The sequence below is a fragment of the Microbulbifer sp. genome (genome assembly GCF_036563125.1).
Lineage (GTDB): Bacteria > Pseudomonadota > Gammaproteobacteria > Pseudomonadales > Cellvibrionaceae > Microbulbifer.
Genome location: NZ_DATCMV010000091.1, coordinates 57672 through 115342 on the forward strand (window position 1 = coordinate 57672; position 57671 = coordinate 115342).

47 protein-coding genes (1 of these 47 only partly in view) are annotated in these 57671 nt (G+C 57.8%); 32 read left to right on the plus strand and 15 right to left on the minus strand.

The window, feature by feature from the left end; translation table 11 throughout:
• Positions 1-262 precede the first annotated feature (262 nt).
• Positions 263-3109: a M16 family metallopeptidase gene (locus tag VIL80_RS07460; RefSeq protein WP_332035494.1), complete on the plus strand. Its 2847-nt coding sequence runs from the start codon at positions 263-265 to the stop codon at positions 3107-3109.
• A gap of 232 nt (positions 3110-3341) precedes the next feature.
• A complete protein-coding gene (locus VIL80_RS07465; RefSeq protein WP_332035495.1) occupies positions 3342-4610 on the plus strand; it encodes a metal-dependent hydrolase family protein in 1269 nt (422 codons plus the stop codon).
• Between the two features lie 94 nt (positions 4611-4704).
• On the opposite strand, the gene VIL80_RS07470 is transcribed toward VIL80_RS07465, so the two are convergent.
• Together VIL80_RS07470 and VIL80_RS07475 are read right to left on the minus strand one after the other, a co-directional pair.
• Positions 4705-5427, minus strand: a complete 723-nt coding sequence (locus tag VIL80_RS07470; RefSeq protein ID WP_332035496.1) for an SIMPL domain-containing protein — start codon at positions 5425-5427, stop codon at positions 4705-4707.
• Between the two features lie 67 nt (positions 5428-5494).
• Positions 5495-6592, minus strand: coding sequence for a hypothetical protein (locus VIL80_RS07475; protein WP_332035497.1), 1098 nt, complete (start codon positions 6590-6592; stop codon positions 5495-5497).
• Between the two features lie 167 nt (positions 6593-6759).
• On the opposite strand from VIL80_RS07475, the gene VIL80_RS07480 reads away from it, so the two are divergent.
• The 17 genes from VIL80_RS07480 to VIL80_RS07560 all read left to right on the plus strand — a co-directional run bounded on the left by VIL80_RS07480 (position 6760) and on the right by VIL80_RS07560 (position 26800).
• Positions 6760-7200 (plus strand): VOC family protein, encoded by a 441-nt coding sequence (locus VIL80_RS07480; RefSeq protein WP_332035498.1) that lies wholly within the window; start codon positions 6760-6762, stop codon positions 7198-7200.
• Between the two features lie 45 nt (positions 7201-7245).
• Positions 7246-8355, plus strand: a complete 1110-nt coding sequence (locus VIL80_RS07485) for a hypothetical protein (protein WP_332035499.1) — start codon at positions 7246-7248, stop codon at positions 8353-8355.
• Positions 8356-8416: 61 nt separating this feature from the next.
• A complete protein-coding gene (locus VIL80_RS07490; RefSeq protein WP_332035500.1) occupies positions 8417-9088 on the plus strand; it encodes a GntR family transcriptional regulator in 672 nt (223 codons plus the stop codon).
• Positions 9088-9396, plus strand: coding sequence for a DUF6122 family protein (locus VIL80_RS07495; protein WP_332035501.1), 309 nt, complete (start codon positions 9088-9090; stop codon positions 9394-9396). Before VIL80_RS07490 ends, VIL80_RS07495 begins: the two co-directional genes overlap by 1 nt.
• Before the next feature lie 139 nt (positions 9397-9535).
• Positions 9536-10915, plus strand: a complete 1380-nt coding sequence (locus VIL80_RS07500) for a cyanophycinase (RefSeq protein WP_332035502.1) — start codon at positions 9536-9538, stop codon at positions 10913-10915.
• Positions 10916-10983: 68 nt separating this feature from the next.
• Positions 10984-11145, plus strand: coding sequence for a hypothetical protein (locus tag VIL80_RS07505; protein ID WP_332035503.1), 162 nt, complete (start codon positions 10984-10986; stop codon positions 11143-11145).
• Positions 11146-11594: 449 nt separating this feature from the next.
• Positions 11595-14471 carry a TonB-dependent receptor plug domain-containing protein gene (locus VIL80_RS07510; protein ID WP_332035504.1) on the plus strand — a complete coding sequence of 959 codons (2877 nt, stop codon included), beginning with the start codon at positions 11595-11597 and terminating at the stop codon, positions 14469-14471.
• Positions 14472-14552: 81 nt separating this feature from the next.
• On the plus strand, positions 14553-16067 hold the full coding sequence (gene yfcC / locus VIL80_RS07515; RefSeq protein WP_332035505.1) for a putative basic amino acid antiporter YfcC: 1515 nt from the start codon (positions 14553-14555) through the stop codon (positions 16065-16067).
• A 17-nt stretch (positions 16068-16084) separates the two neighbouring features.
• Positions 16085-17257, plus strand: coding sequence for a beta-aspartyl-peptidase (gene iadA / locus VIL80_RS07520; protein WP_332035543.1), 1173 nt, complete (start codon positions 16085-16087; stop codon positions 17255-17257).
• A gap of 16 nt (positions 17258-17273) precedes the next feature.
• Complete coding sequence (locus VIL80_RS07525; protein WP_332035506.1) at positions 17274-17678, plus strand: helix-turn-helix domain-containing protein; 405 nt, start codon at positions 17274-17276, stop codon at positions 17676-17678.
• Positions 17675-18964, plus strand: a complete 1290-nt coding sequence (locus VIL80_RS07530; protein ID WP_332035507.1) for a cyanophycinase — start codon at positions 17675-17677, stop codon at positions 18962-18964. Before VIL80_RS07525 ends, VIL80_RS07530 begins: the two co-directional genes overlap by 4 nt.
• A 318-nt stretch (positions 18965-19282) precedes the next feature.
• Positions 19283-20632, plus strand: a complete 1350-nt coding sequence (locus tag VIL80_RS07535; protein ID WP_332035508.1) for an aspartate aminotransferase family protein — start codon at positions 19283-19285, stop codon at positions 20630-20632.
• A gap of 77 nt (positions 20633-20709) precedes the next feature.
• A complete protein-coding gene (locus VIL80_RS07540) occupies positions 20710-22098 on the plus strand; it encodes a glutamine synthetase family protein (RefSeq protein ID WP_332035509.1) in 1389 nt (462 codons plus the stop codon).
• Between the two features lie 368 nt (positions 22099-22466).
• Positions 22467-23276, plus strand: a complete 810-nt coding sequence (locus VIL80_RS07545) for an OmpW/AlkL family protein (RefSeq protein WP_332035510.1) — start codon at positions 22467-22469, stop codon at positions 23274-23276.
• 217 nt (positions 23277-23493) lie between these two features.
• Positions 23494-24900: a glycosyltransferase family 4 protein gene (locus VIL80_RS07550; protein ID WP_332035511.1), complete on the plus strand. Its 1407-nt coding sequence runs from the start codon at positions 23494-23496 to the stop codon at positions 24898-24900.
• On the plus strand, positions 24900-25688 hold the full coding sequence (locus tag VIL80_RS07555) for a class I SAM-dependent methyltransferase (protein WP_332035512.1): 789 nt from the start codon (positions 24900-24902) through the stop codon (positions 25686-25688). The genes VIL80_RS07550 and VIL80_RS07555 overlap by 1 nt, the downstream gene beginning before the upstream one ends.
• Positions 25685-26800, plus strand: a complete 1116-nt coding sequence (locus VIL80_RS07560) for a prenyltransferase/squalene oxidase repeat-containing protein (protein WP_332035513.1) — start codon at positions 25685-25687, stop codon at positions 26798-26800. Before VIL80_RS07555 ends, VIL80_RS07560 begins: the two co-directional genes overlap by 4 nt.
• Here the strand turns inward: VIL80_RS07560 and VIL80_RS07565 are convergent.
• Positions 26732-27376 (minus strand): class I SAM-dependent methyltransferase, encoded by a 645-nt coding sequence (locus VIL80_RS07565; RefSeq protein ID WP_332035514.1) that lies wholly within the window; start codon positions 27374-27376, stop codon positions 26732-26734. The two genes, VIL80_RS07560 and VIL80_RS07565, sit on opposite strands and share 69 nt — an antisense overlap.
• Before the next feature lie 157 nt (positions 27377-27533).
• On the opposite strand from VIL80_RS07565, the gene VIL80_RS07570 reads away from it, so the two are divergent.
• Complete coding sequence (locus VIL80_RS07570; RefSeq protein ID WP_332035515.1) at positions 27534-28256, plus strand: acyltransferase; 723 nt, start codon at positions 27534-27536, stop codon at positions 28254-28256.
• A 46-nt stretch (positions 28257-28302) separates the two neighbouring features.
• Entirely contained in the window at positions 28303-28812 is a 510-nt protein-coding gene (locus VIL80_RS07575; protein ID WP_332035516.1) for a shikimate kinase, read from the plus strand.
• Between the two features lie 123 nt (positions 28813-28935).
• Here the strand turns inward: VIL80_RS07575 and VIL80_RS07580 are convergent, their stop codons facing one another.
• Entirely contained in the window at positions 28936-29406 is a 471-nt protein-coding gene (locus tag VIL80_RS07580) for an Lrp/AsnC family transcriptional regulator (RefSeq protein ID WP_010131435.1), read from the minus strand.
• A gap of 253 nt (positions 29407-29659) precedes the next feature.
• Between VIL80_RS07580 and VIL80_RS07585 the strand changes: the two genes are divergently transcribed.
• Complete coding sequence (locus tag VIL80_RS07585; RefSeq protein WP_332035517.1) at positions 29660-33226, plus strand: indolepyruvate ferredoxin oxidoreductase family protein; 3567 nt, start codon at positions 29660-29662, stop codon at positions 33224-33226.
• 108 nt (positions 33227-33334) lie between these two features.
• Here VIL80_RS07585 and VIL80_RS07590 read toward each other — a convergent pair whose 3' ends face one another.
• Together VIL80_RS07590 and VIL80_RS07595 are read right to left on the minus strand one after the other, a co-directional pair.
• On the minus strand, positions 33335-34576 hold the full coding sequence (locus VIL80_RS07590) for an OprO/OprP family phosphate-selective porin (RefSeq protein ID WP_332035518.1): 1242 nt from the start codon (positions 34574-34576) through the stop codon (positions 33335-33337).
• A 475-nt stretch (positions 34577-35051) separates the two neighbouring features.
• Positions 35052-35981 (minus strand): TraB/GumN family protein, encoded by a 930-nt coding sequence (locus VIL80_RS07595; RefSeq protein WP_332035519.1) that lies wholly within the window; start codon positions 35979-35981, stop codon positions 35052-35054.
• Positions 35982-36246: 265 nt separating this feature from the next.
• On the opposite strand from VIL80_RS07595, the gene VIL80_RS07600 reads away from it, so the two are divergent.
• On the plus strand, positions 36247-37455 hold the full coding sequence (locus VIL80_RS07600; protein WP_332035520.1) for a glycosyltransferase: 1209 nt from the start codon (positions 36247-36249) through the stop codon (positions 37453-37455).
• A gap of 27 nt (positions 37456-37482) precedes the next feature.
• On the opposite strand, the gene VIL80_RS07605 is transcribed toward VIL80_RS07600, so the two are convergent.
• The 4 genes from VIL80_RS07605 to VIL80_RS07620 all read right to left on the minus strand — a co-directional run bounded on the left by VIL80_RS07605 (position 37483) and on the right by VIL80_RS07620 (position 41386).
• A complete protein-coding gene (locus VIL80_RS07605; protein WP_332035521.1) occupies positions 37483-38496 on the minus strand; it encodes a glycosyltransferase family 4 protein in 1014 nt (337 codons plus the stop codon).
• A gap of 202 nt (positions 38497-38698) precedes the next feature.
• Positions 38699-39304 carry an acyloxyacyl hydrolase gene (locus tag VIL80_RS07610; RefSeq protein WP_332035522.1) on the minus strand — a complete coding sequence of 202 codons (606 nt, stop codon included), beginning with the start codon at positions 39302-39304 and terminating at the stop codon, positions 38699-38701.
• A 160-nt stretch (positions 39305-39464) separates the two neighbouring features.
• Positions 39465-40616 (minus strand): sigma-70 family RNA polymerase sigma factor, encoded by a 1152-nt coding sequence (locus tag VIL80_RS07615; RefSeq protein ID WP_332035523.1) that lies wholly within the window; start codon positions 40614-40616, stop codon positions 39465-39467.
• 311 nt (positions 40617-40927) lie between these two features.
• Entirely contained in the window at positions 40928-41386 is a 459-nt protein-coding gene (locus VIL80_RS07620; protein WP_332035524.1) for a hypothetical protein, read from the minus strand.
• Positions 41387-41544: 158 nt separating this feature from the next.
• On the opposite strand from VIL80_RS07620, the gene VIL80_RS07625 reads away from it, so the two are divergent.
• The gene (locus tag VIL80_RS07625; protein WP_332035525.1) at positions 41545-41883 is read left to right on the plus strand and encodes a hypothetical protein; all 339 of its coding nucleotides are present in this window, start codon (positions 41545-41547) and stop codon (positions 41881-41883) included.
• A 92-nt stretch (positions 41884-41975) separates the two neighbouring features.
• Here VIL80_RS07625 and murQ read toward each other — a convergent pair whose 3' ends face one another.
• Entirely contained in the window at positions 41976-42911 is a 936-nt protein-coding gene (gene murQ, locus VIL80_RS07630) for an N-acetylmuramic acid 6-phosphate etherase (protein WP_332035526.1), read from the minus strand.
• Between the two features lie 244 nt (positions 42912-43155).
• Here murQ and VIL80_RS07635 point away from each other — a divergent pair, with 244 nt between their 5' ends.
• Complete coding sequence (locus VIL80_RS07635; RefSeq protein ID WP_332035527.1) at positions 43156-43536, plus strand: VOC family protein; 381 nt, start codon at positions 43156-43158, stop codon at positions 43534-43536.
• A 5-nt stretch (positions 43537-43541) separates the two neighbouring features.
• Here the strand turns inward: VIL80_RS07635 and VIL80_RS07640 are convergent, their stop codons facing one another.
• The 4 genes from VIL80_RS07640 to VIL80_RS07655 all read right to left on the minus strand — a co-directional run bounded on the left by VIL80_RS07640 (position 43542) and on the right by VIL80_RS07655 (position 47310).
• A complete protein-coding gene (locus VIL80_RS07640; RefSeq protein WP_527250111.1) occupies positions 43542-44297 on the minus strand; it encodes a YciK family oxidoreductase in 756 nt (251 codons plus the stop codon).
• 60 nt (positions 44298-44357) lie between these two features.
• The gene (locus tag VIL80_RS07645) at positions 44358-45023 is read right to left on the minus strand and encodes an HAD family hydrolase (RefSeq protein ID WP_332035528.1); all 666 of its coding nucleotides are present in this window, start codon (positions 45021-45023) and stop codon (positions 44358-44360) included.
• A gap of 18 nt (positions 45024-45041) precedes the next feature.
• On the minus strand, positions 45042-45746 hold the full coding sequence (ubiG, locus tag VIL80_RS07650; RefSeq protein WP_332035529.1) for a bifunctional 2-polyprenyl-6-hydroxyphenol methylase/3-demethylubiquinol 3-O-methyltransferase UbiG: 705 nt from the start codon (positions 45744-45746) through the stop codon (positions 45042-45044).
• Positions 45747-45942: 196 nt separating this feature from the next.
• Positions 45943-47310, minus strand: a complete 1368-nt coding sequence (locus tag VIL80_RS07655) for a TRZ/ATZ family hydrolase (RefSeq protein ID WP_332035530.1) — start codon at positions 47308-47310, stop codon at positions 45943-45945.
• Between the two features lie 246 nt (positions 47311-47556).
• On the opposite strand from VIL80_RS07655, the gene gyrA reads away from it, so the two are divergent.
• From gyrA to ihfB, 7 genes are all read left to right on the plus strand, one after another.
• A complete protein-coding gene (gene gyrA / locus VIL80_RS07660; protein WP_332035531.1) occupies positions 47557-50139 on the plus strand; it encodes a DNA gyrase subunit A in 2583 nt (860 codons plus the stop codon).
• Positions 50140-50329: 190 nt separating this feature from the next.
• A complete protein-coding gene (serC, locus tag VIL80_RS07665) occupies positions 50330-51409 on the plus strand; it encodes a 3-phosphoserine/phosphohydroxythreonine transaminase (protein WP_332035532.1) in 1080 nt (359 codons plus the stop codon).
• 39 nt (positions 51410-51448) lie between these two features.
• A complete protein-coding gene (gene pheA, locus VIL80_RS07670; protein ID WP_332035533.1) occupies positions 51449-52552 on the plus strand; it encodes a prephenate dehydratase in 1104 nt (367 codons plus the stop codon).
• Entirely contained in the window at positions 52553-54826 is a 2274-nt protein-coding gene (locus VIL80_RS07675; protein WP_332035534.1) for a bifunctional prephenate dehydrogenase/3-phosphoshikimate 1-carboxyvinyltransferase, read from the plus strand.
• Between the two features lie 55 nt (positions 54827-54881).
• Positions 54882-55568: a (d)CMP kinase gene (cmk, locus tag VIL80_RS07680; RefSeq protein WP_332035535.1), complete on the plus strand. Its 687-nt coding sequence runs from the start codon at positions 54882-54884 to the stop codon at positions 55566-55568.
• A 180-nt stretch (positions 55569-55748) separates the two neighbouring features.
• Complete coding sequence (rpsA, locus tag VIL80_RS07685; RefSeq protein WP_318954450.1) at positions 55749-57428, plus strand: 30S ribosomal protein S1; 1680 nt, start codon at positions 55749-55751, stop codon at positions 57426-57428.
• A 141-nt stretch (positions 57429-57569) separates the two neighbouring features.
• On the plus strand, positions 57570-57671 hold the 5' end (the start) of the coding sequence (gene ihfB, locus VIL80_RS07690) for an integration host factor subunit beta (RefSeq protein WP_318954449.1). It continues 207 nt past the right edge of the window; only the first 102 of its 309 coding nucleotides appear in the window; its start codon is at positions 57570-57572; the stop codon falls past the right edge of the window.

A 57671-nucleotide genomic window follows, 5' to 3' on the forward strand; every position in this document is an offset into this window, starting at 1 on the left:
ATTCGCACAGGGTAACCTGTGCGTTATCCGCAAGTTCTCCCTGACGACAATTCGTCTCTCTGTGAAGTAATTTTCGGGCGCTACGGCGCCCGTTTTTTCGCCTACACTTTTACCCGCTTGCCCCATTTGCCGGCGCTTCTGACCTGGGGAATTTCCCCCGACTATCCTTCAGTCTGAGAGCTGTCTTTGCATTGCCTTTGCAGTCTCTGCCCGGCCGCGTGCAATTTTGCCGAGAGCAACTGAAAAATCAGGATAGGTGACAATGGATATGCGAACTGCCCTGTGGCCCGCTGGCCTGTTAGCCGTGTTTCTTGTGGGCAGCGTGGCCGGTTGCGACCGGCAGCAGGAAACAACCGGTGCGGACCAGAAGGTGCACAAGGCACTCAGCGTCGACAAGGAAGCCGCGGCCAGCAGCAAGGCGGCGGCCAGTGGCAATGATGCATTTGTGGAACCGCCGAAAATTGAGTTGCCTTACCATAAGGAAGTGCTCGACAACGGGCTCACCGTCATTGTTCACGAAGACCCCAAGGCGCCAGTGGTGGCGATCAATATCTGGTACAAGGTGGGCTCCAAGGATGAGACCCGCGGCAAAACCGGATTCGCTCACCTGTTTGAGCACCTGATGTTCAACGGCTCGGAAAACTTCCCCGGCGAATACTTCGAGCCGTTCCAGCGCTCCGGCGCCACCGATATGAACGGCACCACCAACAACGACCGCACGAATTATTTTGAAACCGTCCCCAAAGGCGCGCTGGATATGGCGCTGTGGATGGAGTCGGACCGCATGGGGCATTTCAAGGGCGCCATCAGCCAGGAAAAACTCGACGAGCAGCGTGGCGTGGTAAAGAACGAAAAACGCCAGGGTGAAAATGCGCCTTACGGTCAGGCATTTGATTTGATTGCCACCAATACCTTCCCCTCGGACCATCCGTATTCCTGGACCACGATCGGCTCAATGGAAGACCTGGACAACGCCAGTCTCGACGACGTCAAACAGTGGTTTTCCGATTACTACCAGCCCGCCAATGCAATTCTGGCCATCGCCGGTGATATCACGGTCGAAGAGGCGATGAAAAAGGCCCGACAGTATTTCGGTGCCATTCCCAGCACCTCGGTGCCGCGGGAGCTGAAAAACTGGGAGCTGCCAAACCAGGTCAACAAGCGCCTGGAAGTCACCGATCAGGTACCCCAGGCGCGAATTTACAAAGTATGGAATGTGCCGGCGATAGGCAGTGACGAGGAAAATGCGCTGGATTTGCTCACGTCCCTGCTGGCGAATCGAAAAAATTCCCTGCTGTACCGCCGCCTGGTGCGGGATGAAAAGGTGGCCACCAGCGTCAGCGCCTTTTATTACGGCCGCCAGCTGGCGGGACAGTTGATTTTGATGGTGGATGTGAAGCCCGGGCAGTCGGTGGAAAAGGTCGAGAAGTTGCTCGACAAGGAGTTGCGGGAGTTCGCCCGTACCGGTGTCAGCGTGGAAGAGCTGAAGCGTATCAAGCAGAGTGAGTTCGCCAGTCTGGTTAAGGGGCTGGAAAAAATTGGAGGCTTCGGCGGCAAGACCGATATTCTCGCCAGTTCCGAGTTCTATTACGAAGACCCCAGCGCACTGGTGAAAGGGCTTGAGGATTACGCCAGGGTCTCCGCCAACGATGTGCAAAACGTGGCACAGAAGTGGCTGAAGCCCGAGCACTTCACGCTGGTGATACAACCGAAGGACAAATACGCGGTTGCCGACGAAGATGTGGACCGCAGCAAACTGCCGGCGATAGACAAAACCGTAGAACTCGAGCTCCCCCAACAGCAGACCTTCACCCTGGATAATGGTCTCAAGGTGGTGCTGGCGGAGCGTCACGATACTCCCGTTGTTCTCATGAGCCTGCAGTATCGCAGTGGTGCATCCGCCGATGGCGACAAGCCGGGCCTCGCATCCGTGGTGGCGCGAATGCTGAGTGAGGGCGCGGGCAAATATGACAGCCTGGCGTTCAGTGCCCGTCAGGAAGAATTGGGTGCGAGTATCGGTGCCGGCAGCGGCCTCGATTACAACACCTTGAGTTTCAGTGCGCTGAAATCCCAGCTTGAGCCCTCCCTGGAGCTGTTCCGCGACGTTATCTCCAGTCCATTGTTCCCGGAAGACGACCTGGCCAGGGTCAAATCCAACTGGCTGGATTCCATTCGTCAGGAAGAGGCCCAACCCCAGGGACTGGCGATGCGAAAGTTGCCTCCATTGCTGTTTGGCAAGGATCATCCCTACGGTGCGCCCCTGACAGGTTCCGGAACGCCCGAGGCAATCGAGTCGATTACCCGCGACGACCTGTTGAATTTCCATCAGACCTGGTTGCGCCCGGATAACGCTCAGCTCACCGTGGTGGGGGATGTCGCCAAGGATGAGCTCCAGAAGCTGTTAAACCATACGCTGGGTGATTGGCGTGCACCAAGAGATCCTGTGCCGCAACTGAATATCCCACAGGTTAGCCGACCGGAAAAACCGCGTATCTACCTGCTCGACCGCCCGGGCGCGCAACAGAGTTTCATCATGGCGGGACTGGTGATGCCGGAGTGGACGCCGGAAAAGGCCGAGGCCTTTGATGCAATGGCATCCGCCATCGCCGGTAAATTTACATCGCGTATCAACATGAACTTGCGTGAAGAAAAACACTGGTCGTACGGTGCGCGCGCGGTCTCCCTGGATACGGAGGCGCAGCGCCCCTACATCGTGTTTGCCCCCGTGCAGACCGACAAGACCGCGCAGGCCATGCAGGAATTGCTGAAAGAGTACAGGGCCTATCTGAGTACGCGCCCGATTGAGGAAGTGGAGCTCAAGGACTACCAGGACGACGAGGTGCTGAAGCAGAGTGCGCTGTTCCAGACCAAGGGGCAGTTGCTTTCCAGCATCGCCTGGCAGGTGGAAAAAGGGTTGCCGCCGGAATATATCGCAGACTATCCGCAGCGGGTCAGCGCACTGACCAAGGAACAGGTGGCGGCGGCGGCCAAGGAATACCTGGCGCCGGAGCAGTTTACCTGGATGGTGGTTGGTGACCTGAGCAAGATCCAGAAGGATATCGAGGCACTGGGTATCGGTCAGGTGGAAGTCATTCCCACCACAGAATAGCTTTGGCGAAACTTCACGAAAGCCCGGTTGCGAAAGCGCCGGGCTTTTTTTATATCGTGAAAATGCGCTACATTGATCGCGCTTTTTTGAGGTCGACAGCGATGTTGTGATCAATATGTAAAAAGCAGCATAAAAATGGGCGGCTGAAATCGCAGCCCACTAAGATCCGGGGGGCACAGTGATTACTCATTTAGCAAAATCGTATTTTGTAACGCGCGGTTTCGGCAGTCTGTTGGCGGGGGCCGTTCTCGCCTGGTCGTCAGCTACCAGTGCGGAGAATATCGCGCTACACGCCGGCTGGCTGTTCGATAGCGAGCGCGGCCGTCTGCACGAAAAGCGCACGGTGCATATCGTCGATGACCGGGTGGAATCCGTTGAGCGCGGCTTTACCAAGCGCGACGGTGAGCGTGTGATCGATTTGAGTGCATTTACCGTGCTGCCGGGCCTGATGGATATGCATACCCACCTCGCCTTTGAATACGGCCCGCGTACCTATGTTGAAACCTTTACCTGGAATCCGGCCGATTACACCTTGCGCGCGGTCAATACCGCCGAGCGCACCCTGATGGCCGGGTTTACCACCGTACGGGATCTGGGGGACCGGGAAAATGTTACCTTGAGCCTGCGCAATGCCATCAACCGCGGCGACATTGTCGGCCCGAGGGTGTATACCGCCGGCAAGTCCATTGCCACCACCGGTGGCCATGCGGACCCCACCAATGGCTTTCGCCAGGACCTGATGGGCAGCCCCGGTCCCGCCGATGGTGTGATTAACGGCGTTGCCAGTGCCCGCGAGGCGGTGCGCCAGCGCTACAAAGACGGTGCGGACCTGATCAAGATCACTGCCACCGGCGGTGTGCTGAGTGTGGCCAAGAGCGGCCAGAATCCACAATTCATGCAGGATGAGCTGGAAGCGATCATGGCGACTGCGAAGGACTACGGGTTTACCGTGGCAGTCCACGCCCACGGTAAGGAAGGTATGGAGCGGGCAATCCGCGCCGGAGTGGATTCCGTCGAGCACGGCACCTATATGGATGAGGAGACCATGGCGCTGATGCTGGAGCACGGCACCTGGTATGTGCCCACGTTGATGGCGGGGGACTGGGTCACCCAGAAGGCGGCAGTGGAAGGATTTTTCCCGGACATGGTGCGCACCAAGGCAGCGAAAATCGGCCCTCTTATCCAGGATACGTTTTATCGCGCCCACCGGAAGGGAGTGAAAATCGCCTTCGGTACCGATACCGGTGTCAGTCGTCACGGGGACAATGCGAAAGAGTTTGCCCTGATGGTGCAGGGCGGCATGAGCCCCGCCGACGCTATTCGTTCAGCCACCTTGAACGCCGCGCAACTGTTGAAAGTGGAAGATCAACTGGGAAGTATTGCCGCGGGTAAGTGGGCGGACATGATCGCGGTGGTTGGCAATCCGCTGGAGGACATTACCGCGTTGGAGCGGGTGCGGTTTGTGATGAAGGGCGGGGAAGTTTACAAGCAGCCGGAATAGCGCTGCACTTAAATTTGTGGCGGAGGCGCTACCCTGTATCCGGTAGCGCCGCCGTCACCGCCAAGTTAAATGGCCTGATTTAGTAACTCAGATTTTATTTCGCGAGCTCAAACACCAGTTCCAGATTCACCGAAACCGAAGTCTCTCCTACCGCAATCGGCGTGCTGGCACTGTCTTTGGCGGAAGCCATTTCCGCACGCATCATCGGCCGCGGCATACCACCGTGGCTGCCTTCAGAAATACTCACGATTCTCAGTACCTTGGTGCCGAGGGAATCCGCATAGGATTTCGCGCGCGCCTGTGCCTGTTTCAGGGCTTTTTCACGGGCTTCGGCCAGCAGCGGTTCCGGCTCGCCGATGGAGAAGCTGGGGCCGTGGATCTGATTGGCGCCTGCGGCGGTGAGGAGATCGATCACCTTGCTCAGTTCATCCAGCTTGCGCACGGTAATACTGACGGTGTTGTGGGCCTGGTAACCGAGAAGCTGGCGTTCGCGATTGGGTTGATAGTCATAGCGGGGCATCAGGTTAATGCCGCTGGTTTGTACGTCTTTGTCGTCGATGCCGGCTTTCTTGATGGCCTTCATCAGTTTGTCCATCTGCTCGGCATTGGCCTGCATGGCCGCGCTGCTTTCACTCGCTTCGGTGACAACGCCGGCGGAAATATTGGCGATGTCCGGGGCCTGGCTGGCCTCACCCTGTGAAGAGATGGAGATCAGCGTGCCGGACGGGCGCTTGCCGGCATCACTGCCACAGCCGGTTGCGAATACGACGAGACCTGCAAGCAGGCCGGCGGAAAACAGTTTCAGGGTCTTTTGCATGGCGAATCCTTTTATTGCCAGTAACACTTCATTGACGATGCATATTGTTGCGCCTGAAAGATGAATCTCAGGTGAACAGGCGCGCGAAGGTTTCTTCTTGCGGGTGGTAAAGCGCAAAACCCAGTCGCAACAACTGTTGGCGGCGATCACAAAGCACATTTTTTTGCCGCAGTTCTTCCTGCAACTTTTCTGCATTTTCCGCACTGCCGCAGCGAAAAGTGAAGAAATGTCCGTGGCCATTTTCCAGATCGTGGGCGATAAGGTTGTCGCGGTTCAGCAGCGGGTGCTGTGCGTCGGCCATGGCTGCGAGAAACCGTTGCTGACTGGCCAGCACATAGTTATGGATACTGGTTACCGAAATACCTTCACTCTCGTACAGGTCGAGGACGGCGAGGGCCTTGTATAGCGGGGAAAAGTCAATGGTGGCGCCGGCGAAGCGCAGCCAGTCATTGCCAAACCCCACACCTTCCGTGCGATTCTCCAGCTCCGCCATTTCCGCAAACCAGCCGGTGTTAAGGGGGCGCAGCTCGCAATTGCGCGGAATGGTCATAAAACACATGCCTTCGCCGGCGCCCAGGTATTTGTAGGAACCCGCGGTGTAGAAGACCTTGTCGGCGATAGCGGACAGATCTGTGGGGCGCGCAAAGAAGGCATGGTAGCCGTCGATCACCATCTGGGTGGTGTCGGGCTTGCGCGCGGCCAGCTCCAGCAGGCCCGGGAAGGCCACGCCGGAGTCAAAAAACACCTGGCTGGCGTAGGCCAGCTGGTAGCGACCGCTCTGTAATTCCTGCTCAAAGCGCTGGGGCAGGGTGGCGAAGGGTTGCGTGGCCACACGCACCACTTCCACATTGGGAAGCTCTTCCAGGCGCAGCAGCTGGCGGGCAAAACTGTAGAATTCGCCATCGGTGGTGAGAATTCGCAGGGGCCTGGTCAGGTCAAAGGCGCTGATCAGCCGGTACACCAGCTCGTGGGTGTTGGGGGCAAGTGCAATCTGCTGCGGGGCAGGGTGATTCAGGGCGTGGGCAATACCGCGCTGGAAGGCTGGTATCTTTTCACCGAAAATTTTCTCCCACTTGCTGTCGGCCATCTGCGCGGCGTCCTGCCAGTAGGCGTTGACGGCATCCAGGGTGACATCTGGCCAGTAGTGGTGGGAGTGGCATGCCATGTGCAGAACTGGCAGGTCGCAAGAGTCTGAGGCTGCTTTTTGGGCGGCCTGTAAAAAATGTCGATAGTATTTTTGGTACATTTCGCGCTGGTAACTTTTTGTCTGGTGACTAAAGTAGTCACCTTGTTGATGTATCGGGATTGTAATCCCACAAAGGAGGCGTTGCAGTGGAATATTTGCACACAATGGTGCGAGTCACCGATCTCGAAAAATCTCTGGAATTTTATTGCGACAAGCTGGGTCTGTACGAGGTTAGCCGCAATGATTACGAGAAAGGCCGCTTTTCTCTGATATTTCTCGCCGCCCCGGGCGATGCCGAATCCGCCAATGGCGAGAAGCGACCCTGCCTGGAGCTGACCTACAACTGGGATCCGGAAACCTATAGTGGGGGCCGCAACTTCGGTCACCTGGCCTATCGCGTCGACAATATCTATGAAACCTGTCAGCGCCTGAGGGACATGGGTGTGACCATCAACCGCCCGCCGCGGGATGGCTACATGGCCTTTGTGCGGTCGCCGGACAATATTTCCATCGAGTTGTTGCAGAAAGGCGAACCACTCGAGCCCCAGGAACCCTGGGCCTCTATGCAAAATACCGGCGAATGGTAATCGGACCCGGCAGATAAGCAGATAAACCTAGGTGAAGTGGCGACAGTGAAGAAGCAAAGAAGCTGTGTGATCCTGGCGGGTGCGAATGCCGCGCGCCGGGTAAAAGACGAGGGATTGCGCCCGGAGATGATCTCTACGCTGGTAGGGGCGTCTGGCGGGCCAAAGTGGCTGGTGATCAGCCAACTGGACCGGGTGCTGATCGGTGAATTTTTCCGCGATCGCAGTGCACCTATCGCGACGCTCGGCTCGTCCATCGGCAGTTTCCGCAACATGTGTTATGCCACCTCCAACCCCATCGCAGCACTGGAAACGCTGGAATACGGCTACGTAAACCAGACCTATGACAGTGCGCGTCCGACACCGGCAGAGATTACCGCTGCCGGCGAACGGATACTGCGTGAGGTTCTGGGCCACAGCGGGGCCGAAGAGGTGGCCAGCAACCCGGTGTGGCGCAGCCACTTCGTTACCGTGCGCGGCCGCGGGCCTCTGGCGAGTGAAAATAAAGCCCTGCTGGCACCGGCGCTGCTGGCATCGGCGCTGGCCAACGCGGTGAGTCGCCGCAGTCTGCGCGCCTTCTGGGACAGGGTGGTATTCCATACCGGCGACAGCCCCGCGGTCACTTTCCGCAATCTGTCCACGGTCAATACGCCGCTGAATCCGGAAAACGTCTGCCCGGCGGTGCTGGCCTCAGGTTCTATTCCGCTGGTTATGGCCGGCGTACCCACCCCGGCGGGAGCGCCAGCGGGCAATTACCGCGACGGCGGCATTACCGATTACCACTTCGACCTGGGCTTTGAGCACCCGGACGGTCTGGTGCTGTACCCGCATTTCTTCCCCTATATGGTGCCCGGCTGGTTCGACAAGAGTTTCCGCTGGCGCTGGGTACGCGGTGGGGCCATGCAGGATGTCATCCTGGTGGCGCCGTCACCCGCCTGGGTGGCAAAACTGCCTTACGGCAAGATCCCGGACCGGGATGACTTTGTGAAGCTCACCACCGAGGAGCGCCTGCGCTACTGGAATGCGGTGACCGAGGCGGGCAAACAGGTTGCGGAGGATTTCTACGAATTGTGGCAAACTGGCGCCATTACCGACGAACTCATAGAAGTCGGTGGTAAACAGGCGCCACACAAACTGGCGCTGGCGATGTCCGCCTGAACGGCTAAGCGGTTCCGGCGGATTTCCTTTAACTGAATCCTTTGACGCGGGACCGCAAGTGATGGACGCCGAATTTATCGAGCCGCAGGAAGATTTTCGTACTACCCAGGAGCGGGTGTACTTTCAGGTGCGCGACGCCTTGTTGCGGGGCCAGTTTCTGCCCGGGAAGGCCATCACCATCCGCGGGTTGGCGGAGCAGTTGAACTGCAGCCCGATGCCGGTGCGCGAGGCGCTGCGCCGCCTCACCTCCGAACGGGCATTGGAGCTTTCCGATACCCGTCGGGTTACCGTTCCCAGCATGACCCGGGAAAGGCTGGATGAAATCTGTGCAGCTCGGGTGGCGCTGGAATGCCAGGCGGCGGCCCAGGCGCTGCCTTTCGTCGGCGTGGACGAGGTAGCGACCTTGCGGGCGTTGGATGACCGGGTTACCGCGGCGCTGAAGAAAAATGACATCCAGGAATACGTGACCGGCAACCTGGACTTTCACTTCACCCTGTATCGCCTCGGTCGCCCGCATATCATCCTGTCGCTGATCGAGAGCCTGTGGCTGCAGACCGCGCCACTGCAGCATCTGGTGTTTCAGCGCTTCGGTGTACAGGAGTTGCCGGATCGTCACCAGGATTTGATTGAAGCCATCGCACAAAAAGATGAGCAGCGGGTGCGTACCGCCATTCGCCAGGATATCGAAGAAGGCCTGGGTTCCATTTCTGCAGAAGAGTTGTTGCCGACCTGATGTTCAGTTACCTCCATATTTTTTTACATATTCTCGTTCCGGTGGCGATTGCCTGGTTTTTCTTCCGCAGTGAGTGGAAGAAGGCTGCACTGTTTATGCTGGCCGCCAACCTGGTGGACCTGGATCATCTGCTTGCTAACCCGATTTACGATCCGGGTCGCTGCAGTATCAACTTCCACCCGTTGCACACAATGTTCCCCATCTCGTTTTATGGCGCCATGATGTTTTTGCCGTGGAAGCCGGTGCGCTGGCTGGGTATCGGCCTGATTACCCATATGCTGCTGGATGCTGTTGACTGCGCCATCTAACCCGGTAGTTCACTAGACTGTTCTGTTTTTTCCGGAACTTGTCTGTTTTTTCCCTTATCGCGCCAGATCGATTCTTGCCTGGCGCGTATTGGGTACCTTTGAGTGGCAACAATAATAACGACCACTCAAGGAGCTCATCATGGGGATCAAGCCCACACTCTTTTTTTTAATCGCCGTATTTAGCCACTCTGCTCTTGCCTGTATTTCAGGTGAGAGTGAATCCAACGACGCCGAATCCGATGCCGATGGTCCTGTTTGTTCGGCGACGCCAATAGCCGGCAGAATCGACAGTCGGCGTGACCAGGACTGGTATTACTTCATTGTCGACTCTCCCGCTGATCTCACCATTTCCCTGAGTCACAGCAGTAGCAACGATTTCGATTGGCACCTTTACGATGTATCCCGGAAACTGTACAGCGCAGAAACTGGCGGTACTCCGGAGGAGGCAACGGTCAGTGTAAATGGCGATGGTCTCTACACGTTGAAAGTCACCCGTTACAGCGGGCGTGGCGACTATACCCTGACCGTAGACGGGGTTCCTGGCGACGGCAGTGGCGGTGGCAGCGGTAGTGGCAACTGCGGATTGGGGGTGCGCCCGACGAAGCCCGGTGGTCTCACAAGTTCCCTGGTGGGAAATGCAGCGGACCTGTGTGTGAACCAGAGTGGTGGCGGTTTGCTGGTGATGGGTGGTGGCACTGATGTTGATGCTGCGTTTACCCGCAGGGTGGCACCGTTGATTGGTGGCGGCGATGTAGTGGTATTGCGCACAAGCGGAACTGACGCCTACAACGATTATCTCCTGGAGCTTTTGAATGCCGACTCCGTGGAGACCCTGATCGTCGACCGTATCCAGTATGCCAACGATGAATATGTAGCCTGGGCAGTGCGCTCTGCGGAATTCATCTGGATTGCGGGTGGTGATCAGTCGGATTACCTCAATCAGTGGCAGGGCACCGCGTTACAGCAGGCGCTGGATGAAGTAATCGGCAGAGGTGGTGTGCTGGGTGGTACATCCGCTGGTGCCGCTGTGCAGTCTGAATATATTTACGATCCGGACGGTGTGCTTGGTGCTTATTCTTCGGAAGCGGTCAGCGATCTGTGTCATGAGTACATCAACATTTCCACGAATTTCCTCACTACCGCAGCCATGCAGTCTGTGATCGTGGATACGCATTTTACCCAGCGCGACCGGATGGGACGCCTGATGGCGTTTATGGCCGGGCTGCCTGGCGGGATTGCCGGCATTGGCGTGGACGAGGCAACCTCCATTTTCTTTACCCCCGATGGCAACGGCGTCGTGGATGGAAGCGGTAATGCGTACGTCTTGCGAGAGGATGCGCAGACATCCAGAACCCTGGCGCAGTGTGGTCAGCCGGTGGTGTATGAGGATGTGCTGCGCTACAAGCTGGGAGAGTTTGACCAATACAACATACTCACCGGTTCCAGCAGTGTTTCGCCCAAACGCATAGGAATAGACGGCCGTTCAACGAATTTCTATATCAATCAGCCGTATCAGTAATTCCGCTTCACATGCAGTGCCGGCCAAAAATACTTTTGGCCGGCAAGTCCGTAAGGCCCCGGAGGAAAATGCTCTTTACGGGAGCTTTTACTTTCTGGCGTTTTCATCCTGCGGGCTTGAATAAAACGCTGTTTCCCGTTGGTGGATGGCAGATAATTCGGTTTAAATCCGCCGCCAGCGCCGACAAGCGTGCGGCTCAAGAAACGCTTTACATTATTTTTTCTCAGTGATAAAAATTGCGTGAAGTTTGCTAGATAACAAATTTAATCAGCCAACTGAGAAACCAACGCAAGCGCCATGACAAAAAGCAAAGTGAATTTCATTGCTGCCATCGAGCGCTGCTCTTCCGACTACCACCTCAGTGAGTGGTTTGACGAGTAGCTTTCCCGCCTCGGCTTAGCCGGGCGCTCGACGCTCCGAGCGTGCTGTCGAGCACAGGGAAGCTATACGTCGGATTCCTTCCGTATCGTTTGCTCTCCATAACTTACAGAACTGCCGTGTGACCTGAGTTTTCAGGCGCTGTCGCGATGCTATTGCTTTGCCCCCATCAGTGGGTTGCGCGTAGTTCTGACTCTCGCCCGGCTTTCCGTCATCGGGGTACCTAGTACCTATGAATTTTTGACAAACACAAGAACTGCCGGAATCACAACCAGGGCGCGACGCCCGGAGGGGAATTACCGTGAATAATAAGAAACAGCATCACAGAACAGGTCTATACAAGGCGATCCAACTGGCACTCGGCTGCTCGCTAGTCAGTATTGGCTCCATCGCCCAGGAAATACCGGCTGACAGCACGGTCGAGGAAGTTGTTGTCACCGGTACCCATATCAAAGGGTTGGACACCGAGGGCGCGGTGCAGGTGGTGCAGATCAATCGCGACGATATCGAGGCGTCCGGTGCAACTTCACCGATCGAAATCTTGCAGCAGTTGACTCAGACCGGCGGCGGCAGCGGTACCTTTTCTACCGCTACCGGCGGGCCGCTCTCCAGCAATACGCCGGTGGGTGCCGCCGGTGTCTCACTGCGCGGTCTGGGTGCCAGCTCCACGCTGGTGCTGGTTAATGGTCGCCGCGTGTCCGTCAGCTCTTTCGCCAAAGGGCAGGAGTCTTTTGTCGATGTAAATTCCATTCCGCTGTCCGCCATTGAGCGTGTGGAAGTATTGCCGAGCGGTGCTGCAGCGACCTACGGTGCAGATGCAGTAGCCGGTGTGGTGAACTTCGTACTGCGCGATGATTTTGAAGGCAGTGAAATTACCCTGACCCATGGAAATTCCACCGCGGGCACCGATGAAGGTAAATACAACCTTAACTGGGTTTGGGGAAAATCCGGTGAGCGCAGCCACTCCATGGTGGTGGTGGATCTGTTCTCTCGCAATGCCATGTATGACCGCGATCGCAAGTTGACCGCCAATTCCGTGCGTCCGAGCCAGCAGGGCGTTTATCCGAGTTTCAATGACGACTTTTTTCTATATGGAAGTGGTCAGAGTTTTGACCAAACCGAGTCCGGTGCGGACGGGTGCCCTGCAGATCAGTTTGGATTTGGAAGACTGGGTGAGTATTGCGAGTTCAATACCAACGCCGTGCAGGCGACGCAGGATGAATATGAGAGTGCCAGTGTCGTCGCTACCTTCGATTACGAAATTTCTGACAAGCTGGAGTGGTTCAACAATCTGATGTTGCAAACCAACAGTTCCCGCGGCACGGCCTCTCCGGCGAATTTCAGCTATGTGCCTGTGGATCCAGAAAGTCCCCTTTGGCCGGCAGAGCTGGTTCAGGATATTGTCGACACGGCTGTGGAGCATGAACTACAAGGATTTTCCCCTTCTGATTTCACCGATTTTTACGGCTATCCGATCTTTGCCTGGGGCAAGTTTCCCGATCCCCGCGCGGTAGAAGTGGAAAGCTCCTCCGTGCGATTCCTGAGCGGCTTGCGCGGAGAGTTGGGTGGCTGGAGTTGGGAAGCCGCACTGAATATCGGCCGCAGCGAGTCCGAGCAACGCGGCGTTTCCGGCCTGTATAAATCCGACGCATTCATGAATGCCCTGGTTGGTAACCTCTGCTCCGATGGGTCGGTGGTGGATCGCTGGGATGTGAATTTGCAGTCGCCGAGCAGAACAAGCTACGGTGCCGGCGAAACCTGCGAAGACCTGGGGAAAACCACGGCCTGGTACAACCCGTTCAACGGTCAGGCAGAGCAAGTGGATGCGATCAATCAGTTTGTGCGTACCGATGCCAAGCGCAGCGGCGAATCCAGTCTCTACGCCGTCGATGGCAATATCTCTGGCTCCTGGATCGAGCTGCCCGCCGGCGCAATCCAGGTGGCGTTTGGTGGTGAGTTCCGGCGCGAATCCGTGGTGGACACCCCCTCCGGCGATGCGATTTCCACCACTCTGAATCCTGAGCCGATTCTCGGTTTCAGTTCCACCTCCGCCGACGCCGCCCGCAACCAGTGGGCGGTATATATGGAACAGATGATTCCGCTCGCGGCCAATACCGAGTTGCAAGTGGCACTGCGTCACGACTACTACGACAGCTTCGGTGGGGACACCAACCCGAAGGTGGCGCTGCGCCATGCCTTTAACGACGCCATCATTTTCCGCAGCAACTGGTCTACCTCTTTCCGCGCGCCTTCGCTGGCGCAGGTGGGTGCTGGCACGCTGCTCTCCAGCTATACCGTCGACTGCAGTGTGACGCCGGCGGCGTGCGACGGCTTTGCCGATGAAGACGGTGAAGCACTGCTGTCGGAAGAGGTGAGTAACGATGATCTCAAGCCGGAAACCGCCACTACCTGGGGCGCGGGTTTCCTGCTGAAGCCGACTGAAGATACTGAAATCAGCATCGACTACTGGAATATCGAACACGAAAACCTGATCGGTGTGGAAGAAGATGATTTTATCCTGCGTGCACTTTCCGGCGATTTCCCGATCGTGGGAGAGGGCGAACTGGCCACCGGTCAGCCGGGTTTGGAGGTGGCTGGCGGCTTTGTAGTGGATGCTCACTTCCAGCTGTCCAACCTCGGTTGGCAGAAAACCAGTGGCGTCGATATGGCGTTCACCCAGTATTTCGAGACCGAAAACTGGGGCAGTTTCCGCTTTACCCTGGATGGCACCTACATGTCGAAGTTCGACAAGTTGCCATCTGCTGCGCGCGGTATTGTGAGTGAGGCCGGTGAATATACCTATCCGCGCTGGTTGGCTAACAGTTCCCTGCGCTGGCGCATGCAAGACTGGTCCACCACGCTTTCCGCCCGGTATACCCATAGTTATCACGATGATCCTAGCCCGCGTGTACTGGATGCAATTCAGGAACCGGGTGCTGAGTACTTCCTTTCCCGGGTCAAATTCGACAAAGACGGCGGTGTGGAAGTGGACAAGTGGCTGGTATTCGACCTGAGCGTCAATCGCGACTTCAGCAATGGCAGCTGGCTCAGCCTGCGGGTCAACAACCTGCTGGACGAAGAGCCGCCGTTGGTACTCGGTACCAGTGCCAACGTGGATCACTTCAACCACAACTCAATGGGTCGTTTTTACACCTTGAGCTACGGCCACGCGTTCTGATCGGCGTCTCACAGGACCTGATCCCGGCAGGTGCGCAGTTTGCACCTGTCGACCCTTTTCCATTAACTGCGGTGTTATTTCATGCAGACCAGTGAAGCAGATTCCCACGGCGCGGCGGAGCAATCCCTCAGCAAGAAAACCTGGGCAATGCCGGATACCTATCTGATATTGCTGATGGTGGCCATGATTGCTTTTGCGCTCAATTTCGTCATTCCCGCCGGAACTTATGAAACCGTCACCAGTGTGGTTAACGGTGCGGAGCGCAGTGTGATAGATCCGCACAGCTACCAGCAGGTATCCGACCAGCCTTCCGGAATGGCACTGTTCGCAGAAGGTGGCGATATCGGGTTGCTGAATTTTGCGTTTGAAGGGATGGTTTCTGGCACTAAGTGGGGGGCATCCATTGGGGTCTTCGCCTTCATCTTGCTAACGGGCGGTGCGTTTGGGCTGATTTTTGCCAGTGGCTCAGTGGAGCGCGGACTGTTTCAGGTGATCGCGCGCAACCGGCAAGCGGGGCACCTGTACCTGGCCACGTTGTGTTTTCTATTTTCCCTGGGTGGCGCGGTGTTTGGGATGGGCGAGGAGGTGATCCCGTTTACCCTGATTCTGGTGCCGCTGCTGGTATCCATGGGGTACGACAGCATCACCGCACTGCTGGTGACCTATGTGGCTACGCAGGTCGGTTTCGCCACCTCCTGGATGAATCCCTTTGGGGTAAGTATTGCCCAGGGCATCGCCGGAGTACCGGTAATGTCGGGCAGTGGTCCGCGCATGCTGCTGTGGCTGCTCGCCACCGTCGGGCTTGCGATCTACACCATGATCTACGCGCGCCGCATCCAGCGTCGTCCGACACTTTCCCTCGCCTACCAGTCCGACCGGGTTTTCCGCGATCAGGCACAGTCCGCCGCTGCGCTCAAAACCATGGCGCGTGGCGATGGCTGGGTGCTGCTACTTTTCTGCGCCGGTATTGCCTGGATGATCTGGGGTGTGGTGGAGCGGAATTACTTTCTGCCGGAAATCGCCGCCCAGTTCTTCAGCATGGGAATCGCAATAGCCGCGGTGGCGATGGCGTTTGGATTGAACGGCCTGACCCCCAACAAGGCCGCCGCGGCGTTCAGGGAGGGCGCCCAGCAGCTGTTGCCAGCGGCAATGGTGGTGGCGTTTGCCAAGGGCATCGTCATGCTGCTTGGCGGGGATGACCCGCAGGGCGCCAGTATCCTCAATACCATTTTGCATACCGCCGGCAATGGCCTGGCGGATGTTTCCGGTGCGGTCTCTGCCTGGTTCATGCTGTTGTTCCAGACCGTATTCAATTTTTTCATCACCTCCGGTTCCGGCCAGGCGGCATTGACCATGCCAATCATGGCGCCTTTGTCCGATGTGGTTGGGGTATCGCGGCAGACCGCGGTGCTTGCATTCCAGTTGGGTGATGGCTTTAGCAACATCATCGTGCCCACGTCTGCTTCGTTGATGGGATGTCTCGGTGCGGCGCGCTTGGACTGGGGGGTATGGCTCCGGTTTGTATTGCCCGTGCAGGGAATGCTGTTTCTGTTTGCGTCCGTAGCGGTGCTGATCGCTGCGATGTCTGGATTCTGATAATTCAAACTTTATATATGTCTCAAATTACATTGATTAAAAATGCGGAGGTTTTTGCCCCGCGAAGTCTTGGCCGCTGTGATGTTTTGGTGGCGGGTGATCGGGTAGCAAAAATCGACCAGAACATTGATCTTCCGGAAAGTCTTGGTCAAACCGTCGATGCGGACGGCGCCTGGCTGATACCCGGCCTGGTGGATTCCCTGGTGCATATCAGTGGCGGCGGTGGCGAGGGTGGCTTTGGTTCGCGCACGCCGGAGCTGGATGTCAGGGACGCGGTGAGTGCCGGCGTCACTACTGTTGTTGGTGCCCTGGGTACAGATGCGACGACGCGAACGCTCAATGAGCTTTTTGGCAAAGCCAAGGCGCTGGAAGCCCAGGGAATTACCAGCTTCATACAGACGGGTTCCTATCAAGTCCCCGTCAATACCCTGACCGGCAGTGTGCGGAGCGATGTCATGCTGGTGGATAACATCATCGGCGTTGGCGAGCTGGCAATCTCCGATCACCGGTCATCCCATCCCTCGCGGGAGGAGTTGATTCGCATCGCCGCGGATGCCCGTGTTGCCGGGTTGTTGAGTGGCAAGGGCGGCGTGGTCTCGGTTCATGTAGGTGATGGCCCAGGGCGCCTGTCGCCCCTGTTTGATGTGGTCGAACATTCGGAAATTCCCATCACGCAGTTCTATCCCACGCACATGAACCGCCATGAGTCCCTGCTGACGCATGGGGTGGCGTTCACGCGCGCCGGTGGTTTTATTGATTTTACGACCTCAACTACTGAGGAAATTCTTGCCAGTGGCGAATTACGTGCAAGCTGCGCGCTCAAGCTGGCACTGGAGCAGGGGGCTTCGATAAATCAGATTACATTCTCGTCCGACGCGCAGGGTTCGCTGACAAATTTCTGTGAGCAAGGGGAGCTTCAGGATCTGGAGGTGGGCGCCATCGCCAGTCTGTTTGATGAATTCCGGCGGGCCGTCCAGGACGAGGGGGTGGAGCTTTCTCAGGCACTACAAGTGGTCACCCGCAATCCCGCGCGCGCGCTCGGACTCAAAGGCAAGGGCCAGATAGTGACCGGTCGCGATGCGGACCTGATTCTGGTCGATCGAGAACGCTTCCAGATTACTCACGTTATGGCGCGCGGTCGCTGGCAGATGTTTGACCGCCATGTTCGCACAGCGCGACTTTTCGGCTAAACCAGTAGGTTGGATCATGACACAGCAAGATCGGCATCTGTTTGAGGAATCGCTGGCACTGATGCGGAACAACCTCTCTGAACCGCTTCAGGCCGGCGAGCTTGCCGCTTACCTCGGAATCACGCCCAAGAAGCTGGAGCGATTGTTCCGCCGATTTACTGGCGAATTACCCGCGCGGTTTTATCGCACCCTCAGGTTGGAACAGGCGCGCGCGTTGTTGCACGACAGCGGACTTGGTATTGACGAGATCGGACAGCGCTGCGGGTTCAGTTCCGCTTCCCATTTCAGTCGCTGTTTTCGCGACTTTTGTGGGCATAGCCCAAGGCAAGAACGCAAGCTGAGAGAGTTGCATATTCCGCTACGGAACAACCTCTCCGGCGCTTTCGAACAAGAACTTTTTGGAGTGGAGCGAGGTTTATGAAAACAAATATTGCCGTTGGTGTAATTCTGGGCCTGCTCACCGTTTTCATAACCGCTTGCGGCGGTGAAAAAACTGCCGCGAATGATTTGGAGAGGCCGGGCAGCCTGTTGATCGTTGGCGGTGCGTTGCGCAGCGATAATTCGGCGGTTTACCAGGCATTTATCGATGCAATTCCAAGGCAATTCCCCAATGTGGCCATTGTGCCGGTTGCATCCGGGCGACCAGCACATTACGCAGAACAGTTTTCCGAGGATCTTCGTCACTATGGCTTTGCTGGAGACATTCGCGTACTGCCGATTGCGGTCCTCGATGATTCTTCTACCGGGGCCGTCGATGAAAGTCGGTGGGAGGCTGGTGGCAGAGACCCGGCGGTGGCGGACAGCCTCGGTGACGTCGGTGGCATCTGGTTTGTGGGTGGAGATCAGACACGTATTACCGGTGCGCTGTTTGCAAACGGGGAAGTCGACACTCCGGTATTGGAGGCGATTCGCCGGCAATTGTCGCGCGGCGCGGTGGTCGGCGGCACCAGTGCCGGCGCTGCCATTATGAGTCGCACCATGATTGCCGCTGGCGACTCACTCAGCGCACTCACTATGCCCGTTGCGGACCAGTACGTCGGTATGGAAACCCTGGAATCCGGGCAATTGATGCTGGCTACAGGGCTGGGGTTTCTTCCTGAGGGTATCGTGGATCAGCACTTCGACCGAAAGGCCCGTCTGGGGCGCCTGGTGAGGGCCCTTGGGCTGATGGAGGATCCGGCTGACCGTATTGGTTTTGGTGTGGACGAGGATACCGCGCTGCTGGTGGATCTGGTCGATGCCGACATAACGGTATTGGGTGCAGGGAATCTGGTAGTCGCAGATGGCCGCTTGGCACAGTTTAGCGGGGGAGGGCAGGCATTCGCTGCGCAGGGGGTGCAGCTCTCAGTATTGAGTGCCGGCGACCGTTATAACTGGCGCACCGGTAATTTCGAACTTTCCGGAAGTGAAACACAGCAGAATGAAGCCTTTGGTTATGGGGTTGTCCAGGGCGCAGGTATTGCACTTGGCAATCAGCGTCTCGATGAATTGTTGGGGTTTTCGCTGTTGGATAATGAAAAAGCCCGCGAAGTACGCCGCTTCAGCTTCGATAGTGACTCGGGAAAAGGCGTTCTCTTTCATTTCCGCCAGACCGAAAGCAGTCGCGGTTTCTGGCGTTACCGGTCCGGTACCAAGGATCAGTACTCCATCGTGGGGGTAGAACTCGACATTGCCCCGGTTTCAGTGACTATCGCCCCCCGCCCATAAGAGCAGACTTGCTGGTCACCTGGTTTCCTTTTTCTCGGCCGATAAGTTCCCGAATTTTCCACTCCGAAGCGCGAACGGTGGTGGCGTCCCGCTGACTATATTGTTTCTTGATGTTTTGCCGGGGTAGGCTGGATGCCTGCCCGAGGCCAGAAACTGGCTTGCGTCGTTATAAAGGTTGCAAGTTCGTGATGGAGTAGTGGGAGCGCTCTGCGGGAGGTGGTTGCACTCTCATAGCGGGTCACTCTAGAATGTGATCACATTTTGGTGTGCCCGCCTCTGCGAGTGTGTGGGCGCATAGTAGGAAACTGGAGTGAGTTCATGAACAAGAGCCAATTACAACAGCATGACCGCGAGCACCTGCTGCATCCCTTCACCGATTTTCACGACCTGGGCCAGCAGGGCACCCGGCTGATTACCAGTGCTGAAGGTGCTTACATCACCGATATCGACGGTCACAAGATGCTCGACGGGATGTCCGGCCTGTGGTGCTGCAACCTCGGCTACAGCCGCCGGGAAATTAGCGACGCCATTTACGAGCAGCTGAACCGGCTGCCGTTCTACAACAGCTTTTTCCAGTGCACCACGGTGCCGTCCATCGAGCTTGCGGACCTGCTCGCGGAAGTGACGCCCGCGCACATGAACAACGTGTTTTTCACTGGCTCCGGTAGTGAGGCCAATGACACCAACCTGCGTATTATCCGCCGCTACTGGGATCTGAAAGACCAGCCGGAAAAACGCATCATCATCTCGCGCAATAACGCCTACCACGGTTCTACCATCGGTGGTGCCAGCCTTGGCGGCATGAGCGGAATGCATAAACAGTTCCAGAGCCTGGACTATATCGAGCATATCCAGCAGCCCTACTGGTTTGGTGAGGGCGGCGACATGTCCCCGGAAGAGTTCGGCATCTACGCCGCCCGCTGTCTGGACGAGAAAATCCAGGAGCTGGGACCGGACAAGGTGGCTGCCTTTATCGCCGAACCGATCCAGGGCGCCGGTGGCGTGATCATCCCGCCGGAAACCTACTGGCCGGAAGTTAAGAAGGTACTGGATCAGTACGACATCCTGCTGGTGATGGACGAGGTAATCTTTGGTTTTGGCCGTACCGGGCAGTGGTTTGGCTCTGATTACTACGGTGTGAAGCCGGACCTGATGACCTTTGCCAAGGCGGTGACCAACGGTTACTTCCCGCTGGGTGGCACCATGGTAAGTGACCGGGTGGCCGACGTGATCAAGTCCAAGGGCGGCGAGTTCACCCACGGCTATACCTATTCGGCGCACCCCGCGGCCTGTATGGCGGGGCTGGCTACGCTCAACATCCTGCGGGAAGAAAAAATCATCGAAAATGTGCGCGATAACACCGCGCCGTATCTGGCCAAGCGCTGGGCGGAGTTGGCGGATCATCCGATCGTAGGGGAGGCGCGTTCGCTGGGCCTCGTCGGCGCTCTGGAACTGGTCAAAGATAAGTCCAGCCGTGCACGTTTTGACGACAAATGCACCGCCGGTGGCGTATGCCGCAATATGAGCATCAAGAACGGTCTGGTAATGCGAGCTACTGGTGACACCATGATCATCGCTCCGCCGCTGATCCTCACCACCGGGCAGATCGACGAGCTGGTAGAAAAAGCCCGTCGCGCGCTGGATGAAACCGCCAAAGCCATGGCGTAAACTGCGTGATAAAGAACCCGCTCGCGCGTACCTTTCGCGCGGGTGGGGAATGAAATACCTCCAGAAGTGAATTGGTTATGGCAGTACAAGAACAATATGAGCCGTCCCAGGAATTGCTTGCTTCGTCCGAAGCTTTTCTTGAAGCGCACCCGAAACTTAAGTGGATTGAAGGCTTTGTTTTCGACATCAACGGTGTCCCAAGAGGTAAATGGCTGCCGGTGGACTCCGCGCACAAGCTGCTGGGCGGCGGCCTGCAAATGCCGCGCAGTGCCGTTAGCCTGGATATTTGGGGACGTGATATAGAAGATAGTCCGCTGGTATTTGCCAGTGGCGACAGCGACGGTATCTGTATGCCGGTATCGTCCATCCATATGGCGCCATGGCATCGGGAGCAGACTGCGCAGCTGCATATGCAGCTGTTCGAAGCCGATGGCACTGTGCTTTACGCGGATCCTCGCGCCCAGCTGCAGAAGGTTGTCGCGCGGCTTGAGCGCCTTGGCTATAAGGCGGTGTGTGCCACCGAACTCGAGTTCTACCTCCTGCAGGAGGGGGCAGACAATCTCGGGCACCCGCGCCCGGTCAGTGACAATGACTCGGATCTTGTGCCGTCCACCGACGTTTACGATCTTTCCGAACTGGATTCGCAGCGCCACTTCTTCGCAGATGTGCGTGCCGCCTGCGAGGCCCAGGACATTCCGGCGGACTCAATCATCTCCGAGTATTCGCCTGGCCAGTTTGAGATCAACCTGCTGCACTGCAACGATCCGGTGAAAGTGGCCGATCAGACCCTGTTGTTCAAGCGACTGTTGAAAGGCGTTGCTCGAAGCCACGGTTTGCGGGTGAGTACCATGGCCAAGGTCTTTGGCGATCTCGCCGGCAATGGCATGCACGTTCACCTGAGTCTGGAAGACAAAGACGGCAACAACGTTTTTGACGATGGCAGCGAAGAGGGCACTGATCTGTTGCGCCAGGCTGTTGCCGGTATGATGACCACCGCCAATGACGCGATGGCGATCTTCGCACCGCACTTTAATTCTTATCGGCGTTTCCAGGAAAGCAGCCATGCACCGCTGAATCTCTGCTGGGGCTACGACAACCGCACTGTCACCTTCCGTATCCCTGCGGGTGACTCAGGCGCCCGTCGTATCGAACACCGCATTGCCGGTGCAGACGTCAATCCCTACCTGGTGTTGGCGGCCATCCTGGCCGGGGTGTGTCACGGTCTGGAAAATCGCCTGCAACCGCCAGAGCCGGTGGAAGGCGACGCCTACCAGATGGAAAGTGAACAACAGTTGGTCAACACCTGGAGCGATGCGCTTAACCAGTTTGAAGAAAGCAAACTGTGGAAGGACTACTTCGATCCGGAATTCGTCGACCTGTTTCTGATGCTCAAGCGCCAGGAGCAGGCGGAGATTGCCTCACGGGTGACGGACGTGGAGTACGAAAGTTACCTGCAGCGAGTCTGACTTGCTGATGATGAATATTCAGGCGTGGATTGCGACCAGTAATCAACGGCTTTGATGACAGGGTGGCAGGTAGTGGAAATTGCTCTGCTATACCTAATGAGAGGCGGCTGTGCACTTGTGTACACAGCGCGTCGCAAACTCTCCTCCTGAAAGTGTGTTCGAGAAAACTGGCCCGCCTTATGGCGGGCATTTTTTTTGATGAATACAGGCTTGCGGAAATTTCTTTCCATTTGTCAGCTAATGCTTAGGCAGTACTTGCTGTTTTCTCGAAAACTCCACCTATACTGAAACTAACCGTACGCGCGGGTCATTTTTTGTGCATTGGCCCCGGCGGCTATGGAGCATTTCAGAGTTAAAAGGAGTTACCCATGCGAACCAAGTCCCTTCTTCTACCACTGGCAATTGCCGCCGCGAGCACGGCGACACCTGCGCTTGCCGATTTCAAAGGCGGAGATTTTATTGTCCGTGTCGGCGCTGCCTATATGGATCTTACTGACGATGCGCTGAGCAGGGTTGACGTCTTTGGTGTGGAAGATCCTGTCGATCCTGATGGTCCCGATATTCCGGTCAGTGTCGCGACTTACCTGGACCTGGACGATGACACAACCTGGTTCATAAACGGCACTTTCTTTGTGGTTGATCACTGGGCGGTGCAGCTTGGTTATATGGATGGTGCGGACCTCGATACCAACTTGGGAACCAGCATATCTGCTCCCGATTATGGTGCGTGGTCGGCGGCTGGCAGCATTGGCAGTTTCGATACCAATGTCTCCACATTTTTCGTTAATTGGTATCCGGTGTGTGTTGAATCCTGGATACAGCCGTACATCGGGATCGGCGTTAATTACACCGATATTGATCAGGAGTACCTGAGAACGATTGATCTTGAGTTTGTCGGACCGAATGATGAGCTGGTGAGGGAGCCGCGCGGTCTGGTGAATTTCGGCAGCTCATTTAGCTGGACGGCCCAGATCGGTGTGGATATGGCATTTGGTCGCGATGCCAACTGGTTGATCAACGCATCGGCCATGTATATCGATGCTGATCCTCGCGTCGAAATCGGCTTTGAAGCATTCGAGCCCGTGTCGGGGGAAGGGGTCAGTGTTCGCGTCAATGAAGATATGGAGTACGACTCCTGGATCTTCAATTTGGGCGTAGGCTACAAGTTCAGCTTCTGATCTTTGACGAATGCTCCAGACTTTTACCCCGGGACACGCGTCCCGGGGCGTTTGTCTTTGGAGTATTGACTGTGGAATCCGTGATTTTTTAGACTGGTTGGTCTCGCCCCTGGTGTGGACGGATTCTGTCTGGCAGTCATTTCCTTGCCGGTGTATTCTTCGCTTTTCGGGCGCCTGATTTTTGCGTGTCCGCCAAAAAAATAATTCAGGGGAATCTATGACCGCCTTGGGAAATCGTACAGACGGTCCGACGGCCAGTATCCGGCCACTGAATATCTGTTTACTCGGCTATCGCAGCCATCCCCACTGTGGTGGTCAGGGCATATACCTTCATTATCTGAGCAAGGCTCTGGTGGATGCCGGCCACAAGGTCGATGTCATTTCCGGCCAGCCCTATCCGGAGCTGGATCCCCGAGTGCGTCTCATCAAGATGCCGGGACTCAATCTTTACGAACACGAAAATCCAACCCGCGCGTTAAAGCCCGAGCATTTACTCAGCTGGGCGGATTTTTATGAGTGGTTCGGGAAGTTGACCGGCGCATTTGCGGAACCTTATGCCTTCGGGCGCAGGGTCGCCCGCTATCTGCGCCGGCACGGTAAGCACTATGACGTGGTGCACGATAACCAGTCGCTGTGTTACGGGCTGCTGGATATTGAAAAGACCGGGCTTCCGGTAGTTGCCACGATCCATCACCCTATTACCCGGGATCGTCAGCTGGCTCTGGATGCGGCACCGGACTGGTTTTATCGGCTACTGGTTCGCCGTTGGCACAGCTTTCTGAATATGCAGATCAAGGTGTCCCGTCGCCTCAAGCATATCGTCACTGTTTCGACACAATCCTTTAACGATATCGTCGAGCAATTTGGTGTTTCGCCATCGCAATTGAAGCTGATTTACAACGGTATCGATACGGAAGTTTTTTCGCCTCAACAACAGGTTGTGGTCAACCCTTTCCAGATTATGACAACGGCTTCCGCAGATCAGCCGCTCAAGGGATTGCGTTTCCTGTTGCAGGCTATGGCGCTGCTGCGTGGGCGTTACCCGCAGTTGAATTTATTGGTGATTGGGAAGCTTAAACAGGGCGGCGACACCGAGAGGCTGTTGCGAGAGCTGAAGCTCGAAGATTGTGTGCGCTTCGTTTCCGGTATTTCCAGTCAGGAAATGGCTGAGCACTACACCTCGTCTGCAATGGTGGTTTGCCCCTCATTGTACGAGGGCTTCGGCCTGCCGGCGGGAGAGGCCATGGCCTGTGGCGTGCCAGTAATCTCCAGCGATGGTGGCGCGCTGCCGGAAGTGGTGGGGGATGCGGGGATGGTGGTGCCTGCGGGAGACAGCGGTGCTCTCGCCCGCGCCATCGAGCGCCTATTATCAGACCCGACGCTGCGTGCAGAAATGGGTGCGGCGGGGCGGAGAAGAATTGAACAGCTGTTTTCCTGGCAGGTGGCCGCGAAACATCTGGTGTTGTATTACCGCGAAATCATCGGAATCTCCGCAGAGCCAAACATTAATGCTGGCGTCGCGGAAAGTGGCGAAGAGTTGCAGATTCACAACAATGCTGATCGTCCGCGGGGTTCCCGCGATACTTTTTCCAGTAGTGTGAACAATCGGGGGGAGGCGGCCTGATGATTACCGTCAACCCTGAACTGTTGAGTCTGAGGCCCGGGCAGCGGGTTCTCGACCTTGGCTGTGGCGAAGGACGCCATGCCATTCATCTGATGCTCACTGATGCCGTGGATATTTTCGCGGTGGATCTGAGTCAGCGCGATATCGCTACCGCCCGTGGGCGTGCAGAGCCATTTAGCGAGAGCAGCCAGTCATCCGGCCGCCTGCTATTCAGCGTGAGCGACGCGCTGCAGTTGCCGTTTGCAGACAATTTTTTTGATGTGGTGATCTGTTCCGAGGTGCTGGAGCATATCGAGGATTACGAGGGCGTGTTGGCTGAAATTACCCGGGTACTGAAACCTGCGGGAATTTTTGCGGCGACGGTTCCAGCGTATTTCCCCGAGTGGGTTTGCTGGAAACTGTCCGACGCCTATCACCAGGTGGAAGGCGGGCATATCCGGATTTTTCGTGAGAAGCAGTTGCGTCGAAGTGTCGAGCAGTTTGGACACCAGTATTTCGCCCGCCACAAGGCACATGCCCTGCACGCACCTTACTGGTGGTTGAAGTGTCTGTTCTGGGGGCGCGATGATCAGCCGCTGGTATCCGCGTATCACCGCTTGCTGGTGTGGGACCTGATGCAGAAACCCAGGTTGACACGCTGGGTGGAGAAATTCCTCAATCCCGTGCTGGGTAAAAGTATTGCGCTGTATTTCGTAAAGCCGGCGAGCCGCAATCAGGTTCCTGAATCGTCCCCGAAGCTGTTGCCGCACGTATCCAGCCGCGAAATCGATAGCGAGGTGGCTGCATGAGCCCTACTGTTGCTGCAGCTATTTCCCCCGGTACAGAGCTGCCTCTGTTTCCCAAGAATTTTATTCGCCAGTGTGCTGAGTATATTCTTTCCCAGCAGCTGGAAAGCGGCTGTATCCCGTGGTTTGACGGCCATCACGCGGATCCCTGGGATCACGTGGAAGCGGCGATGGGGCTCAGTATTGCGGGTGAGTATGATGCTGCGGAAAAAGCCTACGCCTGGCTGGCGGCAGAGCAGCTTGAAGATGGCAGCTGGTGGGCGGCATACAAAAATGGCGAGGTAGACAATCGCGAACGCCGTGAAAGCAATTTTGTTGCCTATGTGGCCACGGGAATCTGGCATCATTTTCTGATTACCGGCGACCGCGAATCCCTGTCGCGCTTCTGGCCAATGGTGGAGAAGGCCCTGAATTTTGTGCTGGCGCTGCAGTCGGAGCACGGTGATATCCAGTGGGCGGTGGACGGGCGGGGCGAGCCTATGCGGGATGCACTGATTACCGGCTGCTCATCGATCTATAAAAGCTTCGAGTGCGGTATCCAGATTGCTGAGGCGCTGGGTAAACCAGCATCGAACTGGAAGGTCGCACGGTCAAAACTGGGCTATGCGCTGCGGGAAATGCCGGAGCGGTTTGATCGTACCTGGGAGAGCAAGGCACGCTTTTCCATGGACTGGTTTTACCCGGTGCTCACCGGGGTGTTTGAAGACGGCGACGCGCGGGCGCGTTTGCGTCTGAAATGGGATGAATTTGTGGTAGCCGGACTGGGTTGCCGCTGTGTGAGTGACGAGCCGTGGGTTACCGTCGCGGAATCCTGTGAGCTTACTATGGCACTAGTCGCCGCAGGCGAAGTGAGCCGGGCAGAAGAGATCTATCGCGGCCTGCACCGCTGGCAGGATCGGGATGGCGGTTACTGGACCGGTTATGTTTTTCGCGACGACGCAATCTGGCCCGAGGAAAAAACCACGTGGACAGTTGGCGCCATGCTGCTGGCGGCAGATGCGCTGGCAGGCCTTACACCCGCCAGCACACTGTTTACCCGGGTGGCGCTACTGGATACGCCGCAGGATGCCGAGCGTCTTGACCATCTCCACCAGCTCGAATTGAGCGGAAGCTAGCGCCAGCTTGTAGATCTCGAAAGGCGCCTGGCCGCCGTCTGCCGGGTTGGGAAAAATATCGTGAATGGCCAGATACCCACCGGGCACAATATGTCGGGACCAGCAGCGGTAATCTGTCATCGCCGCTTCCAGTGAGTGACCGCCGTCGATAAATACCAGACCGAGGGGTGTATTCCAGTGGCGCGCTGCAACCGCGGAGGGCGCCACGACCGGCACCACGTACTCTTCCAGACCCGCAGTACGCATATTGCCGCGGAAATTGTGAAAGCTGTCCATCAATTGGCTGCGCGCGTCAAACAGATCTTGATCGTGGTACTCCTCGCCCGGCTGGTGCTCCTCTGAACCGCGGTGGTGATCTACCGCAAACAGGGTGTTGCGCATCAGTTTGCACGCGCTGCCCAGATAAACGGTGGATTTTCCACAGTAGCTGCCTACTTCCAGGCAGGGGCCGAGATCACTGGCTTCCGCGGCGAGGCGATAAAGTGCGGCGCCTTCCTGTGGGTCGAGGAAGCCCTTGACGCTGTCGATATCCAGGGGCAGGTCGAGAGGCTGTTCAGGTGAATGCGAAATTTCCATGATCGTACTTCGGCTTTGTTTATTGCACTGGACAGTAACTGTGGTTTATCGGGTTTGCAATGCGCGCGGGGCGCAAATCCGTTGGCAAATAATATCCCCATGAGAAATCCTGAAAACAATTCAGCCGAAAGTTCCCACTGACGATACGAAAATAAATATGCGCAAGGATCATAGACCATACTGGCTCAAGCGCCTGATGCTGCGGTTTCGCAACTGGCGCTGTCACCATTTCCTATTGCCACAGTTCGATGCCGTCGGCCGCGAACCGGAAGTAATGCATCCTGCATCGGTCAAGGTTTTCGGCCGCAACATCCGCCTGGGTAATTTTCCGCACCTAATCTCCACCCCAGACAACTGTATCCGCTTTACCGCCCTTGGGCACCGTGGCGGCGATGCCCATATCACCATTGGTGATTACGTTTTGATCTCTCCGGGCGTGCGCATCTCCGCCGGTCAATCCATTATTCTGGGCGACGCCTGCATGCTTGCCGCCAACGTTTACATCTCGGACTCGGACTGGCACGGGCTGTACAATCGTACCCGTCCTTTTCGCTGCACCGCACCTGTGACCATCGGCGATAATGTCTGGATCGGCGACAGCGCGATCATTTGTAAGGGGGTCACCATCGGTGATAACGCGGTCGTGGGAGCGGGAAGTATTGTGACCCGCGACGTACCGGCCAATGCCGTGGTCGCGGGCAATCCGGCGCGTGAGATCAAGCAGATCAATCCCCGCCGGCGAATGATTACCCGCGAAGCGCTGTTTGCCGACAGCTTCCGCCAGGCGCACAACCTGGATGAATTGGATAAAATGCTGCTCACCGGCAACAGTCTGCTGGGTTGGCTGCGGTCTGTTGTTTTGCCGCGGCGTGGAGACTGAGTCGCCTGATCGTTCGTTTGATCGTCAATTTGGAAGTCTGATAACAATGAGTAAACAGGGCAGTGTGGTACTGATCGGAATGCCGGGTGCCGGCAAGAGTACGCTTGGGGTGCTGCTGGCAAAGGAGCTGGCGAAGGATTTTGTGGATACGGATGTGCTGATCCAGCTGCGGGAAGACAAGACCCTGCAGGAAATCATGAACGAAAGCGATTATCTGAATCTGCGCCGCATTGAAGGGGAGGTAATTGCCGAAGCTGTGCTGCCCAATCATGTTATCGCCACCGGAGGCAGTGCGGTGTACAGCGAAGAGGGTATGCACAACCTGCTGAAATTCGGCCCCGCGGTGTTTTTAAACTGCAGCGCAGATGAATTGCGCCGACGAATTCACAATTACGAGAGCCGCGGTATTGCCAAGGCGCCGGGGCAGAGTTTTGAAGAGCTGTTTGAGGAGCGCCAGGCGCTTTATCGCCGCTATGCCGATATCGTCGTGGATTGCGATGGAAGTGATCTGGAGCGGGTTCTGGCGGAGGTGGTCAGTAGACTGGCTGACCGCTGAGGCTTTTTCTTTGCACGTCGCACTTCGCAGGCAGGTTTGTGGCGGCGTCGCTAGCAGGTTCTTGGCCGCCACAGAAGCCAGCGCAGGGCTCCCTTGAAAACTGGGAGCACTGCGCTAAAAACCTCAAAGGGGAAGCTGGGTGGTGTACTTAACCTGTTTCAACGCAAAGGTTGAATTCACCGAAGCCACATTGGGCAAGTGAACCAGCGAGCGCTTCAGCAGCTGCTCATAGTGCTCCACACTGTCCACCACTACACGCAGCACATAGTCCTTGTCGCCGCTGGTGGAGTAACATTCGACAACCTCCTGTACATCCTGCACCGCGGATTCAAAGTTATTTAGGGAGTCCTCGTCGTGGTTGTGAATCGTCACGTAGCAGTATACTGTGACCCCCAAGTCAAGCTTGCGCGGATCAAGGAGAGTCACGCGACCACGGATGATACCCTCGGCCTCAAGGCGCTTGATACGGCGCCAGCAGGGGGTGTGGGAAAGGCCAACTTTGTCTCCAAGCTCAGCCATGGAATAATCGGCGTTTTCCTGCAGCGCCCGCAGAATCTTGCGGTCGAAATCATCCAGGTCTGTTGAGCGCTTCATATAAACTCCTGTCCTACAGTTTCAGTCTTGCTCGAGATGGCTGTCATAATTTTACGTGCAAACCCGTAAATAAAGCAATGTTTCCATGTGCCGAAGGCACTAGTATGGCTTGACCATGCCGTCGCAAATTCCGGACGCCGTATATTAGTCGTCTAATTCGGCGCCGAAATCGGCGACGCGCGCCTCTAATCACAATAATTACCGGATGTCTGCTTAAGTAGTGGGTGTCCACCAGAGGAAAAGAAGTAGGCGTATGAGTGAGCAGAATGTGAACGCTGAGTCTCAGGCCGTTGCCGCGAGATCGGTTTCCCTCGATGACCGGTATACCACTCTCAAGGGGCGGGTACTGCTTTCGGGTATCCAGGCCCTGGTGCGGCTTCCTATCGACAAAATGCGCATCGACCGCGCACGCGGACTCAACACCGCGACCTTTATCTCGGGGTATCGCGGTTCGCCCCTGGGCGGTTACGACCAGCAGCTGAGTCGCGCCAAGAAACTTCTGAGCGAGTACAACATCCGCTTTGTGCCGGGTGTGAACGAAGAGCTGGCGGCCACTTCCGTATGGGGTTCCCAGCAGGTGGGCCTGTTCGAAGGCGCAGAGGTCGATGGCGTTTGCGGTATCTGGTACGGCAAGACCCCCGGCGTAGACCGCTCCTGTGACGCCTTCCGTCACGCCAATGCCGCCGGTTCGTCCCCCAAGGGCGGCGCGCTGATCATTGCCGGCGACGACCACGGCTGTAAGTCGTCCTCCTATCCCGGGCAGTCTGAATTCGCCTTTGTGGATATGCATATTCCGGTGCTGAACCCCGCGACGGTGCAGGAAGTACTGGATTACGGTCTGTACGGCCTCGAACTGTCCCGCTTCAGTGGATGCTGGGTGGCGATGATTACCCTCGCCGAGAATATGGACAGCGCCTCTACCGTCGAGGTGAACCCGGACAGTGTTTCCTTTGTTTATCCCGAGATTGAGCGCCCACCGGGCGGACTCAATATCCGCAAGCAGGACAACCCGCTCGAACAGGAAGAGCGCCTGTGGCGCTACAAGCGCCCGGCGGCACTGGCCTTTGCCCGCGCCAACCAGCTGAACCGGCTGGTGCTCGACAACCCGGATGCCACCCTCGGTATCGTCACCGCCGGCAAGGCCCATCTGGACCTGATGCAGGCGTTCGAGGACATGGGCATCGACGAAGAGCGCGCCCGCGCACTGGGTATCCGTATTCTCAAGGTGGGCATGACCTACCCGCTGGACGTTCCTGGTATCCAGGAATTTGCCCGCGGTCTCGATCGCCTGCTGGTGCTGGAAGAAAAACGCAGCCTGATGGAGGTGCAGCTTAAAGAAGAGCTGTACAACGTCCACGTGCGCGACCCGCACTTCCCGCGCATTCTCGGCAAGGTGGATGAGCACGATAACCCGTTGCTGCCGGTATACGGTGAGCTCTCACCGGCGGTAGTGGCGCAGGTGCTGGGTTACCTGCTCGGGGAAGACAAATTGCACGAGCGAGCCCGACACCGCCTGATGCGCCTGGACGCCCTGGCGGAGCGTATTTCCGCGCAGGCGGGCTCGAGTGTTGCGCGCCTGCCGATGTTCTGCGCCGGCTGCCCCCACAACCGCTCCACCCGCGTGCCCGAAGGCAGTCGTGCGCTGGCGGGTATCGGCTGTCACTACATGGCCCAGTGGCTCGATCGCGAAACCTTCACCTTTACCCAGATGGGTGCCGAGGGTGTTAACTGGATTGGTCAGGCGGCCTTCACCAGTGAGCCTCATGTGTTCGTCAACCTGGGTGACGGAACCTATTTCCACTCCGGTATTCTCGCCATTCGCGCTTCTGTGGCCGCCAAGGTGAATATCACCTACAAGATTCTGTACAACGACGCCGTTGCCATGACCGGTGGTCAGCCCCACGACGGCGAACTGCGCCCGGACATGATCTGTCGCCAGGTACTGGCGGAAGGGGTGAAGAAAGTCGTTCTGGTGATGGATGACACCAGCAAGTACAAGACGGAGCAGTTTAAGGGCGCCCTGAACTTCCCGCGCGAAGTAGAGGTTCGTCACCGCGACCATATGCCGACCGTGATGAAAGAGTTGCGGGAAGAGCCCGGCTGTACCGTCATCGTCTACGACCAGACCTGCGCCACCGAGCTGCGCCGCAAGCGCAAGCGCGGCTTGCTGCCGAAGGCGGAAGGGCGGCCCTTCATTAACGAACTGGTGTGCGAGGGCTGTGGCGACTGTGTCACCCAGTCCAGCTGTATTGCGGTGGAAAAGGTGCCGACCGCACTCGGTGACAAGCGCCGGATCAACCAAACCGCCTGCAACCAGGATATGTCTTGTGTGAACGGCTTTTGCCCGTCCTTCGTCACGGTGAAAGGCGGCAAGCTGAGCAAGCGCGCCGGTGTCGGTGATGCGCTGTGTCAGGCGGCGGACAAACTCGCCGCGCCACAGATGCCGGATCTAGCGGAGCCATTCAATCTGTTGGTGACCGGCGTCGGTGGCACCGGCGTCGTCACCATCGGTGCATTGCTGGCGATGGCGGCGCACATTGAAGGTCGTGCCTGTAGCACCCTGGACCAGACCGGGCTTGCGCAGAAGGGTGGGGCGGTTTATTCCCATGTGCGCTTTGCCGAGCGCCCGGAGGCCTTACAGGCGGTGCGTATTTCTGATGGCCGCGCCGATGCACTGATGGCGTGCGACCTGATCGCGGCTGGCAACCTGTCTGCGAGCCTTGCGAAACTGGATGAAACCCTCAGCCGTGCGGTGGTAAATACCCACCTCAGCCCGACGGCGGCTTCGGTGTTGGGGCGCGAGGACATCCATTCGCCGCAGGCGGTGCTTGATACCATCAAGGATGCGGTGCGGGAACTTGATGTGGTGGAAGGGCACACCCTCACCAAGGCCGCGCTTGGCGACACCCTGGCAGCGAATATTTTCATGCTGGGTTTTGCCTGGCAGAAAGGCCTGATTCCCCTGGGGCTCTCCCCCATTCAGCAGGCAATTGAACTGAATGGTGTGGCTGTGGAGGCTAACCTCCAAGGTTTTGCTGCAGGTCGCCTCGCAGCGGCCGACATGCCCGCTCTGGAGCGGCTGCTGGTGAAAGGTGAGGAGAAAACGCTGCCACAGGGACTCGAGGATGTTGTGGCGCACCGGGTTGCGCACCTTACCGGTTACCAGAACGTTGACTTGGCACGCCGCTACCGCGCGCTGGTGGACAAGGTGAAGGCGGCGGAAATTCTTAAAGTGCCGGGGAGTGAGGCGTTGGCGGAAGTGGTTGCGCACAATTACGCCAAGCTGCTGGCCTACAAGGACGAATACGAGGTTGCGCGCTTGTACAGCGATGGCCGGTTTATGGATTCCCTGCGGGAGAATTTCGCCGGTGATTTCGAGCTGGAGTTTAATCTTGCGCCGCCGCTGTTGAGCCGTTTCGATAAAAACCTCGGGCGCCCGCGCAAGATGAAGTTCGGCGGCTGGATGCACCGTGCATTCGGTATGCTGGCAAAACTGCGCTTCCTGCGCGGTTCCGCGCTGGATATTTTTGGTTACACCGCCGAGCGTAAAATGGAGCGTGCATTGATTGCGGAGTACGAAAACCTGGTCAATGAAGTTATTGGCAAGCTCAATGCGGAAAACCACGCGGCGGCCATCGAACTGCTGGGTTACCCGGATTTGATTCGCGGCTACGGACTGATCAAGGATGGAAATGTAGAGAAGGCGAATCAGTTAAAAGTGAAGTCACTGCAACATTTCTACAACCCGAAAGCCGGTGTGCAGGATTCAGCCGTGCAGGTGGAAGTGTTTGATCCGGCCAAGGCGCAGCAGGTGGGGTAAAACCCAGAAGTTAGGGTGAAGCACTGCAGCAGGGTAACGCCCGTTGCAGTAACAAAAAAATGGCGAGCTCGAAGCTCGCCATTTTTTTATCTGCAATTTGCTGGAGCGTTACCAGCCGACTTGCACCCGCACACCCAGCTGGTCAGTGTTGTCTCCGGTGAAATCGTCGTCACCCATGATGTAGTTAAACATAAAGCGCACGTTGCGATTGGCGTAGAAGTTGAGGCCGATCGTGGTGCTGCTGGCTTCCAGATGCTGGATGTCGCGGTTTTCCATGGTGTCGTAGCGGAAAGTGAGCTCCCAGGCGCCGCCCCACAGGCCGTCACCGCTCGGCTTCGCGGAGCTGAACGCACCGCGTTTTTTGCTGTACGCCTTGTGTTCGCCGGTCAGCATCCAGCTGCCCTGGATGTACCAGGTGTGGATGCTCTGATTGTCGATGTAACAACCGAATTCAGGGTCGCAGGGGAATGGGGCTGGCGCACCGAATTCGTCTTCGAAATCCTCTTCCGAGAGGTAGTAATTGCCCTCGAATTCACCAACGGTGTATTCCCCCTGCAGGTAGAAGGGGCCATAGCTGCCGGCAAGTTCCAGTGCTGCGGTGGTGGCGTCACCACCGAGATCGCCCGGGGTAAGCGCCATTAACTGAGAGGGGCCGCGGCGGCCGGCATAATCGGCCTCAGACGTCAGATCGCTGGAATTTCGGTTGTTGTTTTCGAAGCTGACCGAGGTGCCCAGGTGCAGGGTCAGTTCATCGGTATTGATCGGTGCCCAGGCGAGACGGCCTGATGCGCCCACACCCTCGTTGCGTGGTGTACCCGCATCGCGCAGGTTGAAGGCCATAAAGCCGAGGGTGAAGCAGTCCTGCACGCCGGTCCAGCCGATGCCCTGCTGGAACTGATGGCCATCGTAGAGACCGGTGGCGCTGGAGAAGGGGCGTTCCAGCATGGTCAGCTCATTGGAACTGGTCATCTCCGCCATGGAGCGGAAGGGTTTGAACTGGCCGATACGGATTTCACCGTTGAGAAACTCATGCGCCAGATAGACATCGCGGTATCCGCTCAGGGTATCGCCGCCAGTGAAATCCTGTTCCAGCACATAGCTCCAGTCGTAGATATTGCCTTTCAGGGTAATGCGCGCGCGGCGGAAGTCTGTGGTGCTGATCGGGTCTTCGAGGTCGCTGTCAAACAGATAGGTATCGAAATGAATCCGCCCGCCAAGGGAGGCGGAAAAGTTGCCGTCATCGGACTTGATTTCCAGGTTGCCCTTGGTCGTTGCTTCATCCGCGGCCGCAGTGCCCGAGAGCAGGCTGGTCATAGTGATGGCCATCAGGCTCTTGTGGAGGCATGTCATGTCGTGTATCCCGTATTTATGGCTTTGTTAATGGCGGCGAATACTAGCAGCCCATTCCTTTTGTCAAAAATTGGAAACATTTCTGAAGCAATTTGAATCCATAAAAATAGATTCCACTGCTCGTAACATTTTTGTAATAAAGGTGTGATAGCGGCGGAGGGTGCTTGTCGATGTCGGTGAGTTTGCGTATGTGGCGCCAGCAGTCAGGCAATTACATCGGTATTTCTGTCTTCGCCGAGGCTAATTCAGCATATGACGTACTTGGGTAATTGCGTAAAGGTCAGCTCACAAAATGGCGTCGCGTACCTTACATCGAGCTTTCAGCTTGGAGAGGGGGAGAATATAGCCCAGGTTGCGGGTGCCGTCTTCCCGATTGTATGAGTTTTTACCGAACTACTGGCAGATTTGGCAGCGCCTTCCGTTTATGGTCGCTGCCGTACCCGGCGATTCACCTGTGATGGGGAAAGATGATGAATCAGATCTGTTTGACGCTAAATCCGGCGCTTTTCAGGTAGTCGGTAACAGACTTCCCTCCCACAAGATGGCCGGCACCCACCACTACGAACAGTGTTTCATACTGCTGGCTGAAGGTCTGGATTCTCTTCGCCATCTCTCGGTTACGCGCGTAGAAAAGGCGCTCGTGTAACTGTTCAAACTCAGGGTGGTCCTCAATGCCCTCGCGGAAGATCAGGTCGTACAGGGCGCCCTGATCACCGGCCTTCCAGGCCCCAGTCATGCGCGGTACGAACTTGTCCATTTCTTCCAGTTGCTCCAGCGTCTGCTGTAAATAGAGCTCAGGCTTTTCCAGGCTGTTCAAAAGTACCAGCTGTTGTATGACGCTTTCCAGCTCCAGGGTGGGCTTGCTGTGCTGGTGTGCCTGCAGGAGAAAGTGACGGTCGATGCCCGCGTTCGGGTCCAGTCCACGGGCCTGCATTTCCACCAGACTCAGGGTGATCATGGCGATAGCAGGGCGCATGCGGCTGAAATGGATTTCCGGAATCTGGCGCTTCTGCAGCCACGCCTGTAGCTGCCCATACACCGCGGGAGATACGTGGTTTTTCAGTTGGTCGCCCGGCGGATAAAAGGATTCCCGCATCACTTGCTGCTGTAGCTGCGGGTCGGACTCCATGGCGACCACATCGGCTTCTACCACCAGTACATCACTGCTTTTGTAAGCGTCGGAGATGGTGTCCCGCAGGGGGTAAAAGCTCTGGTCGGCGAGATGGATGGAACCCAGCAGGTACACCGTGCTTTCTCCCTTTGTTGCCTCAAGCAGCAGGCCGCGGTCGTTGGCCGCGAGTGTCTGGGTGGCGGACAGGGCAAAAAACAATACCAGCAGCCAGTAGGCAGTGGACGTTTTGCGCAGGTGATGTCGGGGCAGGGCGGCTGATTGGCAGAGTTCCATATCGTGTTCCGTGAGTTTCTGGTCGGAAAATTCTACTGGATTCCGCCCAGCTTGTGATTTGTGTCGCCGTTACGAAAATTGTGCGCCCTGGCGCAGAAATCAGCTGTACAATCGCTAGGCCACTTAAAGTCTGGATACAGAGTCAGGGAAACCCGGCGTCTACTCACTTCCGGCTCGGAGTCCGTTACAAAAAATAATCTTGTGCGACCTGCTGGGGCGGGTGAGAAGAGTGGCGATTAAATCGTGGAATGGAGTTTGCTCGGCTATGCGGATTGTACAACTGGTGCCCTCTTTGGAAGGCGGAGAACTGGCGCAAGAGACGCTGGAGTTCGCCCAGGAGCTCGCCAGGCAGGGGCATGAATCCGTCGTGATTTCTGCGGGCGGTACATTGGTGTCGCGCCTGACCCTACACAACTGTCAGCACCACGAGCTTGCCGTTGACCAGAAGGGTTTTTTCAATGCCCGTTTGCACGGCAAGTTGCGCCGGCTGCTGGAGTCCCTGCAGGCGGATGTACTGCTGGCGCGCGATGCACTGTGCAGCTGGCACGGTTGGAAAGTCTGGCAATCCCTGCCTGAAACCGGGCGCCCGCGCCTGGTAACTCTATTGCATTCCCTGCCACCTGGCGGATCTCTCCGCGGGCGCGTAAATGGCGCGCTGGCTCGTGGGGAACTGGTGTTAGCCGGTTCCAGAACCCTGGCCCGCGAGTTGCAGCTGCGTCACGCTGCAATTCTCAAGCAGGCGCCAGCGGTTTTAAGCGAAGGCGAATTTGAAGAGTACCCCGGATTGCGGGTGCATTATCGCGGGGTAAATATCCGCGAGCTGGACCGGCGGGCGCCGGTTTCCGGTCACTGGCACCAGAAACTGCTGAACCAGTTTCCGCAGCTGGAGGGCCGCAACTGGCTACTGCTGCCCGCCCCCATTGCACCAGGTAAGGGGCAGGAGCGCTTTCTGGAGCTGCTGGCGGCACTGAAACAGACATGCCCGGATATTTTCGGCCTTATTGTCGGTGCGGTTGAGCCGGGGCAGGAAAAATTTGCTCGCAATCTGGAGCGCCGCGCCGAGACAATGGGGCTTGCGGAACATGTATTGTTTCTCGGCGCCCGCAGGGATATGCGTGAGTTCTACGCCAGTGCGCGAGTAACGCTGGATCTTGCCTGCGACCGGGCCGCCAGCGGCAGGGTTGTCACCGAGTCGCTGGCCATGGGCTGTCCCGCGGTGGCGCTAGCCGGTACCGGGGTTGAGATGCTGCAGCAGTGCTTCCCGCAGGGGGTATTGCCGGACCTGTCCGGAAAAAGTGATGCTGCGGTGGTGGCGCAACTCGCGGATGCCTGCGAGTCCATACTCGGCAACCCGCTCAATGTGAATTTCGCCGGTTTCAGCCTGGCAGAGACCACGGCCCAGGCGGTGAGTTGGTTCCAGTCCCTTTGTGGGGAAAGAGTTTCAGCCCGGCATTCTGCCACTGGCATGGGCTGATTCCCGCACGGTATTAACGCCTGGTGTTCAGGCAAACAGTCCGGTGTAAACCCGCCAAGTGGCCCGCGCCATGGAGTCCAGAGTGAACTCTGACTGCGCGCGGGCAAACAGCGGTGCAAAATCCTTTTCCAGTGTTGCGCTTTGCAAGGTGGCGCGGATTTTTTCCGCGATATACGCAGGCGCGACTTCGCTCAGCAGATATTTCTGCGGCAGGTAGTCGATAACATTTCCACTGCCATTGGCAATGACCGGTGTGCGGTGCAGTAGTGCCTCCAGCAGGGTATAGGGTGTGCCTTCAGCCACCGCCGGTAGGATCACCAGGTCGGCGGCCCGCATAAAACTGGCCACCGCGTTGTTCCCCGCAAAAAAAACGACCCGCGTGTCCAGTTGCAGATTACTTACCTGCTGCTGCAGCGCCTCCTTTTCCGGTCCGTCTCCCAGCACCATCAAGTGCGCGTCCGGCAGTAGCGCCAGCGCGTCGATCAGCTGATCGACACAGCGCGCCTTGATCAGGCGGCTTGCAACCAACAGTGTCGGTCCCTCGTTGGGGGGCAGTCCCGGTAGCGGCGCACTGGCCGCCGGTGCCGACAGTTCCACGCCATTGGGAATGATGGTCCACTCCAGCTTTGAATTGGCGACGGTATTGTGACTGATGGCAATACGCGCATCGAAGGCGCTGGCGAGCTTGTCACGCGGATGCCGCACATTGTGCCGGGTGATTACCTGCCGGGTTTCCGTGAAGGGCTGTACCGCGGCCAACAACTGCGCGGATTTTGAGCCGTGCCCGTGCACGATCTGGTAGCCACCTTTGCGGATCAGGCTGGCGAGGCGCCAGACCAGGTTCGGGTGGTGGCGGCTGTGGTCGGTATTGAGCGGAATGAACTGGATGCGTTCGTCCAGTGTTATCAGATATCGGGGATGGGCAATCACGGCGACCCGGGCGCCGGTGTTGTGCGCCTGCCAGCGCGACAGGTCGGCAACGTGTTTTTCCAGCCCGCCGTGTTCCCGGCTGGCAATCAGATGGCAGATGGTCTGAATCATGCGGCTAGAGGTCCAATATCTCTGGAGCGCCGCGTTATTGTTATTGCGGTTGGGCAGGTTACCGGAAAATTCCGGTGTGGCTACGGCGCCAGGCAGTCAGCCCATTTCGGCTGTCCTTGCATGCGCTATTCTCGCCAGGCTGTGTGACAAGAATTTGATTGAATCATTACTATTTTGTTGCGCAATAATTTCAGGCGCGACATCAAAATTTCTTGTGCCAGTTCAGCGAGGCAAAATCGAACCCGGGATTGGGGGTGTTGGTATAGCCGTTGGAAAAGTGGCTGTAGCGCAGTGAGAGAGTGTCACCACCCTGCAGGGTGTAGCCCGTGGCAAAGTGCAGGGCAAAATTAAGATTGGTGGAAAGTTCGATCTGGCCAAAGCTGCGCTCGTCAAGGTAGGCTGCACCGATACCGAATTCGCCGAAAAATCCCTGTGCCTCCCGGCGCGGATACCAGCGCACCACCGGCTTCACTTCCCAAATATTCTGCTTCTGGTCGCGTCCGCGATAGTCGTGCCACATATAGCTGTAGCTTACCTGGGCCCACCACTGGAAATGGTGATTACTTGGGTAATCGTAAAACTGATACGCCCAGTTGGCGCCCACCATATTCGAGCCGGCGATGGATTTCTGCTGGATCAATGCATTTCCCAACCCTTTGCCGCCGCTGATGATGAACTCCTGTGCACCCTCCATTCCGCCACTGCTGGTCTGGGCATGGACGGGGAGTGACAGTAGTGCGGCGCCGCACAGGATAAGAATCAGGTAGGCGCGGTGTATTGCAGAATTGCCAGATCGGGGACGGGGCATGATGCTATCGCCAGTTGATTCGCCAGTTATTGCTCTTAATTTCCGGACGTTTGAAGCTTGCCGGCCATTTGCAAGGTTAGCCGTTATCAGGGCGATCGCAAGCAGGGCATCCCGGAGTCCCGGGATGCCCTGTGGGTTAGAGGTGAGCGAAAAATAAGTATCAGCGCCACTGTCGCTTGAGTTGTCGCAGCGCGTCCGAGTGCAACTGGCGCGCGCGCTCCTGGCTGAGCCCCAGTTGTTCGCCGATGACGCGGAAGGAGCAGTCGCGGTCAGAGATCAGACCATATCGAAGGCTCAATACGGTACGCTGTCGCGGCGGCAGCTTGGCCACTGCATCCCGCAATCGCTGAGCCAGTTCCTGGTTTGAAACCAGCTCGTCGGTATTGAACATCTCGTTGGCCGGTGCGTAGTCGAGTCGCGTACTGCTCTGGTCATCGGAGATAGGGTCGTCCAGGGAGCTGGTGGGGCCGGGCAGTTTCAGCAGGCTCTGCACACGCTCCAGTTCCAGTCCGGTCTGTTTGGCGATGTTCTCATCCGATGCCGACAACCCCTCCGATCGCACCTGGTTGATCGCCCGGTAGATATTGCGCAGATCGTCCTGCACATTGGCCGGTTGGCGCACCAGGTCGTCATTGCGCCGCAGGGTGAGTTGGATCTCCTGTTGAATCCACCAGTAGGCGTAGGTGGAGAAACGGTAACCCATCTGCGGTTTGAAGCGCTCGATGGCCTTCATCAAGCCGACGTTGCCCTCCTGAATCAGGTCGATAAACGGTACCGAGGGGTTGCGGAAGCGCTTGGCGATGGCAATCACCAGGCGCAGGTTGCACTGGATCAGTTTCTTGCGCTGCTCCTTGAAGCGCTTCATCAGGTTTTGCAGCGCACTGCGGTCACGCTGGGATATTTTATCGCGGTCGAGCAATGCCTCTGCCCTGGCGATGATGAGCCCGTGATCATAGGCGCCGGTGCTGCCGCGCTGTTCCACGCCTTCACTGCGCAGGTCAACCAGATCGGTGCCGCGTTTCTGCAGCAGGGCGATAATTTTGTCTTCCAACTCCCGCAACAGGCAGGTTGTGGTGTGCTCCTCTTCCGGTGTCAGCAAATCGAGCCGATACAGATGCTTGAGGTAGTTCTGCATCGGTGTGCCGACATTGTCGCCCAGGGAATCATTGGATGCGGAATCATCCTCGATCGCGTCCTGGGACGTCTGCATGGATTGTTCAGGGTCTTCCTGCTGGAAGTCATCCCCGGCCAGATTGGTGCCATTCTCCTTCAGCCATTCATCATCCCTTGAGTTGATGTTTACTCGGGACAAAAGTCTGAACCTTATGCTGGGGCAGTGCGGTGCAGCCGTCTCGACCGTTTTGCCTGCCGTAAAACCACCGGCGTTATCCTTTCGCAGGATTGCGGTATGGCGCACAAATCGCCATGCGAACATATTGAATATAGATGACGGTTGAATGGTGCGCCGGAAAAAGACCGACTGGTGGGTTTTATTTTTGGTGGGGTAAGGAAAGGGAGCGACCTTAATAATAAAAAGGTTCTAAAAATGCACCGTTATTTCCTCGTTGCCTGAGGCCAAAATCGGCGCGCACGGGGGAGAGCGGTAACGGTGCATGCGGTAGCTCACTGGATGCGCTTGACGCGCAGCGAGCGCACGCCAGTTACCTTGTGCATGATGAACGAGCCGAAGGCCCCGCGCTCCACGGCAACGCGCTCGCCACCGCGCCAGATGGCGCGCTCGCTGCTCTCCACCTGTTGCCACACCTGCCCGTTATCCAGCGTGAAAATGTATTTGCCAAAAGCGCCTTCTTTCGCGCTGGTTATGGTGGCGGTTATGGACTCGGGAGCTTCTTTGATGGCTTGCTCCTGTTCCCGGCCGAATTTTTGCTCGGCCCGTACATGCAGATTACCTGTGATTTGATCGAAACAGGCCAGGCGCTTGCTGTCATCGCTGAACTGACTGCATTGCAGCCACTGCTCGCGGAGGGATTCGGCCCCTGTTGCCGGCAGTACGATTGCTGCCAGCAAAAGGACTGGAAGCAGTACGGTGGTCCGGGAATAGAGCGGCATCATTTTTTCCATATTGTCAGTTCCGATCGTTGAGTTCAGAAGTATCTGCCCCTTCCCTGGGCTGGGGACAATGCAAACTGAGCCACCTGTCACGTTTCCTCCCGATAGGGCATGGAACAATGGAGGCTCAAGCAAGAATAACCATAAGTCGACACACTCAGGGGTTAGAAATGAAAAAATTGCTACTTCCCGCGCTCGTTATCGCCGCTGTCGGCGGCTATCTCTACTACATCAATCTGGATGCTCCGGCGCCGCAGGCGGTAACTGCGGAAGAGGCCATCGTGGAAGATGTGAACACCGCAGTGGCCGAAGCGGAGGCTGCCGGTACGGACGTCAAACCGGCCGGTGAAAAAGTGATGGCTGCTGCAGACGGCGATGTGTTCGCGGACGTGCCGGAAGCCATGGATCATGTGCTGGATGAGGCCTCCGAAGTCGTCGAGGAAGCGGCGGAGACGGCGGAAGAATCTGCGGAAGAAACCGCGGAAGGTGTCGATCACGCGCACGAGTGATAGGCGCTACTTCCAGCGTGTTCTCAGGCAAAAAAATACCCGGTTAATCCCGGGTATTTTTTTGCCTGAACAGTGCCCCGAACAGAAATAATTCAGTCGGATTTTTCCTGTTGCTGCAGATTCTGCAATGCCAGTCGCAGAAAGCCGTTGGCGTTCTCAAGTGCGGCCTCGGCCGGTGCGCGCTCGAGTCCACTCAGGATCATCATGATCGCCAGCTTGGCGTTGTGACCGCATTGATCCAGTACCCGGTCGGCTTCCTCATAGGAAGCGCCGGTGGCTTCCACCACGATACGTCGGGTGCGGTCCACCAGCTTCTGGTTCGTTGCCTTTACGTCCACCATCAGGTTGTAGAAGCTCTTGCCGATACGAATCATGCTGGCAGTCGTAATCATGTTCAGCACCAGCTTCTGTGCCGTTCCGGCTTTCATGCGGGTGGAGCCGGTGAGCACTTCTGGGCCCACTTCCGGGAGAATTGCGATATCGGCTTCTTTCGCAATCGTGGCGGCCTTGTTACACGCGAGGGCAACGGTCGTGCATCCTAGGCCGCGAGCATAGCGCAACCCTCCGGTGACATAGGGCGTACGACCGCTGGCGGCGATACCGACAACCACATCTCGCGGGTTCAGGTGAATGGATTTGAGATCCTGCGCGCCCAGTTCCGGGTTGTCTTCCGCGCCTTCCTGCGCGCGATGCACGGCAGCTTCGCCCCCGGCGATCAGGGGGATGACCATACCCTCTGGCACACCATAGGTAGGCGGACATTCCACGGCATCCAGCAGGCCGATGCGCCCACTGGTACCCGCGCCCATATAGATCAGACGCCCGCCGGAACGAAATGCTTCGACCACCGCATCGACCACCAGTGCCACTTCCGGCAGTACCTGGCGGACGACGCCGGGTACGCTGCTGTCGGCATCATTGATTTTTTCCAGAATGCCCAGGGTGGGTAGCAGGTCGATATCCAGGGTGTCCGGATTGCGCGACTCGCTGGCAAGGGATCCGAGTTCTTTCGCGAGCGTTTTCTTCATGTCCCCCTCGCCGGATGGGCGAACCTTTATTGTCACCGGAATTTTTGCGGGTAAATCCGGTCGATGTGACCGCTGGATACCGCGGTCATGGCTGGGTGAATCTGGCGGGTGGTGTCTGCGCATGACTGAAGTGTAATCAGGCCTGGTAAGCGGCACCACCGCGCTGCGGGTAATTGATCGGATGTATGGCGGTTCCAGGAAAGGTTATGCTTTGCGGGAATAAAAAAATATCGGGTTGCAATGAATGAATCTGAATCAGATCACCTTGCCGGTGCGTGACATGCCGCAGGCCACAGCGTTTTACCGCGGTCTCGGCTTTTTGCAGATTGTGGATACGCCACATTATGCGCGTTTTGAGTGTCCGCGGGGTGAGAGCAGTTTTTCGCTGGCGCTGGAGCAGGGTGATTTCCGCAACGGTGCGGTGATTTATTTCGAGTGCGAGGAGCTCGACGCACGGGTGGCGATGCTGCAGGAAAAGGGTGTCAAATTCGCGCAGATGCCGGAGGATATGTGCTGGCTGTGGCGCGAGGCGGTGCTGTATGACCCCAGCGGTAACAAGATCAAGCTCTACTGGGCGGGAGAAAATCGACTCAACCCGCCTTGGCGGGTTGAGATCTCGGCGTAGCGCAATTATTTCTGCGCGTTAAATTGTTTGCCGTTGATGCCGATGCTGTCATCGCCCATCAGGTAGAGATAGGTGGGCATGATGTCTTCCGGGGTGGCGACGGTTTTCGGGTCTTCCGCGGGGTAGGCGGCCGCGCGCATGTTGGTGCGAGTGGCGCCGGGGTTGATGCTGTTGACGCGAATATTCGACACGCCATCCACTTCGTCCGCCAGCACCTGCATCATGCCCTCGGTGGCGAACTTTGACACCGCATAGGCACCCCAGTAGGCGCGGCCTTTGAGGCCCACGCCGGACCCGGTAAAGATCACCGAAGCCGACTTGGACTCTTCCAGCAGCGGCAACATGGCCTTGGTGAGGCCGAAGGCCGCGTTCACATTGACCTGCATCACCTGTTGCCAAACCGAGTAGTGGTAGTTCGCCATCGGGGTGCGCTGCCCAAGCAGACTGGCGTTGTGCAGCAGACCGTCGAGGCGACCGAATTCCTGTTCCACCCCTTGCGCCAGAAATTCCAGTTCCTCCCAGCGGACGCCCGCCAGATCGACCGGCAAAATGGCCGGTTTGGCGTCACCGGCGGCTTCGATTTCGTCGTACACCGCTTCCAGCTTGGGCACGGTGCGTCCGAGAAGAATGACGGTGGCGCCATGGGCGGCATAGGTTTTGGCGGCTACACGGCCGATGCCGTCGCCGGCGCCGGTGACGAGGATGATTTTGTCCTTCAGCAGGTCCGCAGGAGCTTGGTAATCGGTGATGGTCTCAGACATCGGGAATCGGGCTCGTAGATAATGTTTTTTCGCGTGCGCGGCGATTACGTTTCGGGGAAATTATTTGTTCAGGTAGTGCTGCTGGAGCAGGGGCCAGATTTCACTGGCGTTGTGGATCAGGTGGTCGGCCTTCCAGTTTTCCGGATCGTCATCGCTGTCGATATAGCCATAGCTGCAGGCGATGGTAGGCATGCCAGCGGCGCGTCCGGCCATGATGTCGCGCTCGTGGTCGCCCACGTAAACCGCCTCTGACGGGTGGCAGCCAATGCGGCTGCAGGCGAGCAGAATGGGTTCCGGGTCGGGCTTGCGGTTGGCGACGTCATCGGGGCAGATAATCGCGCCGGGAGTGGGCAGGTGTGCAAATGCCTGCAGCAGCGGAATGGTATAGGCCGAGGGTTTGTTGGTGACCACGCCCCAGGCGATGCTGTTTTCCGCCAGTTGGTTCAGCAGCCGCTCGATGCCCGGGAAGGGCACAGTGTGCTTGGCCAGATGCATCAGGTACAAGTCCAGCAGGCGCTGGCGCAGGTCGCTGAACCCGATTTCGCCTTCGTCAACGCCGAAGCCGAGGCGCACCATGGCGCGGGCACCATTGGAAACCACTTCGCGGATGGTGGCATCCGCCAGTGGCGGCAGATGTTCCTGCTGGCGCAGCTGGTTGAGCACCACCACGAAGTCGGGGGCGGTGTCGAACAGGGTACCGTCGAGGTCGAAGAGTACAGCTTTCATATCCGGGTACTTCTGGTTTTATTCTGCTGGGCGAATGGTGTGCATCAGGTAGTTGACGTCTACGTCCCTCGGGTTGAGTTTGTACTGTTTTGTGAGGGGATTGTAGGTCATACCGGTGATGTCGCGGGTTTGCAGGCCCGCTTCGCGCACCCAGCGGCCGAGTTCCGACGGGCGGATGAATTTGCCGTATTCGTGGGTACCTTTGGGAAGCATGCGCAACACGTATTCGGCACCGACGACCGCAAACAGCCAGCCTTTGGGGGTGCGGTTGATGGTGGAGAAGAAAATGTGGCCGCCGGGCTTGACCAGCTTGGCGCAGGCGCGAATCACCGATGCCGGGTCGGGCACGTGTTCGAGCATCTCTAAACAGGTGACGATGTCGTAGCTGGCGGGCTCGGCTTCGGCCAGCTCTTCGACAGGGATGCGGCGGTAGTTAATGTTGACGCCGCTTTCCAGGGCGTGGAGTCTGGCGACGTTCAGCGGGGCTTCGCCCATGTCGATGCCGGTGACGTCGGCGCCGCGCTGTGCCATAGATTCGGTGAGGATGCCGCCGCCGCAACCGACGTCGAGGACCTTTTTGCCGGCGACGGGGGCGCGCTGGTCGATGTAGTTGGCGCGCAGTGGGTTGATCTCGTGCAGGGGCTTGAATTCACCCTGCTGGTCCCACCAGCGACTGGCCAGTTGTTCAAATTTGGCGATTTCCGCCGGATCTACGTTGGTCATTTGGGCCTTATTGTGGTTGTGGGGTCCGTTTTTCCCACCTTCACTGGCGCCGCCGCTCCCGGTAACCGTTTCCGGGACACGCCGTAAACCCATCCATGGGGGCTCGGCTGCGGCCGTCCTGGCCGCAGACGGTCCCGGAAACGGTTACCGGGAGCGCCAGCTTCAATTCTCAGTTTCTCACTTCGTCAGCGCCTGCTCATTTAGCGAGACCGGCGATTCTATCACGCCATACCCCGGCCCGTTGCCGCACTTCTTCCTCATTGAGAGTCATTAGTCCGCGATCCTTCAATAATAGTTTCCCCGCCACCCACACATTGCGCACATTGTGGCCGTTGGTGGTGTAAATCAGCTGTGAGAGCGGGTCGTGCAGCGGCTGTTGTTCCAGCTCGCTCATGTCGATCGCGCACAGGTCCGCGGCTTTGCCCACTTCGATACTGCCGGTTACGTCGTCGATCCCCAGGGCGCGGGCACCGTTAATGGTGGCCATGGCCAGGGCCTGGTGGGCGGGAAGGGCGGAGGCGTCGCCGGAGATCGCTTTGGCGAGCAGCGCGGCGGTGTTGGTTTCCAGCAGCATGTCGAGGCCGTTGTTGCTGGCGGCGCCGTCGGTGCCAATGGCGACATTGATACCGGCGTCGAGCAGTTTCGCAATGGGGGTGAAGCCGGAGGCGAGCTTCAGGTTGGAGCGGGGGCAGTGGGCAATGTGCGCTCCGGTCTTCTGCAGCAGTGCGATGTCGCTGTCATCTACGGCGGTCATGTGGACACAGAGCATCTGCGGAGACAGCAGGCCCAGGTTGTGCAGGCGCTGAATGGGACGCAGGCCGGTGTCGGCGATGGCCTTTTCGACTTCGCCCGCGGTTTCGTGCAGGTGCATCTGTACCGGCATCTGTAGTTCATTGGCGTAGATGGCGATTTTTCTCAGGGTTTCATCGCCCACGGTGTAGGGGGCGTGGGGGGCGAAGGCGAGGCCGATGCGGCTGTGGGAGCGGTAGTCGTCGCGGAGTGCCAGGCCTTTTTCGATGGCGTCATCACCATTTCTGGACCACGCATTGGGGAAGTCGATGATTGGGAAGGCGATCTGCGCGCGCATTCCCGCTTCCCTTGCTGCAGCGGCGGTTGCTTCCGGGAAGAAATACTGGTCGGAGAAGGTGGTAGTGCCGCTGCGGAGCATTTCTGCCATGGCGAGGCGGGTGCCGTCGGCGACGAATTCGGGGCTGACCCACTGTTGTTCGGCAGGCCAGATGTGCTTCTCCAGCCAGGTCGTCAGCGGGTGGTCGTCGGCAAAGCCTCGCAGCAGGCTCATGGCGGCGTGGTTGTGGGTGTTGATCAGGCCGGGGATCAGGATCTGATTGTCGAGCTGGTGTTCCTCCCGCGCATGGAAGCGGTTGCGGGCCTCTGCAGTGGGGAGGATGGCGGCGATAAGTCCGCCTTTGATGGCCAGTGAGCAGTTTTCATACACCCGTCTTTCCGGTACCACAGGAATGATCCAGCGGGCGTGAATCAGGGTATCGACTGCCTGTTTATTGTTCGATTTTTCCGCGAAATCGCTGCTGCTTGCTGTGGCCATTGTGTGTTTTTTGTTCCGGGGCAAAGCGGCAGACTTTAGCGGCGCTGGCGAGCGTGAACAAGTCTCTACAAGTCGTCCTTCCGCGCGCCAGTTGTGGTAGAATCGCCCGCTTGATCGGGGTCTGTGACCAGCTGGCCCCACCAGTTTCCCAGCCTGTTGCCGTGTTTGCCCTGATAGGGTGGCGGCGGTGGGTGAAGCCGGGGCCTGCCCCGTGGGTGGCGTTAACGATAAGGAATGCCTAAAAATATGGGCGAATTAGCCAAAGAAATTTCTCCGATCAATATCGAAGAAGAGCTGAAGCAATCCTACCTCGACTATGCGATGAGCGTGATTGTGGGTCGTGCGCTGCCGGATGTGCGCGACGGCCTTAAGCCGGTGCACCGCCGGGTGCTCTTCGCCATGAACGAACTCAAGAACGACTGGAACAAACCGTACAAGAAGTCCGCCCGTGTGGTGGGTGACGTGATCGGTAAATACCACCCGCACGGCGACAGTGCGGTGTATGACACCATCGTGCGTATGGCGCAGCCATTCTCTCTGCGCTACATGCTGGTGGATGGTCAGGGTAACTTTGGTTCCATCGATGGCGATAGCGCAGCGGCGATGCGTTACACCGAGATCCGCATGGACAAGCTCGCCCACGAGCTGCTGTCGGACCTGGATAAAGAGACCGTTAACTTCATCGACAACTACGACGGCTCCGAGCAGATGCCGGAAGTGTTGCCGTCGCGGGTGCCCAACCTGCTGGTTAACGGTTCCTCCGGTATTGCGGTGGGTATGGCCACCAATATTCCGCCGCACAACCTGAGTGAAGTGGTGCGCGGCTGCCTGGCGCTGATCGACAACAGTGATCTCACTGTCGATGACCTGATGGAATATATCCCGGGTCCGGACTTCCCCACGGGCGCCACCATCAATGGCCGTGCCGGCATTCTCCTGGCGTACCGTACCGGCCGCGGCCGTATCTACGTGCGTGCCAAGGCAGAGGTGGTGCGCGACGAAAAAACCAGTCGTGAAACCATCATCATTCACGAGATTCCCTACCAGCTGAACAAGGCGCGCCTGATTGAGCGCATCGCCGAACTGGTAAAAGAGAAGAAGATCGAAGGTATTTCCGAGCTGCGCGACGAGTCCGACAAAGACGGCCTGCGCGTGGTGATCGAGCTCAAGCGCGGCGAGCTTGGGGATGTGGTGTTGAATAACCTCTATTCCCAGACCCAGCTGGAAAGTGTGTTCGGTATCAACATGGTGGCGCTGGTCGATGGTCAGCCCAAGCTGCTGAACCTGAAACAGCTGCTGGAATACTTCATTCGCCACCGCCAGGAAGTAGTTACCCGCCGCACCGTGTACCTGCTGCGCAAGGCGCGCGAGCGCGGGCACATCCTGGAAGGCCTGGCGATCGCCATTTCTAATATCGACCCGGTAATTGAACTGATCAAGGCCTCAGCCACCCCGGCGGATGCGCGCGAAGCGCTGCTGGCCAAGGGCTGGCCGGTGGGTGACGTGCAGCAGTTCCTGGAGCGCGCCGGTGCCGATGCCTGTCGCCCGGACGAGTTGCCGAAAGAGTTCGGGCTGCGTGACGGTGCCTATTACCTGTCTCCGGCCCAGGCCCAGGCGATCCTGGAGCTGCGCCTGCACCGCCTCACCGGTATGGAGCACGACAAGCTGCTGGCGGAGTACAGTGAGCGTCTGGAGCAGATCGCGGAATACCTGGAAATTCTCGGCAGCCCCGAGCGTTTGATGCAGGTCATCCGCGAAGAGCTGGAGCTGCTGGAAAAAGAGTACGGCGATGCCCGCCGCACCGAGATCGTTGCTTCCCGCCAGGATCTGTCCGTGGAAGACCTGATTACCCCGGAAGACAAGGTGGTTACCATCTCCCATGGTGGTTACGCGAAAAGCCAGCCGTTGGCGGACTATCAGGCCCAGCGCCGTGGCGGCATGGGCAAGTCGGCCACCCAGGTGAAGGACGAGGATTTTGTCGAACACCTGCTGATCGCCAACTCCCACGACACCATTCTGTGCTTCTCCAACCACGGCAAGGTCTACTGGCTGAAAGTGTACGAAGTGCCCACCGCCGGTCGTGCGTCCCGCGGTCGCCCGATGGTGAACATGCTGCCGCTGGAAGAGGGTGAGCGCATCAGCAGCCTGATGCCGGTGTCGGAATACGATGAAAACCACTTTATCTTCTTTGCCACCGCCAACGGCACCGTGAAGAAGACGCCGCTGACCTCCTTTGCTCGTCCGCGCAGTGTTGGTTTGCGCGCGATAGACCTGGATGAGGGCGATCGCCTCGTTGCCACTGCGATTACCGATGGCAGCCGCGATGTATTGTTGCTGACCAGTGCGGGTAAGGCTGCCCGTTTCGCCGAGGAAAATGTGCGCTCCATGGGTCGTGTGTCCCGCGGTGTGCGTGGTATCCGTATGGCGGACGGCGTCTCTGTAATCGCCATGGTGATTCCAGAAGAGGGCGGCTCGGTGATGATGGTGACCGAGAATGGTTACGGCAAGCGCACAGCTACCTCTGACTTCCCCACCAAGGGGCGCGGTACCCAGGGTGTGATTGCCATCGCCGAGAGCGAGCGCAATGGTGCATTGATCGGTGCCTGCCAGGTACATCCGGGTGAGGAAATCATGTTGATTTCCGATCAGGGCACGATGGTGCGCACACGGGTGGATGAGGTGTCCGTGCTGGGCCGTAACACCCAGGGTGTGCGGGTAATTCGCCTGAAGGAAGGCGAGCAGCTGGTGGGGCTAGCGCGCATTCAGGAAACGGATGATGCCGGCAGCGACGAAGGTGGTGACGCCGATGATGGCGCCGCCGACGAGTAATGGCTGCACCCCTGAACCCCGAGAAAGGCTGCGATAATTCGCGGCCTTTTTTGACTTTAGTCGTCCCTATCTCTGCGGTGGCGAAAGCCCTGTAATCGAGCTGGGCAAATTCCGTGATCGCCAGTTTAGCGATGGCTGGAATTGGCAAAGATTTAATTCAGATCTGTTTTTCTTCTGGGAAGTGGAATCAATGAGGAAGTTTAATTTCTGTGCGGGTCCTGCGGCGCTGCCGGAGCCGGTGTTACGCCAGGCGCAGGAAGAGCTGTTGGACTGGCAGGGTATCGGTTGCTCGGTGATGGAGGTCAGCCACCGTTCACCGGAGTTTACCGCGGTCGCCGAGGAATCCGAACAGGACCTGCGGGATCTGCTGCAGATCCCCGACAACTACAAGGTACTGTTTCTGCAGGGCGGCGCTACCGCCCAGTTCAGCGCGATTCCCTGGAACCTGTTTGGTGCCGGCAGCAGAAAGGCGGATTACATCCACACCGGCCAGTGGGCAGAGAAAGCCATCAAGGAAGCAGAGCGCTACGGCGAGGTCAACATCGTCGCCTCGGCGGAGGATCGCAACTTCTCCTACGCGCCGGCGGCGGACAGTTGGCAGGAGAGCGCAGGCGCGGCCTATTTCCACTACACGCCCAATGAGACCATCGGCGGGGTGGAGTTTCCGTATATTCCGGAGGTGAAGAGTCCTCTGGTTGCGGACATGTCTTCCACGATCCTGTCGCAGCCGATTCCGGTGGAGAAGTTCGGCTTTATTTACGCCGGTGCGCAGAAGAATATCGGTCCCTCCGGTATCGCTGTGGGCATCGTGCGCGACGACCTGCTGGATCGCGCGCTGCCGGAAATTCCGCGCAGCCTGAGCTGGAAGATCGCGGCGGAAGGGCAGTCCATGGACAATACCCCGCCGACCTTTGCCTGGTATCTCTCCGGGCTGGTGTTCAAGTGGCTCAAGGCCCAGGGTGGTGTCGACGCGATGGCGGAGCTCAGCCTGAAGAAGTCCGGTCTGCTGTACGACTTCCTCGATCGCAGCGCATTTTTCTCCTGTCCGGTGGCGAAGGATAGTCGCTCGCGCATGAATGTGCCGTTTGTGCTGGCGGACGACAAGCTGGACAAGCTGTTCTTGCAAGAGTCGGAAGCGGCGGGGTTGTTGAACCTGAAAGGCCATCGTTCCGTGGGTGGTATGCGCGCGTCGTTGTACAACGCGGTCCCGCTGGAGGCGGTGGAGGCGCTGGTGGCCTTCATGGCGGACTTCGAGCAGCGTCACGGTTGATATAGCGTTAAAGACAAGTTAGGTATTTAGGCGAGAGTTATGTCTGAAGATAAGCCGAAGCAGGACGAGCGCCTGCTCGAACTGCGCAATCGCATCGACAGTATCGACAGCGAAATTGCGCGGCTGATTTCCGAGCGCGCCAACTGTGCGCTGGAAGTCGCGGAAGTAAAAAAGAGCAACGGCGAAGATGCGCTCTACTACCGCCCCGAGCGTGAAGCCCAGGTGCTGCGCCGGGCAATGGAGCGCAACCCTGGTCCGCTCACCAATGAAGAGATGGCGCGCCTGTTTCGCGAGATTATGTCCGCCTGTCTGGCGCTCGAAGAGCCGATCAAGGTGGCCTATCTCGGGCCCGAGGGCACCTTCACCCAGCAGGCTGCACTGAAGCACTTTGGCCATTCAGCCGTGTCCAAACCGCTGGCGGCCATCGATGAGGTGTTCCGCGAAGTGGAAGCGGGTGCGGTCAACTACGGTGTGGTGCCGGTGGAAAATTCCACCGAGGGTGTGGTGAACCACACGCTGGACAATTTCATGACGTCCAACCTGAAAATCTGCGGCGAAGTGGAGTTGCGGATTCACCAGCACCTGATGATCTCCGACATCACCCGCAAGGATTCCATCACCCGTATTTACTCCCACGCCCAGAGTCTGGCGCAGTGTCGTAAGTGGCTGGACTCTTACTACCCGAATGTGGAGCGCGTGGCGGTGGCGAGTAACGCCGAGGCAGCCAGGCGAGTGAAGGGTGAGTGGAATGCGGCGGCTATCGCCGGCGATATGGCGGCGGAGCTGTACGGCCTCAAGATCCTCAATGAGAAAATCGAGGATCGCCCGGATAACTCCACCCGCTTTCTGATCATTGGTTCGCAGGCGGTGCCGCCCAGTGGTGACGACAAAACGTCGCTGATGGTATCCATGCGCAACGCACCGGGTGCGCTGCACGACCTGCTGGCGCCGTTCCAGCACCACAAGATCGATCTGACTCGGGTGGAAACGCGCCCGGCCCAGAGTGGCAACTGGACCTATGTGTTCTTTATCGATTTCGTGGGGCACCGCGAGCGCGAAAATGTGGCTGCGGCGCTGAAAGAAGTCGGTGCCTGCGCTTCAGATATGAAAGTGCTGGGTTCCTACCCCCGCGGAGTGCTGTAAATGGCGGTGGCAGGAGAGTGCAGGGGGCAGGAAGCCTCAGGGGTTATTGTCGGTCGCCTGGTGGTGGTCGGCATTGGCCTGATCGGCGGCAGTCTTGCATTGGGCCTGAAGGCCGCCAGCGGTTGCCGCGAGGTTATCGGCGTGGCGCGCAGGGCGCAGACCTGCGAGCAGGCGGTGGCGCTCGGCGTGGTAGATCGTGCGGTTACCGATCTCGGTGAAATCCTGCCGGAGCTGGATGCGGGGGATGTAATTTTTGTTGCGGTGCCCACGCTTACCGTGGAAGCAGTATTCGCGCAGCTGAAGGGCCGTCTTCCTGTGGGCGTGACCGTTACCGACGGCGCCAGCGTCAAGGGCAGTGTGGTTGCGGCGGCGAAAAATGTCTGGGGGCAGGTGCCGGACTTTTTAGTGCCGGGGCACCCCATTGCCGGTTCCGAGCAGAGTGGCGTAACCGCCGCGCGCGATGATCTCTATATTGCTCACCGCATTATTCTCACGCCGCTGGAAAATACCGCAGCGGTGCATGTGCAGCGTATTCATGCCATGTGGGAGGCGGTTGGTGCGGAAGTGCTGACCATGCCGGTGGTGGAGCACGACGAGGTGCTTGCGGCCACCAGCCACCTTCCTCATGTGATTGCCTTCGGGCTGGTGGATACCCTGGCCCACGACGCGGAAAACGAGAATATTTTCCGCTATGCCGCCGGTGGCTTTCGCGATTTTACCCGCATTGCTTCCAGTGACCCGGTGATGTGGCGGGACATCATGCTCGCCAACCGGGAGGCAATTCTCAAAGCCATCGATCTATACACCTCCAATCTGGAATCCCTGCGCAGTGCCATTGCCAGCGGCGACAGCGAACACCTTATGGGGGTTTTTACCCGTGCCAAGGCGGCGCGGGATCACTTCACCAAAATGCTGGCCAAAAAAGCGTACACGGAAATTATGGAAGCGAAGGAAGTAACGTTTGTCGCCCGTCCGGGCGGCGCAGTGAATGGCGATCTGCGGGTGCCGGGCGACAAGTCTATGTCGCACCGCTCCATCATGCTGGGCTCTCTGGCAGAAGGCGTCACCGAGGTAGAGGGATTTCTGGAGGGGGAGGACGCACTGGCGACCCTGCAGGCTTTCCGCGATATGGGTGTGGTGATCGAGGGGCCGGTCAATGGTCGCGTCACCATTCACGGCGTGGGTATGCACGGACTGCAGGCGCCACCCGGGCCGCTGTATGTGGGCAATTCCGGAACCTCCATGCGTCTGCTTGCCGGCCTGCTGGCGGGGCAGAAATTCGATTCGGTGCTGACCGGTGATGAATCCCTGTCCAAGCGCCCGATGAATCGCGTGGCCAATCCGCTGCGGGAGATGGGCGCAGCGGTGGAGACTGGTGAGGATGGTCGTCCGCCGGTAAAAATCACTGGCGGCCAGTCCCTGAGGGCGATCGATTACACCCTGCCCATGGCCAGTGCCCAGGTGAAGTCCTGTGTGTTGTTGGCGGGACTCTACGCTGACGGTGATACCAGTACCACCGAGCCTGCGCCCACCCGCGACCACACCGAGCGCATGCTGGCCGGGTTCGGCTATGAGGTTAACCGCGATGGCGCCCGCGCCAGCTTGAGTGGTGGCGGTAATCTGACAGCCTGTCATATCGATGTGCCTGCGGATATCTCCTCGGCCACCTTCTTTATGGTGGCGGCCTCCATTGCCCCGGGTTCAGATGTGCTGCTGCGGCATGTGGGGATCAACCCCACCCGCGACGGGGCCATCAATATCCTGCGGGCCATGGGTGCGGACATTACTCTTGAGAATCGCCGCGAAGTGGGCGGTGAGCCAGTGGCGGATATCCGTGTGCGCTATGCGCCGCTCAAGGGTATCCAGATCCCGGAAGATCAGGTGCCGCTCGCCATTGACGAGTTCCCGGCAATCTTTGTCGCAGCCTCCTGTGCGGAAGGGGAAACCGTGCTTACCGGCGCGGAAGAGCTGCGGGTGAAGGAGAGTGATCGCATTCAGGCCATGGCGGACGGACTCAAGATCCTTGGTATCAATGCGGAGCCTACGCCCGATGGCATTGTGATTCAGGGTAAGGGCGGCAACGGTGAAGCGGCAGTATTTGGCGGTGGCGAGGTGGACAGTCTCGGGGACCACCGGATTGCCATGTCGTTCGCAGTGGCGGCGTTGCGCGCGGGTGCGGACATCCGTATCTTGCACTGCGCCAATGTGGCCACGTCTTTCCCCAATTTTGCCGAGTTGGCACAGGGTGCGGGAATGAACCTGGAGGTGCACTGAGCGCACCTCCATCCTATACCGGCAAAAAGCAAACTAAAGCAGTACCAAATTAGTTATGACTGAAGCAATCACAAAAGCGCCTGTAATCACCATTGACGGACCGAGCGGTTCTGGCAAGGGCACCATTGCCAAGCTGTTGGCGGACAAGCTCGGGTTCGCGCTGCTGGATTCCGGCGCGCTCTACCGTCTGACTGCACTGGCGGCATTGAATGCCGATGTGGACCTGGCGGATGAGGCCCGGCTTGCGGATATCGCGGGCAACCTGGATATCCAGTTTGCGATTGCCAACGATGAAGTGAGCGCGCTGCTGTGTGGCAAGGATGTGAGTCGCGATATTCGCATGGAGCGGGTGAGCATGGCGGCCTCCAAGGTCGCGGCTATTCCCGCGGTGCGGGACGCCCTGCTGCAGCGCCAGCGTGACTTCCGCGCTGCCCCTGGCCTGGTGGCGGATGGTCGAGATATGGGGACGACAGTCTTCCCCGACGCCCCGGTCAAGATTTTCCTTACCGCCAGTGCGGAAGAGCGCGCCCGGCGGCGCTACGATCAGTTGCAGGGCAGGGGGGTTTCTGTTAGCCTCCGCGACCTGCTGGAGGACATCCGCGCCCGGGACGACCGGGACATGAATCGCGCAGCCTCCCCTCTGGCGCCGGCGGAAGACGCCTTGGTGCTGGACAGCACGAGCATCGACATAAACGGTGTTCTGGAAAAGGTGCTTGAATTGGTTCATAAGCGCATCAGTTGATGCTTCTTTGGGAATCAATTCCTAAAAACAGATTTTTAACAGCAGCGGCCGGGATCAGCCAGAATTGCCCGGCCGCAGTTGTAATCCGACCCGCGTACTGGCAGCGCGGTGGGGTTCCTACTGGCGGCTGACTAAACTTAATAGTTGTCATCGGTGGAGCCCATATATATAGGTAATGTAATGAGCGAGAGCTTTGCTGAACTATTTGAAGAGAGCCTGAAAAGCGTTGAAATGGCACCGGGTGCAATCGTTACCGGTGTTGTAATCGACGTGGACAAAGACTGGGTTACCGTACACGCGGGCCTGAAGTCTGAAGGCGTTATTCCTGCGGAACAGTTCAAGAACGAGAAAGGCGAACTGCTGCTGCAAGTGGGCGACGAAGTACAGGTTGCCCTGGAAGCGGTTGAAGACGGTTTCGGTGAAACCCGTCTGTCCCGTGAAAAAGCCAAGCGCGCTGAAGCCTGGAAAATCCTCGACGCTGCACACGCTGCAGACGAAGTGGTTAAAGGTGTTATCAGTGGCAAGGTTAAAGGCGGCTTTACTGTTGACGTTGCCAACATCCGTGCATTCCTGCCGGGTTCTCTGGTAGACGTTCGTCCGGTTCGCGATACCGCGCACCTGGAAGGCAAAGAGCTCGACTTCAAAGTTATCAAGCTGGACGCCAAGCGCAACAACGTTGTTGTTTCCCGTCGCGCAGTGATGGAAGCAGCCAACAGCGAAGAGCGCGAAGCTCTGCTGGCTAGCCTGCAAGAAGGTATGGCAGTTAAGGGTATCGTGAAGAACCTGACCGACTACGGCGCGTTCGTAGATCTGGGCGGTATCGATGGCCTGCTGCACATCACCGACATGGCGTGGAAGCGTATCAAGCACCCGAGCGAGATCGTGAACGTTGGCGACGAAATCGAAGTCAAGGTTCTGAAGTTCGACCGCGATCGCAGCCGTGTATCCCTGGGTCTGAAGCAACTGGGCGAAGATCCGTGGGTATCCATCAAGCAGCGTTACCCGGAGAACAGCCGCGTGAAGGCTGTTGTAACCAACCTGACCGACTACGGCTGCTTCGCAGAGCTGGAAGAAGGTGTGGAAGGTCTGGTACACGTTTCCGAAATGGATTGGACCAACAAAAACATTCACCCGTCCAAAGTTGTCAACGTTGGCGACGAGGTCGAGGTAATGATCCTGGACATCGACGAAGAGCGTCGTCGTATCTCCCTGGGTATCAAACAGTGCCAGGAAAACCCCTGGGACGCGTTCGCGCGTAAGTTTGCCAAGGGCGACAAGATCTCCGGTAAGATCAAGTCCATCACCGACTTCGGTATCTTCATCGGTCTGGACGGCAGCATCGACGGTCTGGTTCACCTGTCCGACATCTCCTGGAACGAAGCTGGCGAAGAAGCCGTGCGCAAGTTCAAGAAAGGCGACGAGCTGGAAACCGTTATCCTGGGTATCGACTCCGACCGCGAGCGTATCTCCCTGGGTATCAAGCAGCTGGAATCCGATCCGTTCTCTGACTACGTTGCCACCAACGATCGCGGCAGCATCGTGATGGGCACCGTGAAGGAAGTTGACGCCAAGCAGGCGATCATCACCCTGGCCGGCGAAGTGGAAGGTGTTCTGCGCGCTTCCGAAATCAGCCGCGACAAGGTTGAAGATGCTCGCAACGCCCTGAAAGAAGGCGATGAAGTAGAGACCAAGATCACCAGCGTGGATCGCAAGAACCGCGTGATCAGCCTCTCCATCAAGGCCAAAGACCAGGACGACGAGAAGCAAGCGATCAAGGATCACAGCAAGAAGCAAGCTGAGCAGGTTCAGCCGGCTACTATCGGTGACCTGATCAAGGCGCAAATGAATAACAAAGACTAATAGGTCCTTGCTGTTCAAAGGCTTCAGTTCCATGAGCTGAAGCTATCCGGAAGCCGGACTGGGGTTGCCCAGTCCGGCTTTCTATTAGATGATTGCCGCTATTCCAGAATAATCAATGACTTAGAAAGGATTGCGGACAGCATGACCAAGTCTGAACTGATCGAGAAGATTGCTCTGAGGTTGGATCAGCTGCCGGTGAAGGATGTAGAGCTGGCGGTCAAAGTCATGTTGGACACCATGTCG

Excerpts from the sequence above, each read along its gene's own strand:
- yfcC (WP_332035505.1), top strand. The coding sequence starts at position 14,553 with ATGCAGACCAGTGAAGCAGATTCCCACGGCGCGGCGGAGCAATCCCTC.
- VIL80_RS07625 (WP_332035525.1), top strand. The coding sequence starts at position 41,545 with ATGAAAAAATTGCTACTTCCCGCGCTCGTTATCGCCGCTGTCGGCGGC.
- VIL80_RS07550 (WP_332035511.1), top strand. The coding sequence starts at position 23,494 with ATGACCGCCTTGGGAAATCGTACAGACGGTCCGACGGCCAGTATCCGG.
- rpsA (WP_318954450.1), top strand. The coding sequence starts at position 55,749 with ATGAGCGAGAGCTTTGCTGAACTATTTGAAGAGAGCCTGAAAAGCGTT.
- VIL80_RS07580 (WP_010131435.1), bottom strand. The coding sequence starts at position 29,406 with ATGAAGCGCTCAACAGACCTGGATGATTTCGACCGCAAGATTCTGCGG.
- pheA (WP_332035533.1), top strand. The coding sequence starts at position 51,449 with ATGTCTGAAGATAAGCCGAAGCAGGACGAGCGCCTGCTCGAACTGCGC.
- VIL80_RS07525 (WP_332035506.1), top strand. The coding sequence starts at position 17,274 with ATGACACAGCAAGATCGGCATCTGTTTGAGGAATCGCTGGCACTGATG.
- VIL80_RS07500 (WP_332035502.1), top strand. The coding sequence starts at position 9,536 with ATGGGGATCAAGCCCACACTCTTTTTTTTAATCGCCGTATTTAGCCAC.
- VIL80_RS07675 (WP_332035534.1), top strand. The coding sequence starts at position 52,553 with ATGGCGGTGGCAGGAGAGTGCAGGGGGCAGGAAGCCTCAGGGGTTATT.
- VIL80_RS07655 (WP_332035530.1), bottom strand. The coding sequence starts at position 47,310 with ATGGCCACAGCAAGCAGCAGCGATTTCGCGGAAAAATCGAACAATAAA.
- VIL80_RS07535 (WP_332035508.1), top strand. The coding sequence starts at position 19,283 with ATGAACAAGAGCCAATTACAACAGCATGACCGCGAGCACCTGCTGCAT.
- VIL80_RS07635 (WP_332035527.1), top strand. The coding sequence starts at position 43,156 with ATGAATCTGAATCAGATCACCTTGCCGGTGCGTGACATGCCGCAGGCC.
- VIL80_RS07560 (WP_332035513.1), top strand. The coding sequence starts at position 25,685 with ATGAGCCCTACTGTTGCTGCAGCTATTTCCCCCGGTACAGAGCTGCCT.
- VIL80_RS07620 (WP_332035524.1), bottom strand. The coding sequence starts at position 41,386 with ATGGAAAAAATGATGCCGCTCTATTCCCGGACCACCGTACTGCTTCCA.
- murQ (WP_332035526.1), bottom strand. The coding sequence starts at position 42,911 with ATGAAGAAAACGCTCGCGAAAGAACTCGGATCCCTTGCCAGCGAGTCG.
- VIL80_RS07610 (WP_332035522.1), bottom strand. The coding sequence starts at position 39,304 with ATGCCCCGTCCCCGATCTGGCAATTCTGCAATACACCGCGCCTACCTG.
- iadA (WP_332035543.1), top strand. The coding sequence starts at position 16,085 with ATGTCTCAAATTACATTGATTAAAAATGCGGAGGTTTTTGCCCCGCGA.
- VIL80_RS07470 (WP_332035496.1), bottom strand. The coding sequence starts at position 5,427 with ATGCAAAAGACCCTGAAACTGTTTTCCGCCGGCCTGCTTGCAGGTCTC.
- VIL80_RS07570 (WP_332035515.1), top strand. The coding sequence starts at position 27,534 with ATGCGCAAGGATCATAGACCATACTGGCTCAAGCGCCTGATGCTGCGG.
- VIL80_RS07600 (WP_332035520.1), top strand. The coding sequence starts at position 36,247 with ATGCGGATTGTACAACTGGTGCCCTCTTTGGAAGGCGGAGAACTGGCG.
- VIL80_RS07530 (WP_332035507.1), top strand. The coding sequence starts at position 17,675 with ATGAAAACAAATATTGCCGTTGGTGTAATTCTGGGCCTGCTCACCGTT.
- VIL80_RS07555 (WP_332035512.1), top strand. The coding sequence starts at position 24,900 with ATGATTACCGTCAACCCTGAACTGTTGAGTCTGAGGCCCGGGCAGCGG.
- VIL80_RS07645 (WP_332035528.1), bottom strand. The coding sequence starts at position 45,023 with ATGAAAGCTGTACTCTTCGACCTCGACGGTACCCTGTTCGACACCGCC.
- VIL80_RS07595 (WP_332035519.1), bottom strand. The coding sequence starts at position 35,981 with ATGGAACTCTGCCAATCAGCCGCCCTGCCCCGACATCACCTGCGCAAA.
- cmk (WP_332035535.1), top strand. The coding sequence starts at position 54,882 with ATGACTGAAGCAATCACAAAAGCGCCTGTAATCACCATTGACGGACCG.
- VIL80_RS07585 (WP_332035517.1), top strand. The coding sequence starts at position 29,660 with ATGAGTGAGCAGAATGTGAACGCTGAGTCTCAGGCCGTTGCCGCGAGA.
- VIL80_RS07540 (WP_332035509.1), top strand. The coding sequence starts at position 20,710 with ATGGCAGTACAAGAACAATATGAGCCGTCCCAGGAATTGCTTGCTTCG.
- VIL80_RS07545 (WP_332035510.1), top strand. The coding sequence starts at position 22,467 with ATGCGAACCAAGTCCCTTCTTCTACCACTGGCAATTGCCGCCGCGAGC.
- VIL80_RS07495 (WP_332035501.1), top strand. The coding sequence starts at position 9,088 with ATGTTCAGTTACCTCCATATTTTTTTACATATTCTCGTTCCGGTGGCG.
- VIL80_RS07505 (WP_332035503.1), top strand. The coding sequence starts at position 10,984 with ATGCTCTTTACGGGAGCTTTTACTTTCTGGCGTTTTCATCCTGCGGGC.
- VIL80_RS07475 (WP_332035497.1), bottom strand. The coding sequence starts at position 6,592 with ATGGCATGCCACTCCCACCACTACTGGCCAGATGTCACCCTGGATGCC.
- VIL80_RS07590 (WP_332035518.1), bottom strand. The coding sequence starts at position 34,576 with ATGACATGCCTCCACAAGAGCCTGATGGCCATCACTATGACCAGCCTG.
- gyrA (WP_332035531.1), top strand. The coding sequence starts at position 47,557 with ATGGGCGAATTAGCCAAAGAAATTTCTCCGATCAATATCGAAGAAGAG.
- VIL80_RS07565 (WP_332035514.1), bottom strand. The coding sequence starts at position 27,376 with ATGGAAATTTCGCATTCACCTGAACAGCCTCTCGACCTGCCCCTGGAT.
- ubiG (WP_332035529.1), bottom strand. The coding sequence starts at position 45,746 with ATGACCAACGTAGATCCGGCGGAAATCGCCAAATTTGAACAACTGGCC.
- VIL80_RS07460 (WP_332035494.1), top strand. The coding sequence starts at position 263 with ATGGATATGCGAACTGCCCTGTGGCCCGCTGGCCTGTTAGCCGTGTTT.
- VIL80_RS07490 (WP_332035500.1), top strand. The coding sequence starts at position 8,417 with ATGGACGCCGAATTTATCGAGCCGCAGGAAGATTTTCGTACTACCCAG.
- VIL80_RS07575 (WP_332035516.1), top strand. The coding sequence starts at position 28,303 with ATGAGTAAACAGGGCAGTGTGGTACTGATCGGAATGCCGGGTGCCGGC.
- serC (WP_332035532.1), top strand. The coding sequence starts at position 50,330 with ATGAGGAAGTTTAATTTCTGTGCGGGTCCTGCGGCGCTGCCGGAGCCG.
- VIL80_RS07605 (WP_332035521.1), bottom strand. The coding sequence starts at position 38,496 with ATGATTCAGACCATCTGCCATCTGATTGCCAGCCGGGAACACGGCGGG.
- VIL80_RS07640 (WP_527250111.1), bottom strand. The coding sequence starts at position 44,297 with ATGTCTGAGACCATCACCGATTACCAAGCTCCTGCGGACCTGCTGAAG.